The 55,051-nt window shown below is 60.6% G+C and carries 56 protein-coding genes and 5 pseudogenes (2 of these 61 cut by a window edge); 39 read left to right on the top strand and 22 right to left on the bottom strand.

Annotated features, from left to right (window positions below; genetic code table 11):
- The 5 genes and pseudogenes from QUH67_RS04705 to QUH67_RS04725 all read left to right on the top strand — a co-directional run.
- Positions 1-709, top strand: the 3' portion of a protein-coding gene (locus QUH67_RS04705) for a helix-turn-helix transcriptional regulator (RefSeq protein WP_300945499.1). The gene continues 245 nt to the left of window position 1, outside the view; the window shows 709 of its 954 coding nt (coding positions 246-954); the start codon falls outside the window, past its left edge; the stop codon is at positions 707-709.
- A 5-nt stretch (positions 710-714) separates the two neighbouring features.
- Entirely contained in the window at positions 715-1,323 is a 609-nt protein-coding gene (locus tag QUH67_RS04710) for a TetR/AcrR family transcriptional regulator (RefSeq protein WP_300945501.1), read from the top strand.
- Positions 1,323-1,682, top strand: coding sequence for a DUF3817 domain-containing protein (locus QUH67_RS04715; RefSeq protein WP_300945502.1), 360 nt, complete (start codon positions 1,323-1,325; stop codon positions 1,680-1,682). Before QUH67_RS04710 ends, QUH67_RS04715 begins: the two co-directional genes overlap by 1 nt.
- Complete coding sequence (locus QUH67_RS04720) at positions 1,679-2,080, top strand: CopD family protein (RefSeq protein ID WP_300945503.1); 402 nt, start codon at positions 1,679-1,681, stop codon at positions 2,078-2,080. Before QUH67_RS04715 ends, QUH67_RS04720 begins: the two co-directional genes overlap by 4 nt.
- 135 nt (positions 2,081-2,215) lie before the next feature.
- Positions 2,216-2,422 (top strand): annotated as a pseudogene (locus QUH67_RS04725) (Rrf2 family transcriptional regulator); the annotation flags it as partial.
- A gap of 18 nt (positions 2,423-2,440) precedes the next feature.
- Here QUH67_RS04725 and QUH67_RS04730 read toward each other — a convergent pair.
- Complete coding sequence (locus QUH67_RS04730) at positions 2,441-3,571, bottom strand: FAD-dependent oxidoreductase (RefSeq protein WP_300945504.1); 1,131 nt, start codon at positions 3,569-3,571, stop codon at positions 2,441-2,443.
- A 231-nt stretch (positions 3,572-3,802) separates the two neighbouring features.
- On the bottom strand, positions 3,803-4,225 hold the full coding sequence (locus QUH67_RS04735; RefSeq protein ID WP_300945506.1) for a class I SAM-dependent methyltransferase: 423 nt from the start codon (positions 4,223-4,225) through the stop codon (positions 3,803-3,805).
- Positions 4,226-4,415: 190 nt separating this feature from the next.
- Here QUH67_RS04735 and QUH67_RS04740 point away from each other — a divergent pair, with 190 nt between their 5' ends.
- Complete coding sequence (locus tag QUH67_RS04740; RefSeq protein ID WP_300945507.1) at positions 4,416-4,892, top strand: MarR family winged helix-turn-helix transcriptional regulator; 477 nt, start codon at positions 4,416-4,418, stop codon at positions 4,890-4,892.
- 489 nt (positions 4,893-5,381) lie between these two features.
- Here QUH67_RS04740 and QUH67_RS04745 read toward each other — a convergent pair whose 3' ends face one another.
- Both QUH67_RS04745 and QUH67_RS04750 read right to left on the bottom strand, forming a co-directional pair.
- The gene (locus tag QUH67_RS04745; RefSeq protein ID WP_300945509.1) at positions 5,382-6,137 is read right to left on the bottom strand and encodes a hypothetical protein; all 756 of its coding nucleotides are present in this window, start codon (positions 6,135-6,137) and stop codon (positions 5,382-5,384) included.
- A gap of 34 nt (positions 6,138-6,171) precedes the next feature.
- On the bottom strand, positions 6,172-6,300 hold the full coding sequence (locus tag QUH67_RS04750; RefSeq protein ID WP_300945511.1) for a hypothetical protein: 129 nt from the start codon (positions 6,298-6,300) through the stop codon (positions 6,172-6,174).
- A 332-nt stretch (positions 6,301-6,632) separates the two neighbouring features.
- Here QUH67_RS04750 and QUH67_RS04755 point away from each other — a divergent pair, with 332 nt between their 5' ends.
- The 3 genes from QUH67_RS04755 (at position 6,633) to QUH67_RS04765 (ending at position 9,410) form a co-directional block, all read left to right on the top strand.
- Positions 6,633-7,523 (top strand): MipA/OmpV family protein, encoded by an 891-nt coding sequence (locus tag QUH67_RS04755; protein WP_300945512.1) that lies wholly within the window; start codon positions 6,633-6,635, stop codon positions 7,521-7,523.
- A 6-nt stretch (positions 7,524-7,529) separates the two neighbouring features.
- A complete protein-coding gene (locus QUH67_RS04760; RefSeq protein WP_300945514.1) occupies positions 7,530-8,267 on the top strand; it encodes a hypothetical protein in 738 nt (245 codons plus the stop codon).
- A 423-nt stretch (positions 8,268-8,690) separates the two neighbouring features.
- The gene (locus tag QUH67_RS04765) at positions 8,691-9,410 is read left to right on the top strand and encodes a response regulator transcription factor (protein ID WP_300945515.1); all 720 of its coding nucleotides are present in this window, start codon (positions 8,691-8,693) and stop codon (positions 9,408-9,410) included.
- 18 nt (positions 9,411-9,428) lie between these two features.
- On the opposite strand, the gene QUH67_RS04770 is transcribed toward QUH67_RS04765, so the two are convergent.
- Positions 9,429-10,787 (bottom strand): sensor histidine kinase, encoded by a 1,359-nt coding sequence (locus QUH67_RS04770; RefSeq protein ID WP_300945517.1) that lies wholly within the window; start codon positions 10,785-10,787, stop codon positions 9,429-9,431.
- A 188-nt stretch (positions 10,788-10,975) separates the two neighbouring features.
- On the opposite strand from QUH67_RS04770, the gene QUH67_RS04775 reads away from it, so the two are divergent.
- The 5 genes from QUH67_RS04775 (at position 10,976) to QUH67_RS04795 (ending at position 16,250) form a co-directional block, all read left to right on the top strand.
- On the top strand, positions 10,976-11,737 hold the full coding sequence (locus QUH67_RS04775; protein WP_300945518.1) for an EipA family protein: 762 nt from the start codon (positions 10,976-10,978) through the stop codon (positions 11,735-11,737).
- A gap of 1,206 nt (positions 11,738-12,943) precedes the next feature.
- The gene (locus tag QUH67_RS04780) at positions 12,944-13,420 is read left to right on the top strand and encodes a DUF2147 domain-containing protein (protein WP_300945519.1); all 477 of its coding nucleotides are present in this window, start codon (positions 12,944-12,946) and stop codon (positions 13,418-13,420) included.
- Entirely contained in the window at positions 13,417-14,547 is a 1,131-nt protein-coding gene (locus QUH67_RS04785; RefSeq protein WP_300945520.1) for a patatin-like phospholipase family protein, read from the top strand. Before QUH67_RS04780 ends, QUH67_RS04785 begins: the two co-directional genes overlap by 4 nt.
- A gap of 121 nt (positions 14,548-14,668) precedes the next feature.
- Positions 14,669-15,742 carry a DUF4403 family protein gene (locus tag QUH67_RS04790; protein WP_300945521.1) on the top strand — a complete coding sequence of 358 codons (1,074 nt, stop codon included), beginning with the start codon at positions 14,669-14,671 and terminating at the stop codon, positions 15,740-15,742.
- Between the two features lie 325 nt (positions 15,743-16,067).
- A complete protein-coding gene (locus tag QUH67_RS04795; RefSeq protein ID WP_300945522.1) occupies positions 16,068-16,250 on the top strand; it encodes a hypothetical protein in 183 nt (60 codons plus the stop codon).
- A 664-nt stretch (positions 16,251-16,914) separates the two neighbouring features.
- On the opposite strand, the gene tnpA (QUH67_RS34905) is transcribed toward QUH67_RS04795, so the two are convergent.
- Positions 16,915-17,076 carry an IS66 family insertion sequence element accessory protein TnpA gene (tnpA, locus tag QUH67_RS34905; RefSeq protein WP_407080407.1) on the bottom strand — a complete coding sequence of 54 codons (162 nt, stop codon included), beginning with the start codon at positions 17,074-17,076 and terminating at the stop codon, positions 16,915-16,917.
- 207 nt (positions 17,077-17,283) lie between these two features.
- Between tnpA (QUH67_RS34905) and QUH67_RS04800 the strand changes: the two genes are divergently transcribed.
- A complete protein-coding gene (locus tag QUH67_RS04800) occupies positions 17,284-18,348 on the top strand; it encodes an IS110 family RNA-guided transposase (protein ID WP_300945523.1) in 1,065 nt (354 codons plus the stop codon).
- A gap of 624 nt (positions 18,349-18,972) precedes the next feature.
- Here the strand turns inward: QUH67_RS04800 and QUH67_RS04805 are convergent.
- A complete protein-coding gene (locus tag QUH67_RS04805) occupies positions 18,973-19,374 on the bottom strand; it encodes a hypothetical protein (protein WP_300945524.1) in 402 nt (133 codons plus the stop codon).
- A gap of 130 nt (positions 19,375-19,504) precedes the next feature.
- Here QUH67_RS04805 and QUH67_RS04810 point away from each other — a divergent pair, with 130 nt between their 5' ends.
- From QUH67_RS04810 to QUH67_RS04835, 6 genes and pseudogenes are all read left to right on the top strand, one after another.
- Positions 19,505-19,705, top strand: a complete 201-nt coding sequence (locus tag QUH67_RS04810; RefSeq protein WP_300945525.1) for a helix-turn-helix domain-containing protein — start codon at positions 19,505-19,507, stop codon at positions 19,703-19,705.
- 484 nt (positions 19,706-20,189) lie between these two features.
- Positions 20,190-20,558 (top strand): annotated as a pseudogene (locus QUH67_RS04815) (transposase); the annotation flags it as partial.
- Positions 20,559-20,631: 73 nt separating this feature from the next.
- On the top strand, positions 20,632-21,033 hold the full coding sequence (gene tnpA / locus QUH67_RS04820; RefSeq protein WP_300941319.1) for an IS66-like element accessory protein TnpA: 402 nt from the start codon (positions 20,632-20,634) through the stop codon (positions 21,031-21,033).
- Entirely contained in the window at positions 21,030-21,377 is a 348-nt protein-coding gene (tnpB, locus tag QUH67_RS04825) for an IS66 family insertion sequence element accessory protein TnpB (protein WP_300941317.1), read from the top strand. The genes tnpA (QUH67_RS04820) and tnpB overlap by 4 nt, the downstream gene beginning before the upstream one ends.
- A 47-nt stretch (positions 21,378-21,424) precedes the next feature.
- A complete protein-coding gene (gene tnpC / locus QUH67_RS04830) occupies positions 21,425-23,077 on the top strand; it encodes an IS66 family transposase (protein WP_300941314.1) in 1,653 nt (550 codons plus the stop codon).
- Between the two features lie 72 nt (positions 23,078-23,149).
- Positions 23,150-23,927, top strand: a pseudogene (locus QUH67_RS04835) (IS5/IS1182 family transposase); the annotation flags it as partial.
- 16 nt (positions 23,928-23,943) lie between these two features.
- Here QUH67_RS04835 and QUH67_RS04840 read toward each other — a convergent pair.
- Together QUH67_RS04840 and QUH67_RS04845 are read right to left on the bottom strand one after the other, a co-directional pair.
- A complete protein-coding gene (locus QUH67_RS04840) occupies positions 23,944-24,165 on the bottom strand; it encodes a hypothetical protein (protein ID WP_320416120.1) in 222 nt (73 codons plus the stop codon).
- A 280-nt stretch (positions 24,166-24,445) separates the two neighbouring features.
- Positions 24,446-24,574 (bottom strand): annotated as a pseudogene (locus tag QUH67_RS04845) (aspartate/glutamate racemase); the annotation flags it as partial.
- 80 nt (positions 24,575-24,654) lie between these two features.
- Here QUH67_RS04845 and QUH67_RS04850 point away from each other — a divergent pair.
- Positions 24,655-25,603 (top strand): IS630 family transposase gene (locus tag QUH67_RS04850; RefSeq protein ID WP_300942041.1). Its coding sequence is split into 2 segments (ribosomal slippage): positions 24,655-24,990 and positions 24,992-25,603, totalling 948 coding nucleotides; the frame shifts between segments, so codons are not numbered across the junction.
- A 72-nt stretch (positions 25,604-25,675) separates the two neighbouring features.
- On the opposite strand, the gene QUH67_RS04855 is transcribed toward QUH67_RS04850, so the two are convergent.
- On the bottom strand, positions 25,676-26,359 hold the full coding sequence (locus QUH67_RS04855) for a TetR/AcrR family transcriptional regulator C-terminal domain-containing protein (protein ID WP_300945526.1): 684 nt from the start codon (positions 26,357-26,359) through the stop codon (positions 25,676-25,678).
- Between the two features lie 79 nt (positions 26,360-26,438).
- Here QUH67_RS04855 and QUH67_RS04860 point away from each other — a divergent pair, with 79 nt between their 5' ends.
- Entirely contained in the window at positions 26,439-27,092 is a 654-nt protein-coding gene (locus QUH67_RS04860) for an FAD-dependent monooxygenase (protein ID WP_300945527.1), read from the top strand.
- Positions 27,011-27,688: an FAD-dependent monooxygenase gene (locus QUH67_RS04865; protein ID WP_300945528.1), complete on the top strand. Its 678-nt coding sequence runs from the start codon at positions 27,011-27,013 to the stop codon at positions 27,686-27,688. Before QUH67_RS04860 ends, QUH67_RS04865 begins: the two co-directional genes overlap by 82 nt.
- A 126-nt stretch (positions 27,689-27,814) precedes the next feature.
- On the opposite strand, the gene QUH67_RS04870 is transcribed toward QUH67_RS04865, so the two are convergent.
- Positions 27,815-28,444 carry a TetR family transcriptional regulator gene (locus QUH67_RS04870; RefSeq protein WP_300945529.1) on the bottom strand — a complete coding sequence of 210 codons (630 nt, stop codon included), beginning with the start codon at positions 28,442-28,444 and terminating at the stop codon, positions 27,815-27,817.
- Positions 28,445-28,536: 92 nt separating this feature from the next.
- Here QUH67_RS04870 and QUH67_RS04875 point away from each other — a divergent pair, with 92 nt between their 5' ends.
- From QUH67_RS04875 to QUH67_RS04885, 3 genes are all read left to right on the top strand, one after another.
- Positions 28,537-29,199, top strand: a complete 663-nt coding sequence (locus QUH67_RS04875; protein ID WP_300945530.1) for an O-methyltransferase — start codon at positions 28,537-28,539, stop codon at positions 29,197-29,199.
- Positions 29,200-29,223: 24 nt separating this feature from the next.
- Positions 29,224-30,039, top strand: a complete 816-nt coding sequence (locus QUH67_RS04880) for an NAD(P)H-binding protein (protein ID WP_300945531.1) — start codon at positions 29,224-29,226, stop codon at positions 30,037-30,039.
- 532 nt (positions 30,040-30,571) lie between these two features.
- Positions 30,572-31,741 (top strand): two-component system sensor histidine kinase NtrB, encoded by a 1,170-nt coding sequence (locus tag QUH67_RS04885; protein WP_300945532.1) that lies wholly within the window; start codon positions 30,572-30,574, stop codon positions 31,739-31,741.
- A gap of 211 nt (positions 31,742-31,952) precedes the next feature.
- Here QUH67_RS04885 and QUH67_RS04890 read toward each other — a convergent pair.
- A pseudogene (locus QUH67_RS04890) lies at positions 31,953-32,555 on the bottom strand (transposase); the annotation flags it as partial.
- A gap of 64 nt (positions 32,556-32,619) precedes the next feature.
- Between QUH67_RS04890 and QUH67_RS04895 the strand changes: the two are divergent.
- From QUH67_RS04895 to QUH67_RS04910, 4 genes are all read left to right on the top strand, one after another.
- Complete coding sequence (locus QUH67_RS04895) at positions 32,620-33,447, top strand: phytanoyl-CoA dioxygenase family protein (protein ID WP_300945533.1); 828 nt, start codon at positions 32,620-32,622, stop codon at positions 33,445-33,447.
- Positions 33,448-33,468: 21 nt separating this feature from the next.
- Complete coding sequence (locus tag QUH67_RS04900) at positions 33,469-34,263, top strand: acetoacetate decarboxylase family protein (RefSeq protein WP_300945534.1); 795 nt, start codon at positions 33,469-33,471, stop codon at positions 34,261-34,263.
- Between the two features lie 92 nt (positions 34,264-34,355).
- Complete coding sequence (locus QUH67_RS04905; protein WP_407080408.1) at positions 34,356-35,597, top strand: ABC transporter substrate-binding protein; 1,242 nt, start codon at positions 34,356-34,358, stop codon at positions 35,595-35,597.
- Positions 35,594-36,352 carry an SDR family NAD(P)-dependent oxidoreductase gene (locus QUH67_RS04910; protein ID WP_300945535.1) on the top strand — a complete coding sequence of 253 codons (759 nt, stop codon included), beginning with the start codon at positions 35,594-35,596 and terminating at the stop codon, positions 36,350-36,352. Before QUH67_RS04905 ends, QUH67_RS04910 begins: the two co-directional genes overlap by 4 nt.
- Here the strand turns inward: QUH67_RS04910 and QUH67_RS04915 are convergent.
- The 3 genes from QUH67_RS04915 to QUH67_RS04925 all read right to left on the bottom strand — a co-directional run bounded on the left by QUH67_RS04915 (position 36,306) and on the right by QUH67_RS04925 (position 39,194).
- Positions 36,306-37,121, bottom strand: coding sequence for an IclR family transcriptional regulator (locus QUH67_RS04915; protein WP_300945536.1), 816 nt, complete (start codon positions 37,119-37,121; stop codon positions 36,306-36,308). The two genes, QUH67_RS04910 and QUH67_RS04915, sit on opposite strands and share 47 nt — an antisense overlap.
- 488 nt (positions 37,122-37,609) lie before the next feature.
- On the bottom strand, positions 37,610-38,443 hold the full coding sequence (locus QUH67_RS04920; protein WP_300945537.1) for a protein-disulfide reductase DsbD domain-containing protein: 834 nt from the start codon (positions 38,441-38,443) through the stop codon (positions 37,610-37,612).
- A 121-nt stretch (positions 38,444-38,564) separates the two neighbouring features.
- Positions 38,565-39,194: a DUF1223 domain-containing protein gene (locus tag QUH67_RS04925; protein WP_407080445.1), complete on the bottom strand. Its 630-nt coding sequence runs from the start codon at positions 39,192-39,194 to the stop codon at positions 38,565-38,567.
- Between QUH67_RS04925 and QUH67_RS34910 the strand changes: the two genes are divergently transcribed.
- The 4 genes from QUH67_RS34910 (at position 39,081) to QUH67_RS04945 (ending at position 43,950) form a co-directional block, all read left to right on the top strand.
- Entirely contained in the window at positions 39,081-39,320 is a 240-nt protein-coding gene (locus QUH67_RS34910; protein WP_407080409.1) for a glutathione S-transferase C-terminal domain-containing protein, read from the top strand. The two genes, QUH67_RS04925 and QUH67_RS34910, sit on opposite strands and share 114 nt — an antisense overlap.
- A 446-nt stretch (positions 39,321-39,766) precedes the next feature.
- Positions 39,767-40,702 (top strand): hypothetical protein, encoded by a 936-nt coding sequence (locus QUH67_RS04935; protein WP_300945538.1) that lies wholly within the window; start codon positions 39,767-39,769, stop codon positions 40,700-40,702.
- 1,925 nt (positions 40,703-42,627) lie between these two features.
- Positions 42,628-42,813, top strand: coding sequence for a helix-turn-helix domain-containing protein (locus QUH67_RS34915; protein WP_407080446.1), 186 nt, complete (start codon positions 42,628-42,630; stop codon positions 42,811-42,813).
- A gap of 726 nt (positions 42,814-43,539) precedes the next feature.
- Positions 43,540-43,950, top strand: coding sequence for a hypothetical protein (locus tag QUH67_RS04945; RefSeq protein WP_300945539.1), 411 nt, complete (start codon positions 43,540-43,542; stop codon positions 43,948-43,950).
- 188 nt (positions 43,951-44,138) lie between these two features.
- On the opposite strand, the gene QUH67_RS04950 is transcribed toward QUH67_RS04945, so the two are convergent.
- The 3 genes from QUH67_RS04950 to QUH67_RS04960 form a co-directional block, all read right to left on the bottom strand.
- Positions 44,139-44,588: a hypothetical protein gene (locus tag QUH67_RS04950; RefSeq protein ID WP_300945540.1), complete on the bottom strand. Its 450-nt coding sequence runs from the start codon at positions 44,586-44,588 to the stop codon at positions 44,139-44,141.
- Between the two features lie 142 nt (positions 44,589-44,730).
- Complete coding sequence (locus tag QUH67_RS04955) at positions 44,731-45,102, bottom strand: DUF883 family protein (RefSeq protein ID WP_300945541.1); 372 nt, start codon at positions 45,100-45,102, stop codon at positions 44,731-44,733.
- A 72-nt stretch (positions 45,103-45,174) separates the two neighbouring features.
- Positions 45,175-46,320, bottom strand: a complete 1,146-nt coding sequence (locus QUH67_RS04960; RefSeq protein ID WP_300947941.1) for an AI-2E family transporter — start codon at positions 46,318-46,320, stop codon at positions 45,175-45,177.
- Positions 46,321-46,574: 254 nt separating this feature from the next.
- Between QUH67_RS04960 and QUH67_RS04965 the strand changes: the two genes are divergently transcribed.
- The 3 genes from QUH67_RS04965 to QUH67_RS04975 all read left to right on the top strand — a co-directional run bounded on the left by QUH67_RS04965 (position 46,575) and on the right by QUH67_RS04975 (position 48,338).
- On the top strand, positions 46,575-47,336 hold the full coding sequence (locus QUH67_RS04965) for a L,D-transpeptidase (RefSeq protein WP_300945542.1): 762 nt from the start codon (positions 46,575-46,577) through the stop codon (positions 47,334-47,336).
- A gap of 43 nt (positions 47,337-47,379) precedes the next feature.
- Positions 47,380-48,024, top strand: a complete 645-nt coding sequence (locus QUH67_RS04970; protein ID WP_300945543.1) for a DUF2865 domain-containing protein — start codon at positions 47,380-47,382, stop codon at positions 48,022-48,024.
- 152 nt (positions 48,025-48,176) lie between these two features.
- A complete protein-coding gene (locus tag QUH67_RS04975; protein ID WP_300945544.1) occupies positions 48,177-48,338 on the top strand; it encodes a Thivi_2564 family membrane protein in 162 nt (53 codons plus the stop codon).
- An 82-nt stretch (positions 48,339-48,420) separates the two neighbouring features.
- Here QUH67_RS04975 and QUH67_RS04980 read toward each other — a convergent pair whose 3' ends face one another.
- The 4 genes from QUH67_RS04980 to cysD all read right to left on the bottom strand — a co-directional run bounded on the left by QUH67_RS04980 (position 48,421) and on the right by cysD (position 53,783).
- Positions 48,421-48,621: a CsbD family protein gene (locus QUH67_RS04980; protein WP_300945545.1), complete on the bottom strand. Its 201-nt coding sequence runs from the start codon at positions 48,619-48,621 to the stop codon at positions 48,421-48,423.
- 109 nt (positions 48,622-48,730) lie between these two features.
- Positions 48,731-50,893, bottom strand: a complete 2,163-nt coding sequence (locus tag QUH67_RS04985; RefSeq protein WP_300945546.1) for a malate synthase G — start codon at positions 50,891-50,893, stop codon at positions 48,731-48,733.
- Positions 50,894-51,026: 133 nt separating this feature from the next.
- On the bottom strand, positions 51,027-52,964 hold the full coding sequence (gene cysC, locus QUH67_RS04990; RefSeq protein WP_300945547.1) for an adenylyl-sulfate kinase: 1,938 nt from the start codon (positions 52,962-52,964) through the stop codon (positions 51,027-51,029).
- A 24-nt stretch (positions 52,965-52,988) separates the two neighbouring features.
- The gene (cysD, locus tag QUH67_RS04995; RefSeq protein ID WP_300947942.1) at positions 52,989-53,783 is read right to left on the bottom strand and encodes a sulfate adenylyltransferase subunit CysD; all 795 of its coding nucleotides are present in this window, start codon (positions 53,781-53,783) and stop codon (positions 52,989-52,991) included.
- A gap of 253 nt (positions 53,784-54,036) precedes the next feature.
- Between cysD and cysG the strand changes: the two genes are divergently transcribed.
- Positions 54,037-55,051 carry the 5' portion of a siroheme synthase CysG gene (cysG, locus tag QUH67_RS05000; RefSeq protein WP_300945548.1) on the top strand. Its footprint extends 422 nt past the window's final position, so only the first 1,015 of its 1,437 coding nucleotides appear in the window; its start codon is at positions 54,037-54,039; its stop codon lies off the right edge, out of view.

Below are 55,051 nucleotides of genomic sequence, written 5' to 3' on the forward strand. Positions count from 1 at the left end.
GCACGCGTTCGCCAGCAGCCGCAGGACGGAATTCCAAGCAACTCCGAACCACCTGTCGTTTCTACCGATAGGTTGCGATGTCTATTCGCGGTCACAGCAGGGCGGCGAGTATCTGAAGGTGTCGCTGGACAGGCGATATGCAGTCGAGCCCATCCAGTCCCGACGCTTCAGCAACATCGTGTATCGTCAGGCCATCAATGCTGCGCATCGGCTCCGCCGGCGGTTGATCGCCGACCACCCCGTAGAGGCACTCACGTGTGAGCGGCTCGTTGGCGTGCTATGTGAGCGCGTTGCCGTGATCCTGCGCGGCGAGGTCCATCAGCAACGGGAAGCCGCTTGGATGACACCACGGCGCTTGAAGCTGATCGATGAGTTTATCGACCAGCCTCTCGAAGCCAAACTGACAATACTCGAGTTGGCCAACAAGCTTGGCCTTTCGGCTGGGTCTTTCACGCGCGCCTTCAAGGCCGCTGTCGGTCACACGCCACACGACTACATCATCGACCGCGGTGTCGCACGAGCGCGCCAACTCATGCGCACGCACGACATGGATCTGTCGACGATCGCGAACGCTACTGGTTTCGCATCGCATGCTCACCATGATAGCGCTGTTTTGAGCGCGACTTGGCGTCCCGCCCAGCCGCTTGCGGGGTGGTGCTCAAAGCATCCGGCGCGCGGGTTGACAATAAGCACGACCGGTCGTACTTAATCCCCATGAAGGCCAAGGGTGACAGCACGCGTCAGCGACTTCTGACGACAGGCCTCGACAAACTGAGCGTCGAAGGTCTGGCAGGTATCACGATCGGCACGCTCGCCACAGCAGCCGGAATTTCCAAGAGTGGCCTCTTTGCGCACTTCGCGTCCAAGGAAGAGCTGCAATTGCAATTGCTCGATGAGATGACACGAGTGGCCGAGGCGCACGTGCTTGCCCCTGCGATGTCCCGCAAGCCCGGCCTCGCACGTCTCGAAGCACTATTTGAGCATTGGCTTGGTTGGTCGTCCAAGGCCGGCCTCTCCGGTGGCTGTCCGATTTCAGCCGCTATTTTCGAACTCGATGATCTCGGCGGGCAGGTTCGTGATCAGGTGGTGGCACTGGAGGCTCAATGGCGGGGAGTGCTTGAATCGCTCATCGTCGAAGCGATGGCGGCGGAGGAGATCTGCGACGATACCGATGCCGCTCAGATAGCCTGGGAAATGACAGGCATCTATCTCGCCCACCATGCGTCCAGCCGGCTGGCGCGGGATCGCACAGCCAAGCGGCGTGCCGAGACAGCGTTCAAAGCACTCATGGCCCGCATAGCGGCACGAAAGGGACGGCGCTGATGCAGCCACATGTCATAAGAAGCAAGGTGGCGAACATTACTGCACTGATGTCGTCGCCTCTGCGACGCTTGCGTTTTGCCGGATGGATCGAAGGATGCACGCTGATTGCCCTACTGTTGGTCGCAGTACCGTTACGGCATTTCGCGGGCTTTGCTGCCGCCACCAAGATCATGGGACCGGTGCATGGACTGGCGTTCATCGTCTACATTGTCACGCTGATCGATGCCGTGTCCGGCGGTGGGTGGACTCGCAAGGAAGCGGTTAGGGCTGGACTCGCTGCCCTGTTCCCTTTCGGCGCGTTTCTCAATGACCGGGTTGTCGCCGTAAAAATCATTCAACAAGAAGCGGTCAACCGATGAGCCTGCATGAGTTTTTAAAAGTAATGCACATCCTCGCGGTCGTCGTCTGGATCGGTGGAATGCTCGCGGTCGCGCTGATCCTGCCCCGTCCATCGGATAAAAGTATTGTCGCCGTCATGCGTGCGCGGCTGTCAATTGCCGTCTCTTGCGCAATGTTTGCCGCACTGATCTTTGGTTTAGCGATGGCCGTCCACGCCGGGTGGATGGGGCAGAGGTGGATCCATGCCAAGCTCGTCTTGGCTTTCACGCTTGCCGGCGTACATGGTGTCATCACTGGCCAGATGCGGCGAATGACAACCGTTGATGGACATCCATCTCCATCCTGGCTGGTCCATCTCCCGGTCGTCATCGGCACGCTGGCGTTGGCGACTATAGCCGTCGCGGTGCTGAAGCCTTGAGCGCAAAAGCACGTGTCGCTTGCCGGATTGACGGCACGTGCGATCCCGATTGCCCTTCATGCAACCGGAACAGCGAACCAAGCGAGGTCCGCGCGAAGCCTTGATTTTATCAATTCATGATACTCATGAAGTTACCTGAGACGCGACAGCCGGCTATCGGATGTGCTGCACAACCTACTGCATGTGGCCGAACAACATGGCGGTCAGCAGAGACGTCCCATGACGTCCGAAGAATTGGCGAAGGCGATGGACACCAATCCTGTCGTGGTTCGCAGAATCATGGGTGGTCTTCGTGACGAAGGATTCGTGCAATCCGAAAGAGGACACGGTGGCGGTTGGACTGAATGTGCCTTGCAAGGTTCAGAACTCTAATGTTCCCCGAGTGAAGATTTCCACGGCCTTCATGGCGACGCCCTCGGCGAGTATGCCCCACTTGGTGGATGATGGGCCTTTGGAGTTTCTCTTCTCCGCAGCTTCTCCAAGGGCACGGGACTCCTGAGCGCGACTTCGCTGGAATTCCCTTTTGTCATCTTCCGCAAAGCCGCGCGCAATGACTGCGCATAGCGCCCTGGCATCCTTCAGCGCCATGCTGATGCCTTGTCCACCAGGTCCGTAGGGATGTGCTGCGTCCCCGATCAAAATCATTCTGCTGCTATACCACCGATCAGGGGGCTTCCCGTTGTAGATGGGTCCGTAGGCCAGTATGGCTTCCGCGTCCCTGGCGTACAGCTCATATTTTCTTCTCAGCTCAGGACTCCATCGCTCTGCTCGTCTCGCCAGTTCTGCTTCGACGCTCGCCTGCGTCGCCAATTTCGCATCTGCTTCGGGCATGCGGATGTGAGTCCACATGAAGATGCTCTTGTTCGTCGCGGCCTCGTTCACCTTCCCGCAAGAGGCGATTCCAATCTGGTGACCAGGATAGTTGTGCAGCGTCATTTCGATTTTGGTTTCATCCCTGGTGATGAACCCCACGCCCAGGTACCCGGCATAGGTTTTCGTCGAACTCTGTACTGAATTCAATAATTGTCGGAGCTTTGAGCCTACCCCATCGGCCCCCACGAGCAGGGTGCCAGTCACCTTCTCATTCGAGTCCGAGGTCACTTCGGCGCTATCGGCGGACTCGGTCATGGCCGCAACGTTGAAGCCGGTCACCACGCAAATTCCCAGGGAGTGTGCTCGCTTCATCAGTTGTTCATGAAGCGCCAACCTTGTGACCATGATTGCGGAGGTGTCGCGCTTAGGGGCGGAAAAGCTGGCGGATAGACCACCAAACCGCAGGTCGACTCTCTGCGTGTCCTCACCGATCGCATCCATCTTCATGAGCCTCAGAATCTTGACGCCTTCGGCTGATATCCGCACGCCGCTCGTCGGGCCATCGAAACGCTGTCTTGATTCCAGAACCTGACTTTCGATGTTCTGTTCTGCGAGCATGATGGCGAGGCTGAGGCCAGCCACACCTGCTCCGACGATGATGACTTTCTCGCTGCTCATGGTAACTCCAAATAGGACCGAGGTCGATGAGACACTTGCCAGCGTGCATCGGACGTCAGTAGTGCCCCGTTCGGCTGCACCCGGTCGAGCGTTGAAAGACGAACGCCATGCTTGCCGACCCCAGACACGCGAAGCGCGCGCCAGGCTGACCGGCCCATTGGTCGGGACGCTGTGCCGACGGCAAGCCGACATCGGCTCCCGTGATCGGCTCATGCTCGTCCGTGGCGAGTGTTACGCGCGCACTAGCCGGTACCAATGAGAGCGGGCGATGCGTCGCCGGCTCGCGCGCGCCTCTCGCAATTCGAAGCCGGGGGCGAAGATCGTCTTGACGACAGCCGGCGTCAGCGAGATGTCGCTGGGTGCGTCATCAAGAGCCCAGATCAGATGCGTGCGTCCGGGCTTCAGGAGCCGGTGAATTTCCGATGCATACCGTTGCTGACCTATAGCATCCAGGCAATGGAAGCAGCCCACGTCGAACGAAACGTCGAACGGATCCTTGAGCCCATCGAGTTGAGTGACATCACCCACCAGGAACTGAAGCGGCAGGCCGGCGGCGCGAGAGCGCGCTTTCCCGATAGCGACCGGTGAAAAGTCGACGCCGGTCGTGCGCACGCCTGCTCGGCCGCATAGCGTGAGAACCTCCCCACGCCGCAACCGAGTTCGAGCGCGGTCTCAGGCGTTTGATCGCGCAGAAGTGCGGCGATCTCGTTGGGGATGCGGAAGTCCCCCCAGACGGTGAAGAGCCCCCGATAGGCACGATCAAAGTCATTGGGTGTCGTCGGCGTCATGATTGCTCCGCTGCATGGTGTTGCCTTCTCGCTCAGAAGTACATATATAGCATACTATGAAAATCAAGTCCGATTGGAATCCGGAGTCGACGCCTACGTTCTGGATCAACCACGCATCGCGATTGATCATGCGGAGCTTCGAGCGGGAGCTTCGCCCGCTCGGGTTCGGTATGGCTTACCTGCCCGTGGTGATGGCGCTCGAGGAAAGCGGTCCGATGCTGCAGAAGGATCTTCTTCAGCGGGCGCGGATCGAGCAGCCTACAATGGCCGCGCTCCTTGCGCGAATGGAACGTGACGGTGTCATCGCGCGTAAGCCGGATCCGATTGACAGTCGCGCGCGCCGAATCTCGCTCACGGCGAAAGGGAGGTCGCGGCTCGGCGCGGCGCGGCGGGTGATGTCCGAGGTGGTCGATGTCGCGCTCGCAGGCATCGACGCGCGCGAGCGGGCTGCGCTCATGAGCGTCCTTCGCCGGCTAGTGACGAATCTCAGTGAGATCGGTGACGAGCACGCCGGTGCAAGAATCCGGCCATGACGTCGCTTCTCGCGACTATCAGTACGTTGATTTTCCGAGTGTTTCAGATGCCGGAATGGCCACGAGAACTCACAGCGCCACGAATGCGGTGGTTGCCGGAGCGAGGACAAGGCAGGCTTGCGAGATTGCGCGCCGACGCTGCAGGCGTAGAAACCGCGGCGATGGCGTTCGCAATTTATACCGAAGTGGCGCGCCACGGCCGATGAAGATGGGCACTACTCGTTCGCCGTGGCGCTATGATGCTGCGACCCGCTGCACGCTCCAATCGGCGAATCTGCGACGGCCTGCGATCTTGCGATACGCCTTATAGACGGCTGTCTTCGTGATACTGCGAGGTGGTCCGGGTAGGCTTCGATAGCGGCCCTCTCGATCAACCCGGGACCGACGTCATTTGCCATTGCCGGATAAGAACCTTAGCTTGGCTCCGCGACGGTCGCGCACAAAATGGTTGGTTCACCTCCAATCACGAGCGAGGTGGAGCGCGGGCACTCATCTCGTATTCTCGTCCAGATGCAAATTCACCCGTGCAGATGGGCTCACCAATTCAAAGCGGCCCCTTCTGCACGACCAATTCAAGTAATCCCGATCGCTCCCTGCCACTGAAACCAGAAGCGCGTGAAAATTAAACGTCCACCCATCAACGTTCGGTGCTCGCATGCTGAGACCGGTCAGGTCGCGGGCAGCGCGCGCAGGCCGCCCGTCGACATCGATACAATAGGGGCGATCTTGAGCAACAGTCTCCGCCCCGCTGATGATCCTCGGGGGCAACATTGAAGACCACGCCAGAACGCCCGCATACCCGCCGCATAGCAGGGCTAGCGTGACCCCAACATAGACGAATTCGGGTCTTTGCGGTTCGTTCTGGATTTTGTCGTCGCAATGCGGGCAATTCATTATGGCTATGGCAGCATCGCCAACGAGAATGATGAAAAGAAAACCAATAATGAAGCCTGCGAAGGCCTCCCCGGGCGACGAATTGCCAGAAGAGTTCGATGCGATCGTCACGACGAGGAACGCATTGTAAAGCGCCGCATGCACCTTCAGGAACACGAGGGAGAGCGGCTCTCGCGCAAGAAGCGCGATGATCCACAGCAAAGGAGCCGACACGACGAAAATCTCCAGAGCAGTGGACCACGATCGGTACAGCAAAGAGTCCTGAGATCCGGTCGAAAACGCAGGTAGGCTGTTGAGGACGTAAAACGCAATTGCTCCGCAACCGAATGAGAATGGCAAATAGAGCGACAAGCCACAGCCACCCCTCCGACAGTTCAGTTAAAGTTCATCTTGCTTGCGCCTGCTTGGCGTCCGCGATGGAGCCGACGACGTCGACGATGCCGTTCAATTGCCCGAGCAATCGTCTGATGTAGCGGCCGATGCGCGGTTCTTCCTCGATCGCAAGGGAGCGCACACTGCTAGTCCTTCAATTCCGGAGCGGTTGACCCTGGGTCGAGACACTCCTGACCGAAATCTCTCGTCTCGGCTCGCGCATGGATTCCCTTTAAGTCAGCCCGGCGGGCAAATCCAAGGCTAGCCTACGGGTCCCCCAAGGACAGAAAATTAGCCTTGACGACGCGGTCCCAGACCCCAGGCAATGTTGGTCGAAGCTACCGAACGAAGGCATCCATGAGTGGAGGGCGTCGGCACCGGGTCTGTCGGCAATCTTGGGGCAACTTTGCCAACACATGGTGGAGCTACAGTCGCACTAGCCGACTCGACAGAAATCAGGGTCGGAGGCCCGGAATGAAGAAGAATAAAGACGAAGCAACGCTCCGCCGGGAGACGGGCATACGACAGCTGGCCACCTCGCTCGCTGTGTTCGGTGCTATCGTGGCGATTGCTCCAGGGGCGAAAGCCCAGACCGCTTTTACGCTTCCGGCGCCGCCCTTCGAAGTGCCCGGCCTGCCCTCCCCGTCGGGCACCTGGACGGCCACGGTCGGCGTCGGCGGAGAGTATCGGCCCGACTACCCGGGCTCGAAGAACTGGATGCTCAGCCCGATGCCGATTTTTTCCATTCGCCGCGCGGGGACGGTGCAGGAGTTTCGCGGCCCACGGGACAGCGCGAGCATCGCGCTGATCGACTTCGGGGATCTCCGCGCCGGTCCCGCTTTTAAGTACGTAAAGGAGCGCAAGAGCAGCGATCATTCGGAGCTGAACGGTTTGGCCGACGTAAAAGCGGCATTCGAAGTCGGCGGCTTCGTCGAATATTACCCGGTCGACTGGCTCCGCCTGCGCAGCGAACTGCGCCAGGGCTTAGGAGGTCACAAGGGCACGGTGGCCGACCTATCCTCCGATTTCATCGTCCCGCTGATCGACAGAATTACCATCTCGGCGGGGCCGCGGTTCACGTGGAAGAGCACGAAAGCGGTCGCGCCCTATTTCGACGTCGACCCGGTGCAGTCGGTGGCGTCGGGCCTGCCGGTCTTCGATGCCAAGGGAGGGCCCTACTCCGTCGGAGTCGGTACCCAAGTCTCCTACCGGATCAATCCGCAGTGGGAAGTCCACGCGTACGTCGAATACGAAAAGCTGTTCGGAGATGCAGCCGACAGTCCGATCGTAAAGCTCCGCGGCGCGTCGAACCAGACCACCATCGGCCTTGGCGCATCCTATTCCTTCGACTTCAAGATCCGATAGGCGAGCATGCGCAAGATCATTCTAGGTGTCAGCCTCGCCATTACATCCCTATCCCTGACCGCCGCCGCGGCCTTCGAGACGCGCACGACCCGGCTGCAGGCGATCAAGACCGTGGGCATCATCTCGGCGGTGGGAGAGGAAATAAGCGTGACGCGCGTCGGGCTTGCGCCGTTGAGCAATCGTCTCGAAAGCGTGCCGGTGCAGTCATGGGGGCTCGATGACCTGATCGTCAGGCAGGCGACAGCGGTGCTCAACGGGCGCTATCAGGTGCAGACGGTCAATTATCCGCGCGCGGCATTCGCGGCTGTCCGGGAGTCGGCGATCGGTCCCGTCAATCTCATCAGCGGGGACCCGTTCAAGGTTCTGGTCCGGAGGGATGTCTCGCCGCAGGGGCTCGATGCCTACGTCGTGATCACGCGCGCGAAATCGACGCTCGGCACCGGCCGCAAGGTCGAAGGGTTCGGCTTCGCCGAATACCGCACGTTGCTCGCATCCTACGGCATCGTCCATGCGCTATACGAAGTCCGCGTCATCGACGGCAAGTCCTTCGACGTAATCGACAAGAGAGCGGCCTCCCCACTCGGCAGCACCGACATGATCAGGCTTGCCGGACCAAGCCGGACCATCAACGGAACTCTCTGGGGCGCGGATGCAGGCGACAAACTGCGCACTGAGATCGTCGATCTCATCACGCGCAGCCTTCCGGGCACGCTCGCCGACATGCGCCTGGCGGGCGGGTCGTAGTCGACATGAAAAGGCAAAATCCATGGAAGCGCCACGTCGAATTCGCGTGCGATCGCGGACCGCCGCGGCGTCGTCCGACATGGCTTTTGCTGTCTGGTGGGGTGCATCCGCATGGTTCGATCGCGGTTCATCCTCAGAAGCGGTTCTGTTGCCCGAACATTGCGCACGCTCCATGATTTCGCATTATTGAGTACTTTGGATTTCTTGTCGGCTTGGCATTTGACCACAGAAATGCCCGTATCTCGCAGCGATCCTCTTGCGGCACATGGAGGTCAGCGCAGAGGAATTGGCTTGGTCGGCGATGATGATGTCCTGTTGCCGTGTTCTCAGATTCAGCTTCGTTTATCCTAGCCCGGTCAACTCCACGGCGTCGCGCCCAACAGCTGATGCTTCGCCCGTCCATAACGATGAAATTGAAATATCATGCGAGTACTCGTTGTCGAGGATGAGCCTGATCTCAGCTCGTTCCTCTCGTCTCTTCTGCGGCGCGCGGGATTTGTGGTCGACTCGGTTTGTTCGTCAGAAGAGGCGCTTCGTGCGATTGCGAGCGCGTCGTTCGACATAGCGATTGTCGATCGACGACTGCCGGACGGCGATGGCCTGTCGGTGATACGGGCCGCAAGAGCACGAGCGCCCGAAACTGCCCTTCTTGTTCTTACCGCGCGTGATGCGAAAAACGACGTGATCGAAGGGTTAAACAGTGGAGCCGACGATTACCTCGTCAAGCCCTTTGAACCCGACGAGTTGCTGGCGCGCGTGCGCGCTATCGCCCGCCGCCAAAGTCCAAACCGTGCGACCCCGACCGCAGTAGGAAAGCTTTCGATCGACCAGCATGGGGGGGCGTCGGTCGAGAATACCCCACTGGCGCTACGGCGTGGGGAGCTATTGATCCTGCAGGCTCTCGCTCTTCGGGCAGGCCGCGTCGTTACTCGCGGCATCCTGATCGACGCCATCTACGGTTTTGACGACTTGATCGAGTCGAACACTCTAGAATCGCAGATTTCACGATTGCGGCGGAAGCTCCGCAACGCCGCAGCCGACGTCGAAATCGCAACCCTACGTGGATTGGGCTATATGCTGCAAAAGATGGAGCCACCGGAATCCGCCGCCGATAGTGAAGGTCTCGATAAGCCATCGATATAAGCTCCGCGCCAGCTTTCGCTATGGTTTCGGCTCGTGCTGACCGGAGTTATCCGTAAAGAAAAGGCGAACCGTCGTTCCTCCGCCTGGAGTATCAGAGATCGACATCCGTCCTCCATGTGCCGTCATGATGTCGCGGACGATGGTAAGCCCCAATCCGGCTCCGCCGGACTGCGGTGACGGTCGGCTGAACGGTTCCGTGACCTCCTCGCGGTCCGTCGAAGCGATGCCGATACCATCATCGACGACTTCGAGGTTCACGTTGTCGACGACACGAACGAGAATTGTCGATTTTGCCTGAGCATGCATTACGGCGTTGTCGACGAGGTTCGCTACGGCAGCGCGAACGGTCGCGTCATTTGCGTCAATGCGCCGGATCGTATCACCTTGCTCTTCGAAAGCGACGTTGATACCTCGCGCCACGAGTAGTGGAGCCATATCGGCCAGAGCGCCACGCGCTAGGCGGTTTAGATAGACAGGTTCGAAGGGGAGAACGTCGTTGTGTAGTCTCGCAAGCTGTAGCATCGATGAAACGATTGTCGTCAGGCGGTGCACGTCTGCTCTCAGGGCGACCCGTGTCTTCGCATCATCGACACCTTCGATCTTGGATCGGATGACAGATAGCGGAGTACGTAGCTCGTGGGCGACATTATTCATGAATCGCCGTTGCAAATCCATCGTGGCGGCGATCTGATCGAGGGCCGAGTTCAGGGCTTTCGTCAATGGCATGAGTTCGGCGGGGGTCTCCTGTGTCGGTAGTAAGCCGCGGGGAGATTTTGGGTCGATCGAGGCTGCAGCTTTGGCAGCGCGTCGGAGCGTCGCGCCAATGAACGAAACGGACATTGCGATAGCCGCGGCGATAACGATCCCAAATACCAGAGATGTCATGAGCGCGGGAACCGCGATAGCGCCGAGGTAATGTCCAAGGATCATTGCCCAGCCTGGAGTGCCTCCGCTCGTCGCGATAACCACGCGTTTGGAGTTGATTTCGACGACATCGAAGGAAACGGCACTGCCTACGCCACGACCGAGGCTCATTTGCGCTTGAATGGTCGGGCCATCGAGACGGATATCGATCGGAAGGTGCGGACGGAGGCTCGACGCGTATTCGACGACGGTGTCTCCATCCGACGCCAGATACCAGAGTTTCGGGCTCATTCTCTCGATGTCTACCAAAGCCGCGATTTTCTCTATCTCAACGCTCTTGGAAACAGATACACGTATCGCTTGTCGAATGGCCGCGGAGGTAACCTTGTTGCGAAGCGAGCCGGGCTCCTCGGTAATAAACGTAAACGCCAGTACAGCTGCGACACCGGTTCCGAAAAGAGCCACTCCAAGGACGGAAAGTCGGAGGGCCAAGGCGCGAGAAAGAGACGTCATCGTTGACCCCGGGACGGTCTCCGCGTCCGATCGCATATGTGACGTGTGCGGAGCTCGACGAAAACTAGCCGATACCAGCTTCGAGCTACCGTATCTAGGGCTTGGTACTAATCGTCGGACTTGTAAGCATGCTCGCGTCGCGTGTAGGAAATATCTTTGGGGAACGAGGTGTGCGGGATGAGAGCGTGATGCCGGATCCTCACGGCCTAAAAGCCGCCCCCTTGTCCTTGCAGGCAGACAGCATGCCCGACGGGTCTTTTTCTGCAGCAGAGCTCGATCGACCAACGGATATAAACGCTGTAGCAAAGCGCCGATTTGGCTCACATTCGCGCTGGCAGATCGCTCTAGCCTTCGTTGTTGCTCTATTTTCCGCAACGGAGGGCCTTGCCGCGGACCGCGACACGCGTCCTGGCGGTATGCCAACAGCGCCCGGACGAGACATTCTGGAGCAGATCGACAAGACTTTCGATACGGCTTCGAGGCGAGCCGCCAGTGCCGTCGAAAGATCGCTTGCTTTGTTCGGAGAGCCGAATGCCTACATACTTGGCAGCGAACTCAGCGGTTCATTCGTCATCGGCGGCCGTAACGGAGTTGGCCAATTGCGTCTAGCTAACGGGCTGCCTTCCCGTGTCAACTGGTCCGCAGTCTCCATCGGTATTGGACTTGGAGCCAACTACGGCAGGGTCGTCATGCTAGTCTATCGGCTGGACAAGCCCGAAGATATCTTTGGTACCTATACAAGCATCGGCGGTAGCGCTCATTTCTTGGTCGGGGCAAATGCGACAATCTTGGCTTCGGACAACGCGAGAATCGTCCTAATTTCTTCGGGATTAGGACTCCGCCTCTCAGGTGATCTCAGCAGCCTTCGCATCGATCGCGATATCGACGACGGCCAGCCTCGACCACCCGAGAACATCTGCGATCGCACTGATTGTCTCCGTCGACGCTAACGTGGGACTGCGCGCCGCAGAGTTTAGCGCTCTGCCATATCGCTGACCGCGTGCAAGCCGGGCAATCTTCGTGCAATGTTAGCCCGCCATCTAGCACCTCTGCATACGAGCTTCCAACGGACATCCGAAGTGGCTCTGAGGTCAAAGGCTTTCAATGAAGTATATCATCCAAGTGGATCTTGGCGCGAAGCGGTGCCGACGGCGTCGTACGTGGCCTGGAATTTTCGATCTGAGCGCAGGTGCTCGGGCGTTTAACGCGGTATCCCTCGCAAACGCTGCTCCGTTCTCGCCATGCGAAGGCCGTCACCGCTTGTTTGAGCAGAAGTCTTGCGTCGGTCAACCCGGGCTCTTTCGAAGCATCCGGGACTGGCGGGACCAGGAATCGGAGGATGCGGATACACATGGCCTACTGATTCATCCCCCGAACCCAGACGCACGGCGGCCTCCAAGATACCTGCAACGCTCCCGGCGGTCGAATGATTATGCGAACCACAGCCCGACAGAAACGCAAGTGTATTTCGTGCTCCGCGACGATTCTGCGGAAGCGTCGGAGGTTCACGGAAAGCCCATCGAGCACCAGAAGCAGTTCTGGGTGTACAGATCTCGAGACGCAGGTTGGCAGACCGAACGGTTGCTGGAAGGAATACGCATGGCGGGGAGCTTCTACTCGCACGAAGTCGTGCAGGTGCGCACAGACGCTTGGTCCAAGGGACGCGTGGTCCTCGTCGGTGATGCCGCGCACTGTGCTTCGTCGTTCAGCGGCATGGCAGTATCCGGCGCTTTGGTGGGAGCGTACGTCCTGGCTGGTGAGATGAACCGACATTCCGAGAACTTGCCGACGGCCCTTGCGGGTTACGAGTCCGCGTTACGGCCTTTCGTTTGGGAGATACAGAAGGTGAGGCCTTTCCTCCTGCGAATCGGCATTCCGATGTCCCAATGGCGTATCGACCTCCTGCACTCCGTCGCAGCTTTGGCTTGCAGGTGGGGGGTGTCCGATCTCGCTGCTAGGTTGGCCGACGATCGCGGTGGTAGTTGGAAGATGCCCGACTACGCAAGTCCGACGATCGACCGCTAATCGACGTTACCGCGCGAACGGTCGAACTTCCAAAAGAACATTGCAGTATGGGGACGCAGGTGAATCGTCGAGTTGGAACTGGTGGCAATGCGCTTCTGCGCCGCCGAACCGGTCGGACAAGTCTTCTCCGAATGATTGCCAGCACGATCATGATCACCTGGCCGCTGTCGGCCAACACCGCCGAACCTACCGCGGAGGGAATATGGCAGATTGCCGATAGCGCCGGGCGTCCAAAGGGTTGGTTCAAGATCTATAGGTGGGAAGAAGTCTACGAGGCGCAGATCGTAAAGATCTTCTCCGCCTCCGACGACGACTCTTCGACTCTGAAGTGCACCGCCTGTCGAGGGCCCGAGAAAAATCTGCCGGTCCTCGGTCTGATCTTTGTGATCGGCATGAAAAAGGCTGGGCTCGCGTACAACGACGGCCGAATTCTGAATCTCTCGGATGGAGACTTATATCGTGTCCGGATGAGTTTGCGCGAAGACGGAGCGGTCCTGACCGTTCAGGTCGATCTGACCGACGAGCAGATGGGTAATCCTCAAATATGGAGTCGAGTGCCGGACAGCCCCGAAACGCACCGTCTGACGGCACTACCTCTCAGTAAATGACCGCCCTCATGCATTCGTTCATTCCCGCGATACTGGTGCTAGCCATTCTGGCGACGGGCTGTACGTCGCTGCCTCGCGCTCCGGTGGCGGCGTTGGGTCCGGCGGTCATCCCGGACATTTCCAAGGCACGACTGACGTCCCGCGAAATCGACCGTCTCTTCCGTGGCGGGAGGTCGCGCGCGCCGCTTACGATCTTGGCGCTGTCAGGCGGAGGCGCCGACGGCTCATATGGTGCCGGCTTTCTGGCAGGCTGGACGCGGAGCGGACAGCGTCCGGAGTTCGATGTGGTTACCGGATCCAGTGTTGGCGCCTTGATAGCTCCATTCGCTTATCTGGGTCCCCGTTACGATCCCATCCTGAAGCAAATGTTCACTACGGGCATGACCGACAATCTGCTGCGAATTGCCGGCTTGGATGCCATTGTCGGATCCAGCGTCTACGCGTCCAGCCCGCTGCGGGACCTTATCGCACGTTTTGCCGACGAGTCCCTCGTCGAGGCAGTGGCTGCCCGACATCGCGAAGGCAAGTTGCTCATCATCGCAACGACCGACGTTGACCGGCAATCCACCACCTTGTGGAACATGGGAGAGATCGCGGCGAGCACCAGTCCAGGACGCGTCGAACTGTTCAGAGACGTGCTGGCCGCTTCGGCAGCCCTCCCGGGCATCTTCCCGCCGGTGCTCATCAAAGTACGAAACGGCAACGATACATATGTGGAAATGCACGTCGACGGGGGCGTGACCTCGAACGTCATACCCGTTCCGGAAGCATTGCTCGTCTCGTCGGACCGCGCTGCCAAGTCGCGACTTTTCGTCATCATCAATGGAAAGCTAAGCTCCGCCCCGGCCCACACGCCGGATTACGCGTTGCCGATCGTCGTGCGGTCATTTCAGACGGCCGTGAAGGCGAATACCCGCAGCACCATGATCGCGACCTACGACTTCTGTCGTCGCAATGGATGGGAATTCCACGCGACCGCGATCGACGCACGGCTACCTACGCCCACGGCAGTGGCGACCTTCGATCGCAATTACATGCAGGCGCTTTACGAATTCGGAGAGGCAAAAGGTGCAACAGGACGCGGCTTCGAGCGATCGCTCGAGAATCGCGCATTGTTCGGACTTTGACTCGCGGCAACCAAACCGCGTCGCTCAAGGAGCGAAGTGCTTGGAAGTAAGTTCACTGGTCGACAGCGGACTGAGCGACAGGCCTCTTTCAGGAGTTTGTACCGTGACGGCGTGCAGCCGGATGGTCGTTTTCATCGACGGACCCAACCTGGAACGGCCGAAACTCTCCGCAGCTTGGCGCATCGAGCCCAATTTTTTGGCGCAAGTGACGCTCGAAGAAAAAAGCCTGTTGGTCGGCGGAGCGCGTGTGAAAACGCCTGCGCAAGTGAAGCCCTTGATCGACAAGACGGTCTCCGATCAGCTCGATGCGGTCGCCGGCCGCATCCGCAACGATTCCACGTTCGAGCAGGCGGCGCGACTGCAATGGGCGAAATTGTGCCGTTCGATACGTCTGCAAGGGGCGCGGGCCGGGATCTCTCCGCTTCCGGAACTCTGGCTCGAACTGCGGCCGATACATGCTATCGCCGCGCAGCCACGCATCGATTCCTCGGCAATGACGGCAACGCTCGGTATCGCGGCGGAAACTCGCGTCACTCCTGCACAAACCAAGCCCGATTGTCCTTTTCCAGCGACGATCTCCATCGTTCCGCCAACGCCGAGCGGTGTCAGCATCGGCGTGCCGATCGACGTACCTTTGACCGAGGTCAGCAAGGTCATCGAAACTCAGCTGGTTGGCCGGACCTTTCCTGAGAATGGCTCTGGCTCGGTCGACCTTACCGTGAGGCGCGCGACAGTCGCCGCGTCAGGTGAACGGTTGCTGATTTCCCTCCTGTTGAGCGTGAAGGATCGCAGCAAGGTCTTTTCGTTACGAGGCGAGGCTAATGTCCATATCTGGGGGCGACCGTTCCTCGACGAAGAGGGGCTGACAATTGGCCTCAAAGACATCGATCTCTCCGTAGAATCCAAGTCCGCGTTCGGACTGCTCGGAGTTGCTGCGCAGGCGGCCAGGCCGTATCTGATGAAAGCTTTGGCGGAAAGGGTCACCATCGACCTCAAAGCGTTCGCCGTAAACGCTCTAAAAAGGATTGCCTCGGCGATATCCGATCTCCGTCAGAATCAGGACGGAATACGGGTGGCGGCGGAGATCACGACGATTCGTCTGGCCGACATCACCTTCGACTCCAGAACCCTTCGGGTGATTGCGAAGGCGGAGGGGGCGATCAACGTCTATATGACCGCCTTGCCAGGGCTGTGATGGATGGGAGCCGAGCGTCGGTGAAGCGTTGCGCCCGGAGAACGAGGGAAACGAGACGCACGGAACGGCGAGGTCGGCCGCGTGTCTTGCCCAGGCGTCTGACACATTGAACGCGATACTGTGGGACGCGCCGCAAGATGGCGGAGCGATACGATTACCAATGGTGGTTATGTCCGTTGGATATTCCGCCGACGTGAGTCGCGTAATTCTGTCGCTCATCATTGCGCGCCGCGCGGCTTTTTAGCGTCTTGAGATCGGATTTAACATACCGTTGTGATTTGCGAGTTGCGTGATAAAAGACCGCTCCCGAAAAATTGGAGCAGTAATGGCTAAGAAGACTAAGAAAGTTGTTCGCCGCGCATGGACCAAGGCCGACGTAAAACAAATGAAGACGATGGCGAAAGCCAAAACTGGAGTCACAAAAATAGCGAAATCATTGAAGAGAACACCGGGCGCTACGACTGCCATGGCCGCTAAACTGGGCGTTTCACTATCCACGCGCGCCTAGCAGAACCGGACTGGCTTGCATTGCGTCTGTTCGCGGCCAGTCCGTTCCAGTAGGGCAGCTGCAACAATTCATCGAGAACGAGCGGGGACGAAGGACCATCCGACGCTTCACTGGCAACCTCGACCCGGACCAATCTTGAACGCTTTGGCTTGTCAAACCCGAGTTCCGCGCGCCATCGGAACGGCGCGCTGGTGACGATCCGATGTCGCCGCGCCACCGATGATACCGTCTCCCGTGCGATCAACCTCGAGCACGATCGCGAGCTTTTCGGCCGCGCTGAAGCTGCGCCGCGTCGGTCTCGCTGGTGTTTCCGGATGGTCAACCGGTGGCGTTGTCAAGGCCGATTGAGTGTGAGTCTCCTTAGCACTGCCCCTAGCACTAGTGCTTATTCGCGCGCGGGCGCTTCGGGTGAAGTTGGGCCCGCAAGTCGATTTCGACCTCCTGGGCCTCGAGGAGATCGGGAGATCGCGCCATCGCTGCAGGCCAAAACGCGATATTTCATGGGCCTTGGCGTACGCCCGCACGCTCTTCCGGGCCACGTCATCGCCTCCACATGCATCGCCCAGAACGCCCGGACGGCACGGCTGCGCGCGTCGCTGGACAACTTGAGAGGTTGCCGCAAACGACGCTCCTCACGCTTCAATTCGGCTTGTACTCTAAGGGTTTAAGCGTCGACGAGGACGCTCAGCCAGCGTGCAAAAGTGCCCTGATCCAGGCCGCGCTGACGGCAATAACTGCGCCGGCTGAGGCCGCTTCTACGCCACGCCTCGATGGGCACCGACCACCAGGTTCGGCGCGCCGTGTTCTCATGTTGTTTCCGCCCCACAAGAGATCCTCCATGCTGCAGGAGAATGGAATATGGAACGACAAGACATTCTCGAAAGACGTGCGGGAACCGGACGCTTACAGGGTAGGGCGGAGGGCTCTTCAAATCGGGCTTCGAGATATCGGTGCACGGGGATAGGAAGGTGGTGGCCGAATCCGGAGCCTGGTGCAACGACTTGGAAGGTCGTTGCCAAAAGGGAGAGCTCCGATGAAACTGTACGTTGGATTGGACGTCGGCCTTGAAGAAACCAGCGTTTGCATCGTCGATGGCGAAGGTCTCACAGTCCGCGAAGTCAAGGTCAGCACGGAGCCAGCGGCGATCCGCTCCGCTGTTGAGGGCTACGCGGATCGCCTCGATAGAGTAGGGGTCGAGGCGTCATCGCTGGGCATCTGGCTGTACCGTGAGTTGCAGCCCACTGGGGTGCCGATCGTTGTCGTGGAGGCACGCCACATGCGCGTTTCGCTATCGACGATGCGCAATAAGACCGACCGAAACGATGCACGCGGCATCGCGCAGATGATGCGGTTGGGCTGGTACCGCGCCGTGCATGTCAAGAATATCGACATGCAGAGAATGCGCACATTGTTGACCAACCGGAAGCTGTTGAAGCGCAAGCTGGTTGACCTCGAGAACCATGTTCGGGGCGCTTTGCGGGCCTATGGTTTGCTCGTCGGGGCCGTCGCCCGAGGGTCCTTTGAGGACCGCATCCGCGAGCTGATCGAGCACAGCGATCCGATTTTTGTGATGTCCATCCAGGTCATGCTCGACGTGCGCCGCGCCATCCTCGAAGGTTATGATCGGCTGCATCGCGTGCTGCTGCAGGTGGTCCAGCATGATCCTGTTTGCCGGCGTCTGATGACGGTTCCGGGCGTCGGTCCGGTGGTGGCGTTGTCATTCAAGGTTGGCGTCGATGACCCTCATCGTTTTACCCGCTCGCGTACGGTGGGCGCCCATTTTGGCCTGACGCCGAGGCGCCACCAGTCCGGTACATCGATCGACTTCGAAGGTCATATCAGTAAACAGGGCGACATCTCCGTGCGGGAGGCGCTCTGTGAGGCAGCTGCTAGTCTGCTGCTGCGGGTCAGAAAATGGTCGGCGTTGCGGGCGTGGGGTTTGCGAATTGCCAAGCGGTCGAGCATGCTGTGTGCGATTACGGCAGTAGCGCGAAAGCTCGCGGGCATTCTTCACCGGATGTGGGTCAGCGAGACCGACTTCCACGTCGGATTTGGTGCCAAGGTCACGCAACGGCTGCGCCTGAAGCCCGTGCAGTAACGACTGGAAAGACGAGCATAGGAAGGCCGCTGGGGCGACTCCCCAGCATGCTGAGGAGGGAAGGAAATTAGAGATCCGCGCGCGCGGTGAGCGTCCCCTGGCGGGGCCGCGAAACGGGGAATGTCCGCTATCTCTTGCCTGCTGCCGCCCTTCGGGGATGAGAGCGCTAAAGTGCTTGGACAGCCCTGTTTACCAACCTGATGAAGAGCATGCGACGGCCCTGGTGCTGAACGCGAAGGAACGCATGGACCCCGCCTGGTGAATGCCCGTCGCAAGCGCGGCTGTGGCGAGACTTGTGCGTGTAGATGGAGGGAAGCAGCGATGCTTGTTCTGCGAGAAGTCGAGAAAATCTGCAGGAGGGAGTTGACTTTGTCCGCCCGATTAGGAATGCAAGATAAAAGCAATGGCGCCTGAGTGCGACTAAGCCGTTGTCTGCACATCCAAGACTAGGCGACACCGACGATTTGCGGTGACGCCAATCGCGGCCTGCGAAGAGCTGTTGTCATTGATTGCGTCAATGTCGCTTGGGCGGGCTGCACAAGTAGTCTACGTTTCCTTTGCCGAGATCAAAAGAACTCATAGACGCAACGACGGTCGGAAGGTCTTCCACATGATTCTGCAGCCCTATCTCACTTCGATCTCGAAGAGGCGGATTGCGCGCTCAACAGCTTCAACGGACTTGTGAAGGCGTTTGAGCAGTGTTGCCAGTTCCGCTACCGTCGCCTCTTCCTTGTGAAGGTTTTGACTGTTTACAAATGCTTCCACCAACTGGTCGACGGTTACACTCGACCGTAATGAAAAGCGGTCGGACGCCGGGCCAGCGACAGAAGAACCAATTTCTCCATCGCCTAACAAAGTGATTTCCACAGAAGCATTTTCGAGAACCGCACTCTCAATTACTTGAGCCGGAATGATAATGGAGGCAATCACTCCTCCTGTGGACGCGTCACGAAATCCAACAGTAGCTGTGGTTTGACCGCATTCCGCGAACGCTCCAAATGATGAATTATCAGGTTGGATGAACATGGTCGTCTGTTGCCTCATCAATACCTGTCACCTTAGTCATTTTATGATATAGTCTATGGGATGTTCATGCCGTTTCTTTTGATTTTCCTGCATGCGCCTGCAGGATTGAGTCGGCTTAAATATTCAGTAGTTGCGGCGAGCGAAGAAACTCAGCCAGGAGGAACTCGCCGATAGGGGCAAAGTTCACCAAACGTACTTAAGTGGCGTAGAGACGGGTAAGCGAAATTGCTCTCTGCTAGTTCTCGAGCGAATAGCTCGTGCTTTGGACGTCGATCCCGAGGAATTGGTTCGCCGTCGACGGCGGCGGGCCGGCGGATCTTCGCAAGTCTGAGCACTGAACAAGCATGGTCCGCGAAGGACTGGAATAGGGTTCATTCCTCTAGGCCGCTCCAGCCAATCCTTAAGCGATCCGCGGGTTCAGGTGGATAATTCAGGAGCCATCCTGCCGGTCATTTTTAGCCCCTTGGCAGCATGTCCGCGAGACATGCGATGTACTGGCCGCTCGAGACCTTAAGCCAGTGTCAGGCGGCGCATTGTTCGTTTTTTCATGATGACGCATCCGACTGATTCGAGCGCGTGTTGCCTTCGGAGCAATCTAACTTGCCCTACGCCAAAAGGCGCCAGGGCATCCGATGTTTCGCTATCTTGTCGTCCGTGAAGATCGGCTAAGCGATTGGGCTGGAATCGCATTTGTCGGCGTGGACTGTTTTTGGATTGCAACGTTTTGATGCTTCGAGCCTCGGAACCTTGCAATTTCGTTTTCAGGATTCCATCGAATCGCCAGTCATGATTCCGTGGTCGCGTCGGAGGTGGCGATGCGACCGAAGAAGCAAAGGGCGACGGCATCTGACGATCTGTTCCGGGCCAGGCTGGACCAGATCATCAATATGAAGCACGAACTGGTTCTGCTTGCCGGCATGGTCGATTGGGACTGGATCGATGGCAAGATCGCACCGCTCTAAAGCGAGAACGGGCGGCCTGGGATCGAGACCCGCTTCATGATCGGGCTGTTGCTGCTCAAGCAGATTTACGGCCTGTCCTAGGGGGTGTGCGAGCGCTGGGTCCACGACCCGTATTTCCAGTACTTCACCGGCGAAGAGTTCTTTCAGCACGCGTTTCCGCACGAGCGCTCGGACCTGAGCCACTGGCGCAAGCGGCTCGGCGACGGGCTGGAGCTGTGTATCCCTCCGCCAGAGGCCGTCTTGTTTGAGGGACGCGAGGGCTGCAGGTCCTAGGAGTAATCCTAGGAGAAGCACTATGACGATTTCGCGGGCGGAGGTGATCACATCGGTCGCGCGGCGGCGCCGGTGGTCGCTGGATGAGAAGGAACGGCTGGTTGCAGCATCGCTCGAGCCCGGAGCCAGTGTTTCCGAGGTGGCCCGCGTGGCAGGCCTACATGTGAGCCAGCTGTTCAGGTGGCGCAAAGCGCTTTGCAAGCATGGTGAAGCGAGTACAGCGCCGTTCGTGCCGGTCGAGATTGGGCCGTCTGCACCGCCGCGGGAGGTGGCCAAAGCGCCATTGACGACGACGGCGGCTCGTCCACGGAAGAGCCAGGGCATCATCGAGATTGATCTTGGTAGCGGGCACTGCATCCGGGTCGATGGCGACGTCGATGGAGACGCGCTACGTCGCGTTCTCGATGCTTTGGTACGCCGATGATCCCGGTTCCGACGGGCGCGCGAGTGTGGCTGGCGACAGGCTACACGGACATGCGCCGAGGCTTTCCATCGCTGGCACTCCAGGTGCAGGAGGTTCTTCGCAAGGACCCGCTCAGCGGTCATCTGTTCGTGTTCCGCGGTCGCCGAAGCGATCTTGTGAAGGTGATCTGGCACGATGGCCAGGGAGCCTGCTTGTTCACAAAAAGACTGGAGAGAGGAAAGTTCATCTGGCCATCGGTTGCCGGTGAATCGGTAACGATCTCGCCGGCGCAGTTGAGCTATCTGCTGTCCGGGATCGATTGGCGTAACCCTCAAGAAACCCATCGGCCGACGCGGGCCGGATAGCCGCTTTTACGGTTTGAATCTGCTGCTTGATCTGATTCAATGGCTTCATGATATCGAAGCCGGACGATCTTCCATCGGACCTTGCGAGTGCCCTGGCGGCGCTGCAGGCCGAGCGTGAGGCGCGGCTGCGAGCCGAGGCGGTGGCTGCCAGTGCGCAGGCGGAGCTGTCGGACAACGAGGCGCTGATCGCGCATCTCGAGCTGCGGATCGAGAAGCTCAAACGCGAACTGTACGGGCCGCGCTCCGAGCGCACGGCGCGGCTGATCGAGCAGTTGGAATTGGAGCTCGAAGAGCTGATCACCACGGCGAGTGAGGATGAACTCGCCGCGCGTGCCGCGGCTGCAAAGGTACAGAACGTTCGGGCCTTCACGCGCAAGCGGCCGGTGCGCAAGCCGTGGCCGGACGACATCGAACGCGAGCGGGTCGTCATTAAGGCGCCAACGACCTGCGCCTGCTGCGGTGGGGCGCGCTTGGCGAAGCTGGGCGAGGATGTGACCGAGACGTTGGAGGAGATTCCGCGTCGGTTCAAGCTGATCGAGACGGTTCGAGAAAAGTTCACCTGCCGCGATTGCGAAAAGATCAGCCAGTCGCCCGCACCGTTCCATGCCACGCCGCGCGGCTTCATTGGTCCGCAATTGCTGGCGACGATCCTGTTCGACAAGTTCGGCATGCATATCCCGCTCAATCGCCAGAGCGTGCGCTTCAAGGCCGAGAGGATCGACTTGCCGCTATCGACGCTGGCCGACCAGGTTGGCCACGGAACCTTCGCCGTCATGCCGCTGTTCCAACTGATCGAGCGGCATGTGCTCGCGGCGGAGCGCCTGCATGGCGACGACACCACCATCCGTATCCTGGCCAAGAGCAAGTGCACGACCGGACGAATCTGGACCTATGTGCGGGATGACCGGCCCTACGGTGGGCCTGCGCCGCCAGCGGCGGTCTATTACGCCTCGAGCGACCGACGAGGTGAGCATCCGCAGAAGCATCTGGCCGCCTTCACCGGCATCCTGCAAGCCGACTGCTACAATGGCTTCGAGCCGCTGTTCGACCCGCAGAAGAAAGCGATGCCAATCACGCCGGCATTTTGCTTCGCCCATGCGCGGCGGGGCTTCTTCGAACTGGCCGATATCGAGAAAACCGCCCGGGACGGACAAAAAGGCAAACCGGTCTCCCCGATCGCGCTGGAGGCGGTCAGGCGTCTGGACGCCCTGTTCGAGATCGAGCGCGCCATCAATGGCCGCAGTGCCGACGAACGGCGTGCCGTTCGCCAAGAGCAGAGCAAGCCGCTGCTCGACGACATGCACGCCTGGCTGCTCCGCGAGCGAGAAACCCTATCGCGCTCCGCCGAGGTCCTGAAGCCCATGAACTACATGCTCAGGCGCTGGGACGACTTCGCCCGCTTCCTCGACGATGGCAGGATCTGCCTCAGCAACAACGCCGCCGAAAGAGCGTTGCGCGGCATCGCCTTGGGAAGGCGCAACTGGACCTTCGCCGGCAGTCTGCGTGGCGCTGACCGCGCCGCCATCATGCTGACGATGATCACGACCTGTCGCCTGAACGACGTCGATCCCAAAGCCTGGCTCGCCGACGTCCTCGCCCGCATCGCCGATCTTCCCGTATCCCGTCTGCACGAGCTGCTGCCATGGGAATGGAAGCTCCTGCGCCAAGCCGACAACCCCACCGATCAGCGAGCCGCCTGACCTTCACGCATCGCCATCATAGAACTCGCCGTGCCCGCGCGCATGCGTCAATCAGGCGGTCTTCATCGTATGCGTACGGAGCTGTTGCTGGCCGAGAGCCTGCGGGTGGCGCACGAGGCCGGCGCGTTACGCAGCCCGGACCTCAAGCGGGTCACGCTCGATACCACCGTGCAGCCGAAGGCCATCACCTTCCCGACCGATGCCAAGCTGCTGCACGCGGCGATCAAGGGGCACAACCGCCTGCGAGGAAGCACGGGGTCAAGCTGCGGCATTCCTATCTTCGCATTGCCAAGACCGCGGCAATGATGGCGGGGCGCTACGCCCATGCCAAGCAATGCAAGCGGCATCAGCGCCAATTGCGCATCCTGCGCGGCCGCTGGGCCGGATCATCCGCGACATCCGCCGCAAGGTCGAAGGTCGGGCTGTGCTCGAGAACGCGTTCGCCCTCCCGCTCAGCCCGGCTTCGCAGATCCGTTCGCAGCAGCAGCGCCAGCGCGGCTGGAAGCTTTATTCCTTCCACGCCCCGGAAGTGGAGTGCATCGGCAAGAGCAAGGCCGCCGCGCTTTACGAGTTCGGTGTCAAAGCCTCCATCGTCACCAACAACCGCCGTGCTTCCGGTGGCCTGTTCGTGCTGCACGCCAGGGCGCTACCCGATAACCCGTACGACGGTCACACCTTGCGGGACGTCATCGACCGTACCGAAACACTCACTGGCTGCACGATCGAGCGGGCCTATGTCGACAAGGGATATCGCGGCCACGACGTACAGAACCCGTGCCGTGTCTTCATTTCCGGTCAGAAGCGTGGGGTCTTCGGTATCATCAAACGCGAGCTGCGCCGTCGCTCCGCGAAGGCCGAGGCAGGGATCAAGCACCGATTGCTTTTGTCGAAGTGATGACCCTCCGAGGGGAATTGAACACCGGACCGCCGCGGCTGGATGGCGGAAAGCTGAACTTCATCGGCACAAGTTCAATGCCGTTGCCCGCGGCACGCATCGCGGGCCCGTTGTCATTGATCTTGATGTCGTCCGACTGCGGCAGGTCGAGTTCGATTTGCTGCGTCGGAATGCCAAGCTCCAGATCCTGCATCAGCTTGCTGATTCGGCCCAGCGGACATGTTGCTCGTAATCGTTGCCTCATGTAGGGCTGCGATGCGCGGGTACGAGGGCTGCGATGGGGCGTCTCCCTGCGGGACCGGGCTGTCAGCTTCGCTGAAGCCCCGGTTGCCGGGTCTTCACCCTTCGGGCTTCCATTTCTAACGCAAGCGCGGGTTCCTTCCGCCGTGCCCGTCGCGGAGAACCGCGATGTCCAGACCCACCGCTCGCGCCCGTAGCGTTCAAGACCGCCCGGTGCTGGAGGGACTCGATCTGCTGTAGAGGATCAGCTTCGCCGAATGCAGGCGGCCAAGCTCTTCCTTAATGCCTTCGTTGATCAAACGGTAGTAATGGGCTGTGGATTCCCAGCTCATGCCGCCAATCAGTCCAATAGAGCGGTTCATCGATTGATTGAATCGGGAGGGATTCCGTTGGGGGGCGGTTTGTGATTCAAGATGCTGGCTGGATCGGAGGCCAGCATCGAATGGTCCGACCTCTTTCGAACGATCTTCGTGAACGAGCCGTGAGGGCGGTGGAATCCGGCGAGAGTTGCCATGCTGTGGCGGCCCGGTTCGATGTTGCGGTGTCGTCCGTTGTGAAGTGGCGCCAACGCTATCGCGCGACAGGTTCGGTGGCTCCGGGCAAGATGGGCGGGCACCGCAAGCCGATTCTGGAGCCGCATCGGGCGTTCATCGCGGAGCGGATCAGCCAGACGCCACATCTGACGCTGCACGGTCTGAAGGACGAACTCGCCGCACGAGGCGTGAAGGTCTCGCACCACGCGGTGTGGACGTTCCTGCGACGCGAGGGTCTGAGCTTCAAAAAAAACACTGTTCGCCCTTGAGCAGGGCCGCGCCGACGTCGCGCGGCGGCGGCAGCGCTGGCATAGCCTACAGGATCGCCTCGATCCAAGCCGGCTGGTGTTCATCGACGAGACCTGGATCAAGACCAACATGGCCCCGCTGCGCGGCTGGGGGCCCAAGGGTGAGCGGCTGCGCGGCTTTGCGCCGCACGGCCACTGGCGAACGCTGACCTTCCTGGGCGCGCTCCGCTGTGACCGACTCACTGCGCCTTGCGTGTTCGATGGGCCGATCAACGGCGAGAGCTTCCGCGCCTATGTCGAACAGCAACTCGTTCGCGTGCTGCGGCCGGGCGACATCGTCGTGATGGACAATCTCGGTAGCCACAAGTCACCGTCCGTCCGTCAGATGATCCAGAAAGCCGGTGCCAGGCTGTGGTACCTGCCGCCGTACTCACCCGACCTCAACCCGATCGAGCAGGTCTTTGCCAAGATCAAGCACTGGATGCGCATCGCACAGAAACGCACGATCGACGACGCCTGCGACCACATCGGCCACCTCGTCAGAAGCGTCATGTCCGACGAATGCAGCAACTATTTCGTCAATGCCGGATACGCTTCCATAAAAACATGAAACGCTCTAGTCTTCATGTGCAGCTCCTTTGCGAGATGCGCGATGCGCATCGATGACCTAGGCTTCATGAGTCTACTTCGGCCTGCGACCTCTTTGGCGACCCTGCCGTGAACGCTTCCGTGCACGCAGCCCCTCGACGATGAGCGCAACGCCAAACTCGAAGCGCATGTCCACCCTTGATGGGCCGCCGCTCTCCGGCATTTGCATTTCGGCGAGCATTTGGCGCATCGCAGGCGAAACTTCGGGTAGCGGGCCGGGGTCGCCATGCCGAGGATCGGATTGCTCCTCCAGCGTCGCACCAAGCGTGTAGTGGATAAGGGTGAGGACGCCCCAAAGCGCATCACTCGCGCGAAAGCCCTCTGCCACGAGCGAATTCACCAACGCTTCGATGCGGATGATAAGAGCGCCGCCGGGTTGCGATAGATTTGCGGCAGCGATCAGACGAGCGCCATCTTTTCGGCTGCGCATCGCGCCGCGCAAGGCGTGCGCAAAACGCTCAAGTCTTCTCGCCCAGGACCGTTGCTTGGCGCTGCCGTCCTCGACCGACAGGAAGCCCTCGACCAACAGCGCCTGCGCCATATGATCCAACAGCGCCTGCTTGTTTTGGACATGCCAGTAGAGCGCCGGGTTCTGGACGCCGAGCGCGTCGGCGAGACGTCGCATGCTGAGTTCGTCAAGGCCCGCCTCATCGAGGAGCCCGAGAGCAGCGTGCACGATGCCAGCAAGGTCCAGAACCCGGCGCTGAGTTCGTTTCATGCAGAGGAGGGTAGCATATCTTACTTAGCAGTGCTAATTTAGCGCTGCTAAGGACCCCACGTCATTGGAGAAGCCGAACATGACCCATGCCAGATATCGAGAGAAATCCCTGAATGTTCTGATCTGTGGCGGCGGTTGTGCTGGACCGGCATTGGCCTATTGGCTCGCACACAGCGGCCACCAAGTCGTCGTGGTAGAACGGTTCCCCTCACTTAGAGTCACGGGCGCGCAGGTCGACCTTCGTGGTCAAGGCATCGAGGCCGCCAAGCGGATGGGGCTGATCGACGCGATCCGAAGCAAGCTAGTTGATGAGGCCGGCGTCTCGTTCGTAGACGCCCGAGGGAAGACGGTGGCTACAATCATGGCCAACACCACCGGTCGGGGTGCACAAACACTGACGTCCGAATATGAGATTATGCGCGGCGACTTGGTGCGAATTCTCCACGAAGCGACCAATGGTATGGTCGAGTATCGCTTTGGCCAGACGATCGAAAACTTCGAGCAGAATGATGAGAAGGTTGTGGCTCACTTCTCCGATGACACCTCGGAGGTCTTCGACTTGCTGGTTGGTGCGGACGGCCAAGGGTCACGCATTCGAAAGAATATGCTGCCCCCGACCAACCGGATCCTTACACGCGAATGGGCATCCACATGGCCTATTGGTTCATTCCACGTACGCTGGCCGACGACGGCAACATCCGCAACACGTACCTCGCTCCTGGCGGGCGGATGATCATGCGGAGGAGCCACAATTCAACCGAAACGCAGGTCTACTTCACTCTTCGGGAAAACTCCGAAGAAGCATCAGCAGTTCATAGGGCTCCGATCGACAACCAAAAGCAGTTCTGGGCATCCCGATTTCGAGACGCTGGCTGGCAAACTGACCGGTTCATTGAGGGCATGATGACGACGTCCAACTTCTATTCTCAGGAGGTTGTGCAGGTGTGTACCGACACGTGGCACAAAGGGCGCGTGGTTCTTGTCGGTGATGCGGCGCATTGTGCGTCACCGTTCAGCGGCATGGGCGCGTCCGGAAGTCTGGTCGGAGCTTACGTCCTCGCGGGCGAGATCAACGGCAACTCAGGGGATCTCTCCCAAGCTTTGACGCGCTACGACCAAACTCTACGCCCCTTTGTCAAAGAGATTCAGAACGTGAGACCGGCCCTCCTCCGTCTCGGAATGCCTAGGGCGAAAGTGAGCATTGCCCTCTTCCACGCGCTCGGGGCCTTGGCCTGCCGGCTTCGTCTCCCCGAATTGATTGCGAGATTTTCGTCCGACCGCGACGGAAGCTGGACCCTGCCTCAATATGAGCAAGCAACCCTCAAATGACCGCGAGCGGGTATGTGTCCCCATTTGCGCTACTCCTGCACGCCGCTATCCGCCGAAGATAGTCTTCAGCCGCCTGTGTCGCGTCCGAATGCTAACGGCAATGATAGTTGTGCTCAGAGCACTCGCTCACCTCGATAGCCGCGCCAAGTAGGCGCAGAGCATGTCGGCCATCGCGTCCGCGTATGCCGCGATCTCCTCTTCCGACCGTTCGGCCTCGGAGAAGCTCCTGCCGACCTGCGTCAAGGTCGCTTCGATGAGATCGGCGGCCAGCGCGACCTTGCGGGCGTTCGCGCCGGGCAAGGCCTCCGTCAGGAAATCGCGGATGACATACGAGCCAGAGGTGCGGACCGCATGGGCTTCGGGCGCATCGCGATAGAGGGGTGCAGCGTCGCCCAGCGCAGTCCGCACCTCGGCCTCCTGGCATTCCGAGTGCAGAAAGGCGTGAGCAAGCGTCCGCATACGCTCCGTTGGCAGCCGGCTCTTGTCGGTCAGGATATCGCGCAGCAGCTCGCTCGTCCGGCGCCATTCGTCGCTCTGGAGGCGAAACAGGATCGCCGCCTTGTTGGGGAAATACTGGTAAAGCGATCCCACGCTCACACCCGCGCGCTCCGCAATGCGGGCGGTCGTGAATCGGGTGGCGCCTTCCGCCCGCAAAACCTGAACAGCCGCGTCGAGAACCGCTGCGACAAGGCCGTTGGCGCGCGCCTGCTTCGGCTGTTTTCGTGAGGAAACCTGAGGACTTCGGCGCTCAGGCATTGGCGGCTCCAAGGATGCGAATAGCGAACCTGATGAATTATTCGTATTTTGCGTTGTAGGCAAGATTTGCCTCCAGCCATCGGAGTAACCGCATGAACACAATTTCCGCTGCGCCAGTCGCACCCCTGCTCGATCGGCTCTTCGCCGAGGCCGACGCGGCGTCGCCGCTGGCCGCTCCCGCGTTCGCGTTGCTATCTGCGGACGAGCGCCAGCGCCTGATGCGCAGCAAAGACGCGTATCGCCAACTCTACGCCAACCTCAAGGATTTCGCGCTGCCGGTGTCGCGGGAGACCGGCAGGCTGCTCTATATGCTGGCGCGTGCCACGCAGGCGCGGACGATCATCGAGTTTGGGACGTCGTTCGGCTTGTCGACGCTGCATCTGGCGGCAGCGCTGCGCGACAATGGCGGCGGTTGCGTGATCACCAGCGAGTTCGAGCCGTCGAAGGTCGCTACGGCCAAGGCCAACCTTATCGAAGGCGGGCTTTCCGATCTGGTCGAGTTCCGCGAGGGCGACGCGCTGGAGACGCTTGCGACTGACCTGCCAGAAAGGGTCGATCTGTTGCTCCTCGATGGGGCCAAGTCGCTCTACGGCGATATCCTGGCGCTGGTTGAACGCCGTCTGCGGCCCGGCGCGGTCATCGTCGCCGACAACGCCGACTACTGCCCCGAATACCTCAAGCACGTTGGCTCGACCGCCAACGGCTACATCACCATGCCGTTCACCGACGACGTGGAACTGTCGATCCGGCTGTGACGCCGGAAGTCACTGGAGAATGTCATGATCGTCATCACCGCGCCGACGAGCCAGATCGGCAGCAAGGTCGTGAGCGACCTGCTGGACGTCGGCGCACCCCTGCGCCTCGTTGCACGCGGCGCCACCAAGCTGCCCATCGCCGTTCGAGACCGAACAGAGGTGATCGAGGGATCGCACGGCGACGCTTCGGTAGTCGATCGCGCCTTCGCAGGTGCCGATGCCTTGTTCTGGCTCGCACCGCCCGACCCGACGAAAACGCTTGAGGAAGCCTGGCCCGACTTCACGCGGCCGGCGGTGGAGGCGATCCGACGCCACGCGGTGCCGCGGGTCGTCTCTATTACCGCGATCGGGCGTGGAACGCCCTGGCAGCATCGCGCCGGACCCGTGACCGCCTCCGTCCGCATGGACGACATGTTGATGACAAGCGGCGCCGCCTTTCGCGGTCTGGCCATGCCTTCCTTTATGGAGAATATCGTCCGGCAGGCCGGCGTCATCAGGGACAGGGGCATGTTCTTCGGTCCCATCCGCTCCGATCGGAAACTGCCGTTCACTGCGACCCGTGATAAGCCTGCGGCTGCGGTACGTTTGCTCGGCGATGATTCGTGGAGCGGCCAGGAGGAAGTGCTGGTGCTGGGGCCGGAGGACCTGTCGTTCGACGATCGGGCCGCGATCATCTCTGACGTCGTCGGTGGTCCGGTGCGCTACCAGCAGATCTCGTTCGATCAGTTCAAGCAGCAGTTCCTCGACCGAGGGGCGAGCGAGTCTGCCGCGCAGGGCTATGTCGACATGTACCGCGCCAAGGACGAAGGCATCGACAATGCCGCGCTTCGCACGCGTTAAAACACCGGACCGACAAGCTTCCGTATGTTTTGCGAGCAGACCTTGCGGCCGCTTTTATCACCCTAGAGTATTGGCGAACGCCCCCTCCTGAAGTCAACGAGCCTCGTTTCGGAGGACTAACTCTGGTTGCAGAGCCGATTGCGCTGTCCAGCAATTCGAACATACTCGCCGCCTTGCATGCCGGCGTACTCCCGCGGCCCCGATGTCACACATGGCAGCAGGCGGTGGCGTTGGCGCGCCCGACACGATTCGAACGTGTGACCTCCACCTTCGGAGGGCAGAGGTGCGGCTGTCGCGAATGTTTGGATTCAACGCAGTGACGGCACGCCGCGCTAGCAACGACACAAGAACAGACACTGCACGTATCTGGGCGGCGCTTATTTGGATCGGATGTCACTGTTTTTAAGTATTTGAACTCATAGACCCTTTGCGGACTCTATTGTGCAAAGATCTGGCTCGTTCGAGTAGTAGCGGGCTGTTTTCGGAGGTATTAGTATCCGCATCCTGTTATCAGCAAGCATGGTTACCGCCTATGGACAGTCTCGTTGACCTTGTTTCTATCGATCACACTGGGGACATACCCTTTCGAACGTACTTCGATATCAGCCCGGATTGCATGCTCTATATGCGCGTTGAAGGCGACGGAAGGTTCGTTTACGACGCAGCCAATCAGCGAGCGTTAAACTCGGTTGGCCTAACTTTAGATCAACTGATCGGCCGCACCCCAGAAGATCTGCTTGGGCCTAACAATTCGGGCTTGATGACCGAGGCGCTAAGGACAGTTCTTAACACTGGAATGGCTTACCGTTGTGAACCGACATGGGAGTACCCTACAGGTCCAGTCACATACGACGCGGTCTACATTCCTGAAAAGAACATGATGGGTGAAGTTGTAGGCATTTTAGGCATAGCGCGAAACATAACCAAGCAGCGCGAACTTGAAGCCAATCTACATCAAGCTCGCAAAATGGAAGCAATGGGACAGCTCGCAAGTGGCGTCGCTCACGACTTCAACAACGTGCTGGCGAACGTTCAGGCCTGCCTACAGTTATTGCAGAGAAATTTTAAGTCAGAAGGCGCGCAACAGTTAATTGAAGAGGGGCTGCGCACTATTGCGCGGGGCGGCAGCCTGACATCCCGAATGCTAGATTTTGCACGTATACATCCGCTGGCGCTCAAGCCGGTCGATCTGAACACCCTGTTGGTAGGGATGTCCGACTTGCTTTCGCGTACTCTCGGTAGCGGGATTGTTGTCGAAAAACATTTAGCTGATCATGTGGGGCAAACCTTGGCCGACCGCAACGAACTTGAAGTGGCGTTCCTAAATATTGCCCTTAATGCTCGCGATGCAATGCCAAACGGTGGCAAGCTCACGATTCGATCCTGTAAAGAAACGATTGGCGAGAATACCGGAATGACGTTGGAAAAAGGGGACTATGTCGCAATAAGATTTACGGATACTGGGGAAGGCATGCCAGCAGAGATTTTGGCGCATGCGCTTGATCCATTTTTTACTACAAAGCCCGCAGGGAAAGGCACGGGGCTGGGGCTTAGTATGATCAACAGCATGGTGCAGAAAATCGGTGGCGCTATTGCCATTGATAGCAAGCCGGGAATCGGTACCACGGTTGCTATCTATTTCCCTCGAACTGAATTTAAGAGCGAAAGCGCAGCGGCAGATAAGTCTGGAAAGAAGCACTGAAATATTGATTCAATCAAACCGACATGCGTGTCGGCTGTTGAGCCAGCGTTTTCAAGTGTGCGCATCTAATATGGCCAAAAGTGGTGCGGTACATGATGCCATGTCTGCAGTTGGCCGATTCCGTTGAAAAAGGCGGCAGCAATCCGGGCATTCTGTTGGGAGCGCTGAAGTGGCGAGCGGGTCTGCCGCTTGCTATGCGCGTCGGGTTGGGCATCGGGATCAGCTTGGCCATCTTGCGAAGGTTTTGGGCGGTGGCCGCGAGAGTGAACTCGTCGCGCGCGCCGTTTGGGCCTCGTAAGCGTAGACGGTCGAGTTTGAGAATGCGCTTGAGGTGCGCGAACAGCATTTCGATCTTCTTGCGAAGCCGACGCGAGGTGCGGCCCTGCCACGATCTTGCGATCTGACGCGCCATGTCGCGAGCGCCCTCATATATCGAGCGCGGCGCCCTTCTTGAGGGCTGCTTGGGACAGCACCGGGACTTCAAAACGCAGCGATCACAATCGCGCTTGCTGGCCATGTGAAGAATGGTGGCACCATCATTCACCAGCGTTCCGGTCGTAGTAAGACCTTTCCCGTCAGGGCAACGAGACGTCCCCGGCGTGATCATAGGTGAAGTCATCACGTGCAAAGATCCCGTCTGTGCGATCCGACTTGTCGAAGACGGTCACATGCGGCTCGATGCCATGCTCATAAACCAGCCAAGCCAGCATCTCGGCCGAGCCATAACCGCTGCCGCCGAGGAGCCGGCCCGGGTAAAGATAAACCGTTCGAACGAGCGTTCAATCATGCGCTTGGCAGCCAATACCTCCGCTTGACTCGCTCCGGAAATCGAGATTTCATATATGCAAGAAACATATCATATATGAAATGAGGGAACTTTGGGAACGCTCTCCGAGGCGGCCGCCGAACATTACCGCGAGCACGGCTATTACGCCCCGATCCGGGTGATGCCTGCCTCCGAGGCCGAAGGCATTCGTAGACGGCTCGAGGCGCATGAAGCGGCCCACGGCGCGCTGAAAGGGTCGATGCGCCACAAGGGTCACCTGCTGTTCACTTGGCTCGACGGTCTGATCCGACATCCTTCGATCCTTGATGCGGTTGAAGGGGTCGTGGGACCGGACATCCTGTGTTGGAGCAGCACCTTCTTTATCAAGGAGCCGTACGATCCTGCTTTCGTGTCGTGGCATCAGGATTCGACCTATTGGGGCCTCGATCCCGCCGATATCGTCACCGCCTGGGTGGCGCTCTCCGAAAGCACCCCCGAGAACGGTGCCATGCGCGTGATTCCGGGCACCCAGAAGTTGGCGCAGGTCGCGCATCGCGATACCTTTGCGGCCGACAACCTGCTGACGCGCGGACAGGAGATCGAAGTCGATGTCGACGGGAGCAAGGCCGTGATGCTGTCGCTGCAGCCCGGCGAAATGTCGCTGCACCACGTCCGCCTGATCCATGGCTCGGATCCGAACCCCTCGGCGAAACGCCGCATCGGTTTTGCGATTCGCTATCTTCCCACCCATGTCCGGCAGATCGAGGGAACGCGCGACAGCGCCACGCTGGTTCGTGGCATCGACCGGTTCGGCAACTTCGAGCGCGAAACGTCGCCGGAGCGCGATCTGTCCGAAGCCGCAGTTGCCCTCCATGCCCATGTGATGGGCGACCAGCAGAAAGTACTGATGAAGAACGCGCCGACCAGCGCGATTCGATGATCGACCACAGAAAGAGCGGCGATGAGTGATTTCGACGACCCAAAGCGCCACATGTTCGGCAAATACCAGTTGAAGCCGAACAGCGGGGTGAACCCGCCTTATTCGCCGGCCTATCCGGTGGAGTGGGGATGTTCGCTACGCACGGTGGAGATCATCACGCATGTGGCGCCGGGGAAGGTCGCGCAGCTGCTCGCCGATACGCCATTCGAGATCGCCAGCGATCGCGTCGCCTTTCGCTTCATGCTGTCGCCGGGGCATTCGATGGCAGTGCATGCCGGGCAGATGTTCGATCTGATGATCACCGTGCCGGTTCGTTACAAGGGGTTGTTCACCGAGACCCATATCTTTATGTATTGCAGCGATCCGATGGGGATCTGCGCGGGACGCGAAGTCTTCGGCTACACCAAGAAGGACACCCACTACGCCTTCGAGGAGCGCGCGGACGGCTCGATCAGTGGCTGGGTGCGGCGTCGTGGCTTTCCGTTGGCCGATTTCAGCTTCGTGCCGGACCCAGCCGCGCCGCTGGTCCGGATTGTCGACGGCACCGAGCAGCCCGGCGGCGAGATCCATGTGCGGCGCGTGCCGCACCCGGAGCGCCTCGAAACGGCCTATGCCGATATCGCCTATCGCCGCACGCCGCTGACATACTCCGCGCCGGTGCCGGGCCGCGCGACGATGGTGCTGCATCCCTGTGAATACGACCCGATCTCGGATTTGAATCCAAAAATGCTCGGCGCGCATTTCATGGTGTCGGATGTGTATGGCGGCGGCTTCGGGGTGGAAGATCGCCGCTTGATCGAACGCCTGATTCCTTAGGAAGAGACCGGCTTCGCGCAAGGCGCGCGGCCGGATGCAAATAGCGGCATCGGGTCACAAAGGCCTGAGCCGATAACAGGGAGGCCTCGGCCATGGGAAAGCATCAATTGTTGAGCCGTCGCTGTCTGCTGGCCGGCGCAGCTGGATTGGCATTGACGATCAGCACGGCAATGACGCAAGCGGACGATGCCCTGCCGCTGCGCATCGGCGTGCTTTCCGACATGTCGAGCCTTTATGCTGACATCGGCGGGCCGGGCTCGCTTGTCGCCGCCAAGATGGCGGTGGAGGATTTCCTGGCTTCGCCGCATAAGATGAAGCGCGGCATCGAAGTCCTCAGCGGCGATCACATCAACAAGGCCGACGTCGGGGTCAACATCGCCCGCGAATGGATCGATCGCCAGAACGTGGACGCGATCATCGACGTGCCGAATTCAGCGGTGGCGCTCGCCGTTCGCAATGTCGTGCAGCAAGCCAACAGGGCCATTCTGGTTTCGGGTTCGTCGTCGTCCGATCTCACCGGTAAAGCCTGTTCGCCCAATCTGGTGCACTGGACTTACGACACCTACGCGCTGTCGTCGGGGACGACGCGAGCGGTTCTCGCCGGCGGCGGCAAGACCTGGTTCACGCTGACCGCGGATTATGCGTTCGGCCACGCGATGGAGCAGGAAGTCAGGAACGTGGTGCGGAAGTTGGGCGGCACGGTCGTCGGCGGGGTCCGCACGCCGATTAACAGTCAGGACTTCTCGTCCTTCCTCTTGCAGGCGCAGTCGTCGAAGGCGCAGGTAATCGCGCTGATCAATGCAGGCGGTGACACCATCAACTCGATCAAGCAGTCGGTTGAGTTCGGCATCCCACAGGGCGGCCAGCATGTGGTCGCCACCGTGCTCTATCTCAGCGACGTGCATTCGCTGGGGCTGAAGGCAGCCCAGGGGCTTCAATTCACCGAGTCGTTCTATTGGGACATGAATGAGGGAAGCCGCGCCTTTGCTGCGCGCTTTGCCCCGCGCAACAACGGCCGCTATCCGACCGCGATCCAGGCCGGCGTCTATGCCGAAACCCTGCATTACCTGAAAGCCGTCGACGAACTCGGTGCATCGCGCGATGGCAAGGCCGTGGTCGAGCGGATGAAGAAGCTGCCGACGGACGATGCGTTGTTCGGCAAGGGCACCATTCGCGCCGACGGTCGCAAGCTGCACAACATGTATCTGTTCGAGGTCAAGAAGCCCGAAGAATCTAAATATCCGTGGGACTATTACAAGGTCATCAAGACCATCCCGCCTGAAGAGGCCTGGCGTCCGCTGGAAGAAGGTGGCTGCGACTTCGTCAAGTCATGACGATAGAGGTCGAACGGCCGGTGGCATTGGTCACCGGCGCCGGCGGCGATATCGGCCGGGCCATTGCGCTTCGTCTTGCCCGTGTCAGCGCAGCCGTCGGGATCATCGACATCGATGAAGGCGCGGCGGCCGAAACCGCACGCCTGATCGAAGCCGAGGGCTGCAAAGCCATGGCCATTCGCGCCGATGTGTCGAGCGGGTCCGAGACGGCAGCCTTTGTCGAAGCTATCGAGGAGCGGCTCGGGCCGATCGGCATATTCGCCAACAATGCCGGCATCGAAGGTGTAGTCGCGCCGTTGCACGAATATCCCGACGATATCTTCGACCGTCTCTTGCAGGTCAACGTGAAGGGCGTTTTCCTCGGCCTGAAGCACGTCCTTCCGAAGATGATTCCGCGCGGGCAGGGCGCGATTGTCAACACCGCATCGACCTCAGCGATACGCGGCCGAGCCGGACTTGCCGGCTACGTCGCTTCCAAGCACGCCGTGCTCGGCCTTACCCGCACGGCAGCTCTGGAAGTGCTGGGGACGAGAATCAGGGTCAATGCGATCCTGCCCGGCCCGATCGAATCGCGGATGATCCGGGAGCTTGACCTGCAAGTGCGGCGTGGTTCGGCAGCCTTGCGCCGGGCGGGGTCCGCGCCCTACGGCCGGCCAGAAGATATCGCGAATGTCGTGGCGTTTCTGGCATCCGACGATGCCGCCCATGTTAACGGCGCGGCGTGGGTGGTCGATGCCGGAATGACGGTACCTTAAGCGCGCCCCCGATTTTCTCCGAAACGGCTTTGGCCGCCTGGCGGAGCTCGCTGGCGATATTGGCGGCTTCATGGGCCGGGATCTTGTCCTGCCGCACCAGTGGCACGGTCAGGGCCGCCGCAGCGCGTCCGGAAGCTTCGACGATTGGACAGCTATAGGCAAGGATACGCGTGTAGCCGTCGTCGTTGGAGAAGTTGCCGCCTTCGGCGGAAATCCGGTCCAGCGCCGCGATCGCCTTCTTGCTGCTGATGCGGTCGTAATCGGCCATGACACTGGCCAACTCGTCGCGCCGGCTTTTGAGCTGAAACGCCGCCAGAACTTTTGCCGACGCATATTGCTGGGTGAGCGGAAACACGGCGCCGACCTTGACCGACCAGCCCATCAGCCATTCCGGCTCCATCCGCGCGATCACCATGAACTGTTCACCGTGCAACACCGTGAGATGGCATGACAACTGAACCCGAGCGGCGAGTTGTTCCATCACCGGCAGGGCGGCTTGCAGCAAGCGCTCCGTCGGCGGGAATTGCGAAGCAATCCGGAACAGTTGCAGCGTCAGCGTATATTCTGCCGTCGCTGGATCGCGGGTGACGTAACCGCGGCGTTCGAGGGCAACCAGCATCCGGAATATCTCGCCGACTGAGCGTCCGACGCGTTCGGCAAGCTGCTTCTGGTTCAGCCCGCGCGATTCAGCGGCAAGCGCCTCCAGCAAATCCAGCCCCTTTTCGAGGGCCGGCGCTCCCGGCTGTACCGTCTTCTTTGCCTTCTTCATTTACTCGAGACCTGCGCGACGTGCACCGGCAGTCACCTTACCATCTGCGCAAGCTGTCTGGTCAATGTCCATAGCGCGAACGCTAGTTTCGATCGTGCCGCTGTGCAACATGCTCGCCGAAACCGGATGCCGGTTGGACGAATGCTTGAAGTGAGCAAGAAAAACGATCGTGGGCGCCGTGGTCGCATCGGGCAGCAAAGACGGGCAGCTACTTGCGATTTAGATCTCGAGGCTCGCCAATTTCCCAGCCGACACGCTCAACGCTCGCCTCGCAGCCTTCCATACTCCCACCGTTTATTATGCTGCACGTCTCCGCAACCCCGGCCAGCTCCGACGACGCATCGAAAGGTCTTGAAAAGTTCCTGGACAAGTTGACCGACCAGAGCACGCAATGATTAAAAACACACCGGCATTAGATTGAAGCGGAGGCCTCCGAGCAAAGCCGAAAGTAGCGCGGCGAAAAGCAGCGAGCCATTCTCCGGGATTGCCTAGTCGACCGGCGCCTTGAATTCAGCGGCCCGATTTTCATCGATCAGTGTCAATGTCAAGGGACGGCCAGCTGGTGGCAACCCTGCAAGCCGAACGGTCAGACGGGCGGTCTTGCCGCCGTCCTGCAGTTCCACCTTCGGCGCCGGCGGAATTCCATTACCGGCACCCTCGACAAACAGGTCAGGTTCAACAAAAGCTTCGGATCTGCTTCTAAGGTCGACCACGAGGGTTGGTCCTGATGAGGGGCCCGTGAAACGAATGCCAATGACTTCGAAACCGGCAGCATCCGGCGAACCCGGTACTTGCTTTTGAGCCGAGCTGATCAACCCGGACTGGGCTGAAGTGCTCCCGGCTCCGGATGGCAACGCAAGCGTGAGTTCAGCCTCAAGGGGCACGCAAACATCCGAGCAGGCGGCATAGGTGATGGACGCTTTAATCCAGACAGAAGTGTGTGCTTGCTTCAGAAACAATTTGACCGGCAGAACCACGCCGTTCTCGTAGACGCTGTTTTGCAATTCATCGATGACGAGACGGTGTGGGGCGGGCCAAGAGATTTCCTCGCCCGAAATATTTTCGGAAGCAGACCAGTCGACCGCCAGCGGAATGCCCGCGTTGCCCGGGGTACGCCAATAACCGTGCCACCCCTTGGCAAACCGAAATTCCAACCTTGCTTCGAGGGTCGACTCGACAGGTATGTTGTCCGTCGCTGTGATAAGGCGCACCGCCGCCCGTCTGTCTCCCACCCAATCGGTGGCAGCTGCACGGGCGCTGCCGGTCGACGTGATGAATCCGACCGACAGCACAAGGACGGCGGTAAAGCGAGCGAGAGCCATGAGGCGTCCAGTACGTCTAGATATTACTCTACGGTGTCATCGACTGACGGTCGGCCGTCCTTGGCAGACGTATTTCGCGTCTACGATAAGGCCGGTTGGCTTGCACGACCGGCGCGAACGCTCAGCTTGAGCCGTCCGACAACCTGGAAGCTCCGATGATCCGGCCATCGGGTGCTTCGAGCACAACGGCAACGTCCTGCCCTTCGGGGAAGCGTTCTTTGGTCTGGAGCGGCGCTCCGGACCATTGGCCGACCGATCGGAACGATCTCACGATGTTCGCTTCTTGCAACGTTCTGCCGCCATTTTCTCCCCGGCCGATCGCAGTCGTATGGTCGTGATCGAAGCCGATCAGAAGGACCTTGCCCGTGCCAGAGCCGGCGCCGACCTGAATTGAAACCTGCTCCCCGCCAGTCTTCGTGACGCTGACTGAGGCCGCAGTTCGACTTTCGCGTTTCGCTTTTTCGATGGCTGATCCAACATCGCGGCGGTGCGAGCCGACCAACCCAGCGGCGCCGTCGACAACGATCTCCGGCGTGTAAGATCCATCGCCAAAGCGATGGCCGTATTGGTCCTGTCGGTCCGTGGCGGCTTGCAGCGAATACGGGTCCTTCCAACCCAGGCGGTCCCAATAGGTGACATGGAAGGCAAGCGTCAGTACGACGTGCTCGACCGGCGGCTGGCGGACACGCTCTACCTGGCCGGTGACGACTATACGATCGCCGACATTGCAGCGTGGTGTTGGTATGGAAATGTCGCGCTGGGCCGGTTCTACGGAACGCGGCGGAATTCCTGGCGCTGCATGAATTTAGCCCCCTTTTGCCGGTTGCTGCCATATAGTAGGCACCGAAGCAGGGTCGCTGCCGAAGCGATAGCGTAACAGCGTTGAAGTGAAACCTGCCAAATCCACTGTGGGGACCAATCAGAAGCAACGAGGAAATGCGCAAGCCAATCGACAGATACGCGAGATCCATGACGTCAGCCTAATTGCTGGCCTACGGGCCCGGATGGTCTATCCGGGTCAGGTCGTGAGGATGAGCCGACGTCTCCGAAACATCGGCTGTATATTAACAACGGCTATCCATGCGGCAGCAAAGTTGTGAGGCGGTGATGAACCCGGCTGCGAAACAGTGCGACCGCCTCCCTTAGCGCCCGGAAAATCAGCCACAAGAAAGTTTGCTTCTGCGGAAAGGATTGGTCTTAGACGCAGCAACTGTAGCAACGAGGGAGGAACTTGCCCACCTCCCGGATGCGGGGCATCCCACCCTTGGCGGACGGATTCGACACGAACATACGGCCGATTCCGCCTTTGCGAATCCACGCACGGTGGTTGGCACGCTCAAAGATGGCGCTGCGATCGTGCAGAGCCTCGACCAAGCGTCGGCCAAGCTTGCCGAACTTCGCGCGGCCAGCGATTGTGCCATGGGTTTACCGATGAGCAGGCGCGATCCGGCCCCGGTGAATGCCTTTCTGCCGGGCCTTGCGGCCGTGTTTCGGATGATCGATCCTCAGCTAAATAGGCTTGAAAACCAAGTTGCGATGGCGGACGCGTCGCTGACGGCGCTGCTCAATATTGCTTGGACGTCTCAGGATCTGCGGATGTCCGCCGGCGGGCGCGTCGCCAACATGCTACCCGCAATCGGCACGCGTCGCCCGTTAACGGCGGCTGATATCTCGACCAACAACCGCGGCCAGGGCCGGGTCGATCTCGATCGCGAGCGGATAGGGGCCGGCGTCGAGCAGGTCGGCAGTCCTCCGGGTCTGGTGCAGGCTATGAACGAGGCATTCGACTCCTATTTCGTCAAGTTCGCGCCGTGGATCGAAAAAGAAGTGGCCACCGGGCGCGACGCGGGAAAATGCGAAATCAATTCGGATCAGCTCACAGCTAGGGTCGTCCCGGCAGTTCAGACCTTTTTCGCTGTGCGCGACGCGGCCCTCGCGGAGGCCGCAACGCGTGCAGGTCAAACGCGCGATGGCGCGTTGTCGATGCTGTTGCTGGCGGGTTTCGCCGTTCTAGCTCTGCTGGGTTTTCTTGCCGGCGTCACCGTGATGCTACGCCGTTATCGATGCGCGGATAAATCGATGTCGCCGGGTCGCGGCTGCACCGCTACTGGTGCAGCCGCTACGTCCTTATCGTCGCGGTCGGGGAATAACGAAGTCAACAACGGTCTGTGGCCTGCCCAAGCCGAGCCGCTTACTTTCGGCGGCAGAGACAATGGTCGGTGGCTTGCAATCGTCTCCGGTCGGCGGAGCGTTCCATAAGCTTTCGGCGTACCTTGTTTGAACCGCCCATACGATCTGTTCGAGCTTGTTATCATCGATCAGGTTAGCATCAACGAGTGCCTTGCCGACTTCCGCCAATATCTGGGCCGATTGTTTGAATGTTATGTCCTTGACTTCGGGCGGCGCGGGCAGATTGCAGCGGTGTACCAGGAAAATCCAGTCGTGAATTATGTAAGCCGGTCCAAGCGCCCAAGGGGAAAGCCCCGGAATGCCCCAAAGTATCTGTGGAACGGACCCGCCGTCCGTGTACATGGGTCCGGGTACAATATTGTCCCTGCCTGTAAAGAAGGATGGACGGAAGCTGAACGGATTTTGCTTATCCGGGACGAAAATGAACTTGTCCTGTCTATACCATTGAATGATTACATGGCCTCTTAGATCGCCCTTGCCGTAGGTGATGAAAGAGGCACAGCCAGCCGTGAACACGGCCGCAAGCAAACCAAGCATCGAAAGATGCCTGCCACGAATTCGAAAATTCATTAGGGTCCCCCTGGCAAATATCCCGCCAGCCCCAACGGGTAAGCTACCGCAGGTTCCCTTAACGTCAGGCTAAGAATTCACCCCACCGGCCAAGACCTCGCACCGCTCGCGGGCATATGCCCAAGCGCTAAAATTGACCACCGGTGAGGTTTTGTAATCGACCGGGACAACGGGGTCCTCGCCAAAGCCCGTGTAGAGGTCGTACAAGTCCTTTGCGGACATGCCTAGCTTGAATGCACCGGCTAGAAATTCGTCTACGATTGACCGGCAGGCGGCGATGGATTCGGCGGCTGTTTCGAACTGGCCGTGGGTGACGCGTTCGTTCTCGTCTTGATATCGAAAGTTGTCGTCGCTCCAAACTTCGTAAATGGTCGGCCTCCGGCCTATTCTAGCGCAGTTCATCCGAAAAGGAAGAGACAGCCGCCCCGTAGCGCGGCCGCCAAGCTCAATGCGTCGAAATCATGCGGCAATAACCGCGGTAGCCCGTTATCGTTATCGGCGACCTTAGGCTCGACCAAAAGACTGCGCGATGCGTCCAATTGCGTGCGATGGGTTGAGTGACAGGAGTGACGGGCAATCGGTAGGCGTGCCACCACGAAGCGCCAGACACCGGTTCCGGTGCCGGGCCGATTGCTTGCGCATCATCGCCGCTGGTCCTGGTGTGGGATCGCTCAAAGTCACTTCGTCGAGTGGAATGGCAAGCCTGTGGCATCAGTCAAAACCGGCTTCGCATCAGCCGTACGGCTTGCCGATCTTGATGTAAGCACTGGGAACGTGACGCCGCACACCCTGCGGCACACGGCGGCAACCTGGCTCATGCAGCGTGGCGCGGCAATGTGGGATGCGGCAGGCTTCCTTGGAATGAGCGAAAAGACGCTCCGTGAAACTTACGGTTACCACCACCCGGAGTTCTTGCGAGGGGCGGCACATGCAATTGCATCGCGCCCAGCGCCCGCAAAGGAAGCATTGGTTATTTCGTTGGTTGAAGAGAAGGCGAAGGGGACGGCCCCCCGCAAGCCAATGAAATTGCTGGTGCGCCCGGCAGGACTCGAACCTGCAACCAGACCGGTATCAGCGGGATGTCGCGGGTTCGTAGCGCCTAAAGCGTTCCCCGATGATATCTAAAACTCATCTGACTGCTCACGGCTTCTTGCACTGTTCGACGACACGCGCCGAAACTTGCCCGAGCTGGATTTGCACTGCGCGCGCTAGATTGAAATGACCGCCGCCTATTTGCGCAATTAACAGGTATGTTGAAGTCTCTTCGTCATTGCGGATTGTGTCCTCCGACGCTGTCTACACACCATGTAGCCTAGCGCTCCCATTCTCGAAAAGGAGGCTTCATGACGAACAGTCAATTGAGGAGAGATGGACGAAGACAGCCGAAAAGCGTTCCGTCGTCGACAGGTGGTCGAGAGTCGAAGATGGTCCCATTTGCCGAACGATTGAGCTGTACGATCGACGAAGCCTGCGATGCAACCGGCTTGGGGCGCACAAAGCTTTATGAGCTGATAGGAACGGGCCAACTAATCACTACTACGGTCGGACGTCGGCGCCTGGTGATGATTCGGTCACTTCTCGCGCTTCTGGAAAAGCAAACATCGATGTGATCGATTGCTGTCCTCTGTCCACCGTCTAGCGACCATCTTGGTGACATGAGCGGCAAGCACTCCATTCGAACGTGCTCCTGCGAGAATTCGGCGGAGTGAGAAGTCACCGCGAGGATGCGCGCCAATGCGCGCTTGGCTCGGTAGGTCCTAGATCGTGAAGGGTCCGTTCGATCTTGTCGTATCCGTGACGCTACCCGCTGTGCTGAGAGCTTCGTCACGAAATAGGCAGTGCAAGTTCGTTCTGACGATAACAGCCCGCCAGCAATGTCCTGCCGCTCGCTAAGCGCGCAAAGAGCGACGGCATCTTGTGCGGTCTCTCCCTGTTCGTGCGCAAAGGCTATTCGGCGTCAGCCGTGTCGTAGCTCGCCCAATTTGTTCGAGCGTCACGATGCTGTCGGAAGGTCGGCCGTTTCAAAATGACCCGGTCCAGGCCCAATCAGCCCGGAACAAAGGTGGGGCGGATGGTGGGGCGGGGCGGAGACATATTCGGAAATGCCCGACAAAAAAGCAGGGCGCGACCGGCATCACCACGGTCGCGCCCTACATCGCCGGTCAATGGGGCAGGGGGAATAACCGGCTGCCGGGATGACTCCCAACCCCCCAATGTCGTTCCGGCGGCCTGCAAATATTTTTTCATACACGACTAAGTGATCACGATGTGTCGGACCCTCTTTGGCCCGGACCGGGTTGTGTCTGTGCGCGCAATGGGGCGAGGGACAGATCAGCATGTCACAGGTCTTCAAGGCAATTTTGGCCACGCTCGCCGTCTCCGGGACGCTCGGCGCCGTCCAACTCGCATCCGGCCATGACCTTATCGGTCGCCAGCAACTGGCCGCGACCGACGAGCCGGCCGGGGTCATCAACCGTGGCGCGAAGGCCGATCGCGTTGCGCTGAAGGCAGCGCAAACGCCGACCGAGACGCTCACGATCCGCACCGTCGACCTGCCAGATACTTCCGTCGTGGTGCGTGTTCCCGTCGCTCAGATGCCGTCGGCCCGGGCGCCCAAGGAAGAGGTGCGTAACCGTCCCGAACCTTCCAGGCCGGCGACTACAAAGCGGGCGATCGCCTGCGAGCCTCCGGTCAGCGTTTTGACCGAGGTCGCCAAGCTGCTTGAACCCGGCCGCTGCGTGACCTGATCGAGGCGGGCTCCTCAATTCTTTGAGCTGTCGTCCGCTCCGTGTCATCGCCCGGCTTGACCGGGCGACCCCTTACGTTGCGTGGTCTCGACTAGATCCGGGCTTCTCTGGGATAATCGATCGCTGCCTGCGCGGGGATGACGGTGAAGGTTGTGCCGTCACTTCGCTAATTGAATTGACGAACGCCGTTACTCAGCCGGCGCTTCGCTGGTGTCGGTCGCGCTGGCGCGGCTGACGATGAATCCCAGCGCCAGTCCGCCGATCGCCAGGATCGGGATCAGCTTCTTGACGCCGATGGCGCGGATGACCTGGACGCCTGCGGCGACCAGCATCGGATCCGCCAACACGCTCTGCGCGGTCGATTTTGCTGTTCTCGCGACTTGTTCGACCCGCGCTTCGATCTTCCGCTTTCGCGCCATATAGGAGCCGGCCGCGATCAGGGTGACCACGAAGAAGATGGCAGCGCCGGTGAGGCAGGCTTGTACCGGACCGTATTTCTGAAGCACGAACACGAACGCCGCCGCGCACAGAAAACCGGTTGTCACCAGCAGCGCCACGGCCGCAGCCGCCGCAAGCGAGGTAAGCCGCAGCGCCGTGCCGGTCGAATCCTTGAAGTCATCGATCAATCGCTGAAACATGTCTAAGCCCCGATCCAAAGTCGATCTGAAAACGGCGTCACCCAGTCAAGCGCAACGGCGCCGCGGCGTCGGGCGCGCTTTGATACGCCGTCAAACACCATCGGCGCCGCAATCATCTGCGCCTACAAGACTTCCGCGAAAATTACCTGCGCCAGGTCAAGCCGATCAGGAAGCCGAGGCCGAGCGCGATTCCGACGGTCGCCAGCGGCCGCTCGGTGATGGCGTCTTCCAGCGTCTCGCCGATCGAAGATGCGGCGTCGTGGGCGGCATCCATCATGGCGCTGCCGCGCTCGGACATGTCGTCCACCGCATGCTCCGCGTTGGCGCGAACTTGGCTGTAGCCGCGCTGCGCCTGCTTGGTGGCAGTGCCGGCAAAGCTGTTGATGGCGTCGGTGATCTGGTCGGTGAGGGCTGCGATATCGTTTTTCACGGCGTTGACTTTCTTTTCGAGGCGTTCTTGGGAGGCTTTGTCCGTCAGATTTTTCGTTGCGGCTTCGCCATTGGTCATCGACATCGAAAGCTCCCGGGTGTCGATTTACGTGGTGAACAAACGCCCCGTGGGGAGGGAAGTTCCATATGGGGCCCGTTAAGCTTCGGGAAGTTGCGGCGCATCCGACGGCATCAGATGCTCCTTCACGACCAGTGCGACAATCAGCAGTGGCGACGACAGGAACGCGCCCATCGGTCCCCAAAGCCAGGTCCAGAACGCGAGCGCGATGAAGACGGCGAGCGCGTTGAGCGCCAGTCGGCGGCCGACGATCATCGGCGTGAGGAAATGGCCTTCCAGAAACGTCATCAGCGCGAACAGCGCCGGTGCGAGCAGTCCGGCGCCGACGCTCTGGAACGCGACCTGGCCGACCACCACCAGCACGGCGAACATCGCCACCGGGCCGATGATCGGGATGAAATTCAGCACCGCCGCCAGCGCGCCGAGCCCGGCTGGGTTGGGCATGCCCGTGACCGCGCAAATCACGCCGGTGGCGACGCCGACGCCGACATTGATCATCGTCACCATGAGGAGGTAGTTGCCGAGATGCTCTTCGATCTCGTTGAGCATGCGCAGCGTCCGCAGCCGCGCCGTGCGCTCGGCGAAATTCATGATGAAGGCCCGCCGCAGGTCGCGCCAGCTCGCGATGAACAGGATCAGCGTCGCCACGAACAGCAGGAACTCGGCAAAGGTCGGCGACAGGAATTCAAGCGTCGGCTGCACCCAGTCGAACTTCGGCATATGGAATGTCGAGATCGTGCCGGGGCCGCCGATCATGCTCTGCAACTCCTGCCAGAGCGCCAGCGGCCGGTCGAACACGTGCAGCTTCTCTTTCAACAGCGCGCCAAGTTCGGGAAGCCTGCTGCTCCATTCCATCGCGGGCGAGGCGATCAGGCCGATCATGAAGGTGGCGCCGGCGCCGGTCGCAGTCACGAGCAGCACGGCGGCGACCGGACGCGGAATCCGGTAGCGTTCGAGGAAGCCTGCGGCCGGCGACAGCATGGTGCCGACGATGAAAGCCATCGTCATCGGCAGGAAAAACGCCTTGGCCAGATAAAGACCGGCGATGATGCAGATGATCAGCAGGCCGACAAGGGCGATCGCCACCACCTCGGTGCGGCGGATGACCGGCGGCAATTCGCCCTTGGCGTCGGGGACAGGCGTGCCTTCGTGCGCCGTCGGAAGCTGGCGTTCGCCGGGTAGCGGTTTTGAGGACGCAGACTTGGTTGCCGCAGGTTTGGTCATCGACAGCTTGGCGGGCGCGGGCTTGGTCGGAATGACGCTCACAATGGCTTCCCCCGCCGACGATGACACGGCAAACGCGATGTCGCGGACCGGACTCGCACCATAACGTCGTGGCCGTCGTCGGGTTCCATCTACAGAAAGCTGCGTCACACCCTGTGTTCGTGCGCCACGGCGCGGCCCCGGAACCGCCGGCCGGTGGCCGCGTTTCTTTCAGCAGAGCATCACGCGATGCGCATCTCCAGCGGGGCACTCCCATGACACAGTTTTCAGATCGCCGGCCTTTGTCGCGCATGGCTAGCGCGCTTGTCATCGTCAGCGCCGTGTTGCTGGCGCCACTGATGATGTCGGGCGCGGCAAACGCGCAGTCGCTTGGCTATGCTGCGACGGCGCCGGACGGCTATCCGGCCGACGAGGTGATCGCGTCCGATGAAAACGCAACGCCGGAGCGGCTTCGCCGCGCCGTGGTCTCGTTCAGCACCGCCGAGGCGCCGGGCACCATCGTCATCGATACCGCAAACACCACGCTGTACTACGTGCTCGGCCAGGGCCGCGCCATCCGTTACGGCGTCGGCGTCGGCCGCGACGGCTTTACTTGGTCCGGCGTGCAGAGCGTCAGCCGCAAGGCGGAATGGCCGGACTGGCATCCGCCGGCCGAGATGATCGCCCGCCAGCCCTATCTGCCGCGCTTCATGGCCGGCGGTCCGGGCAATCCGCTCGGCGCCCGCGCTTTGTATCTCGGCAGCAGCGTCTACCGGATTCACGGCACCAACGATCCCTCGACGATCGGAAAGTTCGTCTCGTCCGGCTGCATCCGCCTGACCAATGAGGATGTCACCGATCTGTTCGGCCGCGTCGATGTCGGCGCCAAGGTCGTGGTACTTCCGAAGCGTGCGCCTGTGATGGCGCGCGGCGACGACGGCAGGACCGCTCGTCCGGCCGCCATGTACCCGCGTCCGGTGGCGGCTGCGCCCACGGGCCGGCAGGCGATGAACCTGACGGCGTCGCGGCTCAACTGACGATCAGCTGAAGGTACGCGTTGTGTTGCAGAGGAGTGATCGGATGCGATCCGGAAAAAGATGGGCGGCGGCTGCGCTGCTCGGCGCCTGCGCACTGGCGCCCGCCGCGCAGGCCCAGGATTTCTTCTCGCAAATGTTCGGCGGCGCCCGGCCGCGCCATCAGCCCTACATCTCGATGCCGTTCAGCGACGAGGGCGAGGTCCAAGGTCGCGCCTATGCGCCGCGCGGCGAAGGGCGCGTTCGCTATAGCGGCGGAGGCGGTCAGGCGTTTTGCGTGCGGACCTGCGACGGGCGTTATTTCCCGGTCTCCGGATCTGACAATGCGAGCCGCGCGGCAAGCTGCAACAGCTTCTGTCCGGCGAGCGAAACCAAGGTATTTTCCGGCAGCAATATCGACAATGCGACCGCCGACAACGGAAAGTCCTATTCGGATTTGCCGAACGCGTTCCGCTTTCGCAACGAGCTCGTGAGCGGCTGCACCTGTAACGGCAAGGACCAGATCGGTCTCGCGCCGGTCAAGATCGAGAACGACCCGACGCTGCGCAAGGGCGACATCGTCGCCGGCGACAACGGCCTGCTGGTCGCCGGCCGCAGCGCCGACCGTCGCGGCGCAGAAGTGAATTTCTCGCCGGCTTCCGAAAAAGTCAGCGCCAGATACAGCCGCGTGCCGGTCGTGGCTCGGGAGTAAACACACGAAATACGTAGCGACAACTGGCTGATCCAGCCTACGAATTTATCCATTCCATGTATTCGGTTCCGGTTTGGGGAACTTTAGTTGACCCGCGCGGTTCTCAACGCATGCTCTGAGTTAGTCAGACGTCGCAAGCAAAGGGGCCCCCCGTGTCGGTACTCATCGGTATTCTGATCACCTTCCTCGTTATCGTTCTGGTGCTCTATTTGATCAACATGCTGCCGCTCGACGGCCGCGCCAAGCAGATCGCCCGCGTGGTCGTCATCATCATCGGCATCATTTCGCTGCTGAAATATCTCGCGGTATTCTAGGCGCGATCCGAAAAAGACCGTTCGATCCCAATGAAAAAGCCCCGGCCGAGGCCGGGGCTTTTGAAGTTCGGAAAGACGAAACTTACTTCAAGGTGCCGAACCAGTCGTCGACGTCCTTGCGGATCTGGTCCTTGGCAAAACCGTAGCGCTGCTGCAGCTTGCCTTCGAGCTGTTCGCGGCGGCCCTCGATGACGTTGAGGTCGTCATCGGTGAGCTTGCCCCACTTCTCCTTGGCGGAACCCTTTAACTGCTTCCAGTTGCCTTCAACCCTGTTCCAATCCATGTCCATCTCCCTCTGTGTTTGAGATGGACCATCAACGGGGAAGCGCCGCAGGCGTTCCAGCGAGAAACCGCGGCATCTTGAACCGCGGCATCCGGGCAGATCCGCTGGTTCAGCCCGCCGCCTTCGCCTCGCGGCGGCGCGCGGTGAGGATGTATTCGGTGTAGCCGTTCGGCTGTTCGCGGCCCTTGAACACGAGGTCGCAGGCGGCCTGGAACGCGACACCGTCGAACGACGGCGCCATCGGCTTGTAGAGGGCGTCGCCGGCATTCTGCTTGTCGACCACGACCGCCATGCGCTTCAGCGATTCCATCACCTGGTCCTTGCTGACCACGCCATGCGCCAGCCAGTTCGCCAGATGCTGGCTGGAGATGCGCAGCGTCGCACGGTCTTCCATCAGGCCGACATCGTGGATGTCGGGCACCTTGGAGCAGCCGACGCCCTGGTCGATCCAGCGCACGACATAGCCGAGAATGCCCTGGCAGTTGTTGTCGATCTCCTGCTTGACGTCGTCAGGCGCCCAGTTCGACTGCGACACCGGGATGGTGAGGATGTCGGACAGCTTTGCACGCTGGCCACCCTTCGCTAGTTCTTCCTGGCGGGCCTGCACATTGACCTGGTGGTAATGCAGCGCGTGCAGCGTCGCGGCGGTGGGCGAGGGCACCCACGCCGTGGTGGCGCCGGCCTGCGGATGGCCGATCTTTTGAGTGAGCATGTCCGCCATCTTGTCGGGCGCCGCCCACATGCCCTTGCCGATCTGGGCATGGCCGGGCAGGCCGTCGATCAGGCCCATGTCGACGTTCCAGTCCTCATAGGCCTTGATCCAGGGCTGCGCCTTCATGTCGTTCTTGCGGATCATCGGCCCGGCCTCCATCGAGGTGTGAATCTCGTCGCCGGTGCGGTCGAGGAAGCCGGTGTTGATGAAGCAGATGCGCTTCGATGCGTTCTGGATGCAGGCCTTGAGGTTGACCGTGGTGCGGCGCTCCTCGTCCATGATGCCGACCTTCATGGTGTTCTCCGGCAGGCCGAGCAGCTTCTCGACGTCGCCGAACAATTCACAGGTCAGCGCGACCTCGTCGGGACCGTGCATCTTCGGCTTGACGATGTAGACCGAGCCGGTGCGGCTGTTCCTGGTTTTCGAAGAACCCTTCAGATCGTGGATCGCGAGCAGGCCGGCGACGGCGGCGTCCAGCAGACCTTCGGGAATCTCCTCGCCCTTCTCGTCCAGCACTGCGTCGGTAAACATGTGATGGCCGACATTGCGCATCAGCAGAAGGCTACGTCCGTGCAGCTTCAGCTCCTTGCCGTCAGGCGTCGTGTAGACGCGATCGGGGTTGAGCGAACGCTTCAGCGTCTTGCCGCCCTTCTCGAAATCCGCCGAGAGCGTGCCGTCCATCAGGCCGAGCGTGTTGCGATACACCAGCACCTTGTCCTCGGCGTCGACGGCGGCGACGGAATCTTCCATGTCGAGAATGGTGGAGACCGCCGATTCCAGGATCATATCGGCCACGCCGGCCGGATCGTCCTTGCCGATCGTATGGGTGCGATCGATCTTGACGTCGACATGCATGCCGTTGTTGACGAGCAGGATTGAAGTCGGTGACGCGGCGTCGCCCTGGAAGCCTGCGAACTGCGACGCATTCTTCAACGCCGTCGCGTTACCGCTCTTCAGCTTCGCGGAAAGCTGGCCCGCGATGACGCTGTAGGAGGTCACGTCGGTATGACTGCCGGTGGCGAGCGGCACGGCGGCGTCGAGGAACGCCTTGGCCTTGGCGATCACCTTGTCGCCGCGCGCCTTGTCAAAACCCTTGCCGGTTTCGCTCGGGTCATGCGGGATCGCGTCGGTGCCGTAGAAGGCGTCATAGAGCGAGCCCCAGCGCGCATTCGCCGCATTCAGCGCGTAGCGCGCGTTGGTGAGGGGAACGACGAGCTGCGGCCCGCAGATCTTGCCGATTTCCTCGTCGACATTGGATGTCTCGACCTTCTGTGTCGCGGGCTCCGGCAGCAGGTAGCCGATTTCCTTGAGGAACGCCGTGTAGGCGTTCATGTCGAACGTCTTGCCCTGGTTGGCGCGATGCCAGCCATCGATCTTGGTCTGCAGCGCGTCGCGGAAGGCGAGCAGCTCGCGGTTTTTCGGCCCCAGCTTCTTGATGATGGCGGCGACGCCGGCCCAAAACGCATCGGGCGAAATCCCGGTCTTGGGGGCCGCCTCCTTGGCGATGAAATCGAACAGGACAGGGGCGATCTTCAATCCGTGGGCATCGACACGATTCATGACGGGCTTTCTCGATGGAAATTGGCGTTGAAAGCTGCGCTTTTACGAAAAGCAGCAAAAACGCGCCAAAAAGGGCGGCGTTATCAGCCCTTTTAGCCCTAAAGCCGGGTCGATGAGAAGGCCCCAAAAAGGGTTAGATATTGGCCGCCAGATCCGCCACTTCGTCGAACAACACGCCGGTTTCCGCCAGCATCCGCCCGATCTCGTCGGTCGCATCCGAAACCGTCTTCGCCGAGGTGTCGATCCGCAATTCGCATTGGGCCGGTGGCTGGTAGTCGTTGGTAATGCCGGTGAACGACGGCAGCGTGCCGGCGCGCGCCTTGGCGTAGTGGCCCTTCGGGTCGCGGCTTTCGCAGACCTCGGCGGGGGCGGCGACGTGGATTTCGCGGAACGCGGTGTCGGCGATGCGGCGCGCCGCGGCGCGATCGGCGATCGCAGGCGATACCGCGGCCACGATGGCGATGTGGCCGTTACGCGCCAGGTGGGTGGCGACTTCGGCCAGCCGCCGGATGTTCTCACTGCGATCCTGCGGCGAGAAGCCGAGATCGTTGTTGAGGCCGGCGCGCAAGGTGTCGCCGTCCAGGAGAATCGGCGAGCCGCCGCGCGAAAACAGCCGGCGCTCCAGCGCGCGGGCCAGCGTCGACTTGCCTGAACCCGGCAGGCCGGTCAGCCAGATCACCGCGCCGTTGTGGCGATAGCGCGCCGAGCGTTCTTCTGGCCGCAGCGCGGATTCGACTGGCACGATGTCGACCGGCACGGCGCGCGCTCCGGCGTCGACCGACAGCACGAGGCCGCCGCCGGCGATGCGGCCGTTGACCTCGATCACCAGCCGTCCGGTGCGCGGATTGTCAGCGTAAGGATCGGCGGCGATCGGCTGCGCCAGCGAGATGTCGATTTCGCCGACATGGTTGCGCGCGATCGCCGTGGTTTCGGCATTGGAGAGTTCGCCGGGGTCGACTGCCTTTTCGATGGCGACGACGCTGGCGCGGCTTTCCCGCGTGCCGAGACGGATCAGGATCTGGTCGCCCTTCGACAGCGGCTTGTCGTGCAGCCAGAAGATCCGCGCGCGAATCCGTCGCGTGTCGCGCGGGGTGGCAACGGCATGCGCGATGACGTCGCCGCGCTCGATGAACAATTCACGGTCCAGCGTGATGCCGACCGAACGGCCGGCACCATGGCTGCCGGCAAGCGGCGTCACCGGCCAGCTCTCGACGGTTTTGATCTTCGCGATCTTGCCGGCGGGCATGATGACGATTTCGTCGCCGGCCGAAAGTTGACCGGACTCGATGCGGCCCGCGACGATGCGACGGTCGTCGAATTTGTAGATCGCCTGCACCGGCAGCCGCAGCGCGAGCTGCTCCAGCGGCCGCGCCGGCTCGAGCGCATCTAGCGCTTCGACCACGGTCGGTCCCTGATACCAGGCGATCCGCGCTGTCAGTTCGGCTACGCCGTCGCCGTCGCGCGCGGAAATCGGGATCACCGCCGTGGGCGTCACGCCGAGGCCGGTCAGATGCGCCGATATCTCGTCGCTAATTTCCCTGAAACGCTCGCTGCCGAAATCGACGCGGTCCATCTTGTTGACGACGACCGCGACCTGCTTGATTCCCAGCAGATGCAGCAGGTAGCCGTGCCGCCGGGTCTGGTCGCGCACGCCTTCCAGCGCATCGATGATCAGCACCGCACCGTCGGCCTGCGAAGCGCCGGTGATCATGTTGCGCAAGAATTCGGCGTGGCCGGGGGCGTCGATCAGCACGACGTCGCGCGAGCGGGTGCGGAAGCGAATCTGCGTGGTGTCGATGGTGATGCCCTGGTCGCGCTCGGTCTGCAGCGCGTCGAGCAAGAACGACCATTCGAACGGCATGCCGCGTCGCGCACTGACTTCCTTCAGCATCTCCAGCTTGCCCTCAGGCAAACTACCCGTCTCGTGCAGCAGGCGGCCGACCAGGGTGGATTTGCCGTGATCGACATGGCCGACGATGACGATGCGGACCTGCGGGCGGGTTGTGCCGTTTGGCATCGACGTGTCGCCGTTCGGCATGGCCGAAACGCTGGCGGGAAGGATCACGTTCATGGCAACACTCACAGCAGATGTCCTTCAAAGATAGCCAGCGACACGCAGCCGCTCGAAGGCGTCTTCGGTCTCGTGATCGAGCGCGCGACCGGCGCGCTCCGGCACTCTGGTGCCGTCGAGTTCGATCAGGATTTCATCGATGCTCGAAGCGGTCGACGCCACCGGGTTGGTGATGTCCTGGTCGCCCAGCGAGCGATAGCGCTTGCCGTCCTTGGCCAGATACAGCGGGATGATCGGAATGTTTTCGCGCTTGGTATAGGCCCAGATGTCGGCCTCGGTCCAATGCAGGATCGGGTGCACGCGCAGATGCGCGCCCGGCGGCACCGAAGCGTTGAACTGATCCCAGAATTCCGGGGGCTGGTCCCGCACGTCCCAGCCGCCTTCGGTACCGCGCGGCGAAAACACGCGCTCCTTGGCGCGCGTCGCCTCTTCGTCGCGGCGGATACCGGCAATCAGTCCGTCAAAGCCATATTTGCCGAGCGCCCATTTCAGCCCCTCGGTCTTGCGGGCGGCGGAGCGCGCCGCCGGCGGCAGGGTCGGGTCGACGGCGTCGATCGGCGGGCAGGGCTCGACCTTAAGATCGAGTTCCCATTCCTTGCTGAAGCGATCGCGGAACGCATACATCTCGGGAAACTTCTTGCCGGTGTCGACATGCAGCGCCGGGAACGGCACGCGGCCGAAGAAGGCCTTTCGCGCCAGCCAGATCATCACGTTGGAGTCCTTGCCGAGCGACCAAAGCAGCGCCAGTTTCCTAAGCCGCGCAAAGGCCTCGCGCAGGATGTAGATGCTCTGCGCCTCGAGCTCGTCGAGGTGGTCCATTGAGGGGGGCAGCAGGGTCTCGCCCCGGTTTTTCGGCACGGAGGACGCCTCGCGCAGGGCTACCGGTTGCAACCCGTGACCGCCGGATTCACTGTTGAGAAGATGCATCTCTGCGCCTTGGACTTGGGAGAGGAAAAATTCTAAAGTTGCGCCGCAATAGAGAAGAAATAATTTTCTATTTATGGCCCTTGATCGAGACATAAATAGAAAATAATTTCAGTCAACCCCCTCGTTGGGGGAAAGCGAGTGTCGGATGCGCTACCTGCCAGTGTTTCTGGATATGCAAAGCGGCAAGGTGCTGCTCGTTGGAGCGGGCGAACTCGTGCGCGCCAAATTGCGCCTGCTGGCGGCCGCCGGCGCGCACATCCGTTGGTATGCCACTGACGGGAACCATGACCTCGCAGGTCTGGCTGCTGACGATGCCGCGCGGATCGAACTGGCCGAGGGCGATCCGCTGTCGGCCGATCTGTCCGGCATCATCGCGATCCTCTGCGCCGGCGCCGGCGATATCGGTGTTGCGATGTCGGTGCGGGCGAAGGCGCTGGGACTGCCCGCCAATGTCATGGACGATCTCGCGCACTCGACCTTCATCTTTCCCGCGATCGTCGATCGCGGCGACGTCGTCGTTGCCGTTGGAACCGGCGGCACATCTCCGGTCGTCGCGCGCCGCGTGCGCGAGCAGATCGAAGCGGTATTGCCGGCGCGCATCGGCGATCTCGCCACCTTCATCGGGCGCTTTCGCAAGGCGATGAATGCCCGCATTACCGAATTTCCGCTGCGTCGCCGTTTCTGGGAGCGCGTGGTCGATGGCCCGATCGGCGCGCTGGTGCTCGCCGGCCGCAAGGCCGAGGCAGAGAAAGCGTTGAACGACATCGCCGATCCCGCCGCCTTCGCCGGCGTGTCTGACGAGGGCAAGGCCGAAGGCCGCGTCACGCTGGTCGGCGCCGGGCCCGGCGATCCGGATCTGCTCACCGTCAAGGCGCTGCGCGCGCTGCAGGATGCCGACGTCGTTTTCTATGATGAACTGGTATCGCCGGAAATTCTCGATCGCATCCGCCGCGACGCATCGCGCGTTCCGGTTGGCCGCCGCATCGGCAAGCCCGGCATCGGCCAGGATGCGATCAACAAGCTGCTGATCGAGGCCGCACAATCCGGCCAGCGCGTGGTGCGGCTGAAGGGCGGCGATCCCTTCATCTTCGGCCGCGGCGGCGAGGAGATCGAGGCGTTGCGCGCCGCCGGCGTCGCCTATTCGGTGGTCCCCGGCATTA

This window comes from Bradyrhizobium roseum, from assembly GCF_030413175.1.
Lineage (GTDB): Bacteria > Pseudomonadota > Alphaproteobacteria > Rhizobiales > Xanthobacteraceae > Bradyrhizobium > Bradyrhizobium roseum.

What these genes read in the sequence shown, in the direction of transcription:
- QUH67_RS04710 (WP_300945501.1), top strand. Translation starts at nt 715, where the DNA reads ATGAAGGCCAAGGGTGACAGCACGCGTCAGCGACTTCTGACGACAGGC.
- QUH67_RS04715 (WP_300945502.1), top strand. Translation starts at nt 1,323, where the DNA reads ATGCAGCCACATGTCATAAGAAGCAAGGTGGCGAACATTACTGCACTG.
- QUH67_RS04720 (WP_300945503.1), top strand. Translation starts at nt 1,679, where the DNA reads ATGAGCCTGCATGAGTTTTTAAAAGTAATGCACATCCTCGCGGTCGTC.
- QUH67_RS04730 (WP_300945504.1), bottom strand. Translation starts at nt 3,571, where the DNA reads ATGAGCAGCGAGAAAGTCATCATCGTCGGAGCAGGTGTGGCTGGCCTC.
- QUH67_RS04740 (WP_300945507.1), top strand. Translation starts at nt 4,416, where the DNA reads ATGAAAATCAAGTCCGATTGGAATCCGGAGTCGACGCCTACGTTCTGG.
- QUH67_RS04755 (WP_300945512.1), top strand. Translation starts at nt 6,633, where the DNA reads ATGAAGAAGAATAAAGACGAAGCAACGCTCCGCCGGGAGACGGGCATA.
- QUH67_RS04760 (WP_300945514.1), top strand. Translation starts at nt 7,530, where the DNA reads ATGCGCAAGATCATTCTAGGTGTCAGCCTCGCCATTACATCCCTATCC.
- QUH67_RS04765 (WP_300945515.1), top strand. Translation starts at nt 8,691, where the DNA reads ATGCGAGTACTCGTTGTCGAGGATGAGCCTGATCTCAGCTCGTTCCTC.
- QUH67_RS04770 (WP_300945517.1), bottom strand. Translation starts at nt 10,787, where the DNA reads ATGACGTCTCTTTCTCGCGCCTTGGCCCTCCGACTTTCCGTCCTTGGA.
- QUH67_RS04775 (WP_300945518.1), top strand. Translation starts at nt 10,976, where the DNA reads ATGCCGGATCCTCACGGCCTAAAAGCCGCCCCCTTGTCCTTGCAGGCA.
- QUH67_RS04780 (WP_300945519.1), top strand. Translation starts at nt 12,944, where the DNA reads ATGATTGCCAGCACGATCATGATCACCTGGCCGCTGTCGGCCAACACC.
- QUH67_RS04785 (WP_300945520.1), top strand. Translation starts at nt 13,417, where the DNA reads ATGACCGCCCTCATGCATTCGTTCATTCCCGCGATACTGGTGCTAGCC.
- QUH67_RS04790 (WP_300945521.1), top strand. Translation starts at nt 14,669, where the DNA reads ATGGTCGTTTTCATCGACGGACCCAACCTGGAACGGCCGAAACTCTCC.
- QUH67_RS04795 (WP_300945522.1), top strand. Translation starts at nt 16,068, where the DNA reads ATGGCTAAGAAGACTAAGAAAGTTGTTCGCCGCGCATGGACCAAGGCC.
- QUH67_RS04800 (WP_300945523.1), top strand. Translation starts at nt 17,284, where the DNA reads ATGAAACTGTACGTTGGATTGGACGTCGGCCTTGAAGAAACCAGCGTT.
- QUH67_RS04805 (WP_300945524.1), bottom strand. Translation starts at nt 19,374, where the DNA reads ATGTTCATCCAACCTGATAATTCATCATTTGGAGCGTTCGCGGAATGC.
- tnpA (WP_300941319.1), top strand. Translation starts at nt 20,632, where the DNA reads ATGACGATTTCGCGGGCGGAGGTGATCACATCGGTCGCGCGGCGGCGC.
- tnpB (WP_300941317.1), top strand. Translation starts at nt 21,030, where the DNA reads ATGATCCCGGTTCCGACGGGCGCGCGAGTGTGGCTGGCGACAGGCTAC.
- tnpC (WP_300941314.1), top strand. Translation starts at nt 21,425, where the DNA reads ATGATATCGAAGCCGGACGATCTTCCATCGGACCTTGCGAGTGCCCTG.
- QUH67_RS04840 (WP_320416120.1), bottom strand. Translation starts at nt 24,165, where the DNA reads ATGCAGGATCTGGAGCTTGGCATTCCGACGCAGCAAATCGAACTCGAC.
- QUH67_RS04855 (WP_300945526.1), bottom strand. Translation starts at nt 26,359, where the DNA reads ATGAAACGAACTCAGCGCCGGGTTCTGGACCTTGCTGGCATCGTGCAC.
- QUH67_RS04860 (WP_300945527.1), top strand. Translation starts at nt 26,439, where the DNA reads ATGACCCATGCCAGATATCGAGAGAAATCCCTGAATGTTCTGATCTGT.
- QUH67_RS04865 (WP_300945528.1), top strand. Translation starts at nt 27,011, where the DNA reads ATGGCCTATTGGTTCATTCCACGTACGCTGGCCGACGACGGCAACATC.
- QUH67_RS04870 (WP_300945529.1), bottom strand. Translation starts at nt 28,444, where the DNA reads ATGCCTGAGCGCCGAAGTCCTCAGGTTTCCTCACGAAAACAGCCGAAG.
- QUH67_RS04875 (WP_300945530.1), top strand. Translation starts at nt 28,537, where the DNA reads ATGAACACAATTTCCGCTGCGCCAGTCGCACCCCTGCTCGATCGGCTC.
- QUH67_RS04880 (WP_300945531.1), top strand. Translation starts at nt 29,224, where the DNA reads ATGATCGTCATCACCGCGCCGACGAGCCAGATCGGCAGCAAGGTCGTG.
- QUH67_RS04885 (WP_300945532.1), top strand. Translation starts at nt 30,572, where the DNA reads ATGGACAGTCTCGTTGACCTTGTTTCTATCGATCACACTGGGGACATA.
- QUH67_RS04900 (WP_300945534.1), top strand. Translation starts at nt 33,469, where the DNA reads ATGAGTGATTTCGACGACCCAAAGCGCCACATGTTCGGCAAATACCAG.
- QUH67_RS04905 (WP_407080408.1), top strand. Translation starts at nt 34,356, where the DNA reads ATGGGAAAGCATCAATTGTTGAGCCGTCGCTGTCTGCTGGCCGGCGCA.
- QUH67_RS04910 (WP_300945535.1), top strand. Translation starts at nt 35,594, where the DNA reads ATGACGATAGAGGTCGAACGGCCGGTGGCATTGGTCACCGGCGCCGGC.
- QUH67_RS04915 (WP_300945536.1), bottom strand. Translation starts at nt 37,121, where the DNA reads ATGAAGAAGGCAAAGAAGACGGTACAGCCGGGAGCGCCGGCCCTCGAA.
- QUH67_RS04920 (WP_300945537.1), bottom strand. Translation starts at nt 38,443, where the DNA reads ATGGCTCTCGCTCGCTTTACCGCCGTCCTTGTGCTGTCGGTCGGATTC.
- QUH67_RS34910 (WP_407080409.1), top strand. Translation starts at nt 39,081, where the DNA reads ATGGAAGGCAAGCGTCAGTACGACGTGCTCGACCGGCGGCTGGCGGAC.
- QUH67_RS34915 (WP_407080446.1), top strand. Translation starts at nt 42,628, where the DNA reads ATGGTCCCATTTGCCGAACGATTGAGCTGTACGATCGACGAAGCCTGC.
- QUH67_RS04945 (WP_300945539.1), top strand. Translation starts at nt 43,540, where the DNA reads ATGTCACAGGTCTTCAAGGCAATTTTGGCCACGCTCGCCGTCTCCGGG.
- QUH67_RS04950 (WP_300945540.1), bottom strand. Translation starts at nt 44,588, where the DNA reads ATGTTTCAGCGATTGATCGATGACTTCAAGGATTCGACCGGCACGGCG.
- QUH67_RS04955 (WP_300945541.1), bottom strand. Translation starts at nt 45,102, where the DNA reads ATGTCGATGACCAATGGCGAAGCCGCAACGAAAAATCTGACGGACAAA.
- QUH67_RS04960 (WP_300947941.1), bottom strand. Translation starts at nt 46,320, where the DNA reads ATGACCAAACCTGCGGCAACCAAGTCTGCGTCCTCAAAACCGCTACCC.
- QUH67_RS04965 (WP_300945542.1), top strand. Translation starts at nt 46,575, where the DNA reads ATGACACAGTTTTCAGATCGCCGGCCTTTGTCGCGCATGGCTAGCGCG.
- QUH67_RS04970 (WP_300945543.1), top strand. Translation starts at nt 47,380, where the DNA reads ATGCGATCCGGAAAAAGATGGGCGGCGGCTGCGCTGCTCGGCGCCTGC.
- QUH67_RS04980 (WP_300945545.1), bottom strand. Translation starts at nt 48,621, where the DNA reads ATGGATTGGAACAGGGTTGAAGGCAACTGGAAGCAGTTAAAGGGTTCC.
- QUH67_RS04985 (WP_300945546.1), bottom strand. Translation starts at nt 50,893, where the DNA reads ATGAATCGTGTCGATGCCCACGGATTGAAGATCGCCCCTGTCCTGTTC.
- cysC (WP_300945547.1), bottom strand. Translation starts at nt 52,964, where the DNA reads ATGAACGTGATCCTTCCCGCCAGCGTTTCGGCCATGCCGAACGGCGAC.
- cysD (WP_300947942.1), bottom strand. Translation starts at nt 53,783, where the DNA reads ATGGACCACCTCGACGAGCTCGAGGCGCAGAGCATCTACATCCTGCGC.